General features: G+C 38.8%; 49 protein-coding genes (1 of these 49 running past the window's edge). 20 read left to right on the top strand and 29 right to left on the bottom strand.

Annotated elements, in window-relative coordinates; all coding sequences use genetic code 11:
* The 4 genes from D0817_RS14965 to D0817_RS14950 form a co-directional block, all read right to left on the bottom strand.
* Positions 1–3,116, bottom strand: the 5' portion of a protein-coding gene (locus D0817_RS14965; protein ID WP_127339191.1) for a hypothetical protein. 370 nt of this gene lie to the left of the window's left edge; only the first 3,116 of its 3,486 coding nucleotides appear in the window; the start codon lies at positions 3,114–3,116; its stop codon lies beyond the left edge, outside the window.
* A gap of 158 nt (positions 3,117–3,274) precedes the next feature.
* Entirely contained in the window at positions 3,275–3,670 is a 396-nt protein-coding gene (locus D0817_RS14960; RefSeq protein ID WP_127339190.1) for a hypothetical protein, read from the bottom strand.
* A 110-nt stretch (positions 3,671–3,780) separates the two neighbouring features.
* Positions 3,781–4,164, bottom strand: a complete 384-nt coding sequence (locus D0817_RS14955) for a hypothetical protein (RefSeq protein ID WP_127339189.1) — start codon at positions 4,162–4,164, stop codon at positions 3,781–3,783.
* Between the two features lie 173 nt (positions 4,165–4,337).
* Positions 4,338–4,667 carry a hypothetical protein gene (locus D0817_RS14950; protein WP_127339188.1) on the bottom strand — a complete coding sequence of 110 codons (330 nt, stop codon included), beginning with the start codon at positions 4,665–4,667 and terminating at the stop codon, positions 4,338–4,340.
* Between the two features lie 530 nt (positions 4,668–5,197).
* Here D0817_RS14950 and D0817_RS14945 point away from each other — a divergent pair.
* Positions 5,198–6,007 carry an oxidoreductase gene (locus D0817_RS14945; protein ID WP_127339187.1) on the top strand — a complete coding sequence of 270 codons (810 nt, stop codon included), beginning with the start codon at positions 5,198–5,200 and terminating at the stop codon, positions 6,005–6,007.
* Positions 6,008–6,012: 5 nt separating this feature from the next.
* Positions 6,013–6,582 (top strand): Crp/Fnr family transcriptional regulator, encoded by a 570-nt coding sequence (locus D0817_RS14940; protein WP_127339186.1) that lies wholly within the window; start codon positions 6,013–6,015, stop codon positions 6,580–6,582.
* Positions 6,583–6,728: 146 nt separating this feature from the next.
* Here D0817_RS14940 and D0817_RS14935 read toward each other — a convergent pair whose 3' ends face one another.
* Both D0817_RS14935 and D0817_RS14930 read right to left on the bottom strand, forming a co-directional pair.
* Positions 6,729–8,120, bottom strand: a complete 1,392-nt coding sequence (locus D0817_RS14935) for a T9SS type A sorting domain-containing protein (RefSeq protein WP_127339185.1) — start codon at positions 8,118–8,120, stop codon at positions 6,729–6,731.
* Positions 8,121–8,252: 132 nt separating this feature from the next.
* Complete coding sequence (locus D0817_RS14930) at positions 8,253–8,429, bottom strand: BF3379 family histone-like protein (protein ID WP_127339184.1); 177 nt, start codon at positions 8,427–8,429, stop codon at positions 8,253–8,255.
* A gap of 340 nt (positions 8,430–8,769) precedes the next feature.
* Here D0817_RS14930 and D0817_RS14925 point away from each other — a divergent pair, with 340 nt between their 5' ends.
* The 14 genes from D0817_RS14925 to D0817_RS14860 all read left to right on the top strand — a co-directional run bounded on the left by D0817_RS14925 (position 8,770) and on the right by D0817_RS14860 (position 30,280).
* Positions 8,770–9,210, top strand: a complete 441-nt coding sequence (locus D0817_RS14925) for a putative quinol monooxygenase (protein ID WP_238160883.1) — start codon at positions 8,770–8,772, stop codon at positions 9,208–9,210.
* 152 nt (positions 9,211–9,362) lie between these two features.
* Positions 9,363–9,830 carry a (2Fe-2S)-binding protein gene (locus D0817_RS14920; protein ID WP_127339183.1) on the top strand — a complete coding sequence of 156 codons (468 nt, stop codon included), beginning with the start codon at positions 9,363–9,365 and terminating at the stop codon, positions 9,828–9,830.
* Positions 9,831–9,853: 23 nt separating this feature from the next.
* Entirely contained in the window at positions 9,854–10,468 is a 615-nt protein-coding gene (locus D0817_RS14915) for a hypothetical protein (protein WP_127339182.1), read from the top strand.
* A 27-nt stretch (positions 10,469–10,495) separates the two neighbouring features.
* On the top strand, positions 10,496–12,658 hold the full coding sequence (locus tag D0817_RS14910; RefSeq protein WP_127339181.1) for a molybdopterin cofactor-binding domain-containing protein: 2,163 nt from the start codon (positions 10,496–10,498) through the stop codon (positions 12,656–12,658).
* 77 nt (positions 12,659–12,735) lie between these two features.
* Positions 12,736–13,743 carry an XdhC family protein gene (locus tag D0817_RS14905; protein WP_127339180.1) on the top strand — a complete coding sequence of 336 codons (1,008 nt, stop codon included), beginning with the start codon at positions 12,736–12,738 and terminating at the stop codon, positions 13,741–13,743.
* A gap of 14 nt (positions 13,744–13,757) precedes the next feature.
* Positions 13,758–14,360: a nucleotidyltransferase family protein gene (locus D0817_RS14900; RefSeq protein WP_127339179.1), complete on the top strand. Its 603-nt coding sequence runs from the start codon at positions 13,758–13,760 to the stop codon at positions 14,358–14,360.
* Between the two features lie 147 nt (positions 14,361–14,507).
* Positions 14,508–14,846: a RodZ family helix-turn-helix domain-containing protein gene (locus D0817_RS14895; protein WP_127339178.1), complete on the top strand. Its 339-nt coding sequence runs from the start codon at positions 14,508–14,510 to the stop codon at positions 14,844–14,846.
* 410 nt (positions 14,847–15,256) lie between these two features.
* Positions 15,257–19,132 carry a tetratricopeptide repeat protein gene (locus D0817_RS14890; RefSeq protein WP_127339177.1) on the top strand — a complete coding sequence of 1,292 codons (3,876 nt, stop codon included), beginning with the start codon at positions 15,257–15,259 and terminating at the stop codon, positions 19,130–19,132.
* A gap of 396 nt (positions 19,133–19,528) precedes the next feature.
* Positions 19,529–20,551 (top strand): LLM class flavin-dependent oxidoreductase, encoded by a 1,023-nt coding sequence (locus tag D0817_RS14885; protein WP_127339176.1) that lies wholly within the window; start codon positions 19,529–19,531, stop codon positions 20,549–20,551.
* A 385-nt stretch (positions 20,552–20,936) separates the two neighbouring features.
* The gene (locus D0817_RS14880) at positions 20,937–23,285 is read left to right on the top strand and encodes a beta strand repeat-containing protein (protein ID WP_127339175.1); all 2,349 of its coding nucleotides are present in this window, start codon (positions 20,937–20,939) and stop codon (positions 23,283–23,285) included.
* Positions 23,286–23,438: 153 nt separating this feature from the next.
* On the top strand, positions 23,439–28,343 hold the full coding sequence (locus tag D0817_RS14875; protein ID WP_127339174.1) for a DUF8693 domain-containing protein: 4,905 nt from the start codon (positions 23,439–23,441) through the stop codon (positions 28,341–28,343).
* A gap of 80 nt (positions 28,344–28,423) precedes the next feature.
* Positions 28,424–28,642 (top strand): hypothetical protein, encoded by a 219-nt coding sequence (locus D0817_RS14870; protein WP_127339173.1) that lies wholly within the window; start codon positions 28,424–28,426, stop codon positions 28,640–28,642.
* Positions 28,643–28,762: 120 nt separating this feature from the next.
* Positions 28,763–29,134 carry a histidine kinase gene (locus D0817_RS14865; protein WP_127339172.1) on the top strand — a complete coding sequence of 124 codons (372 nt, stop codon included), beginning with the start codon at positions 28,763–28,765 and terminating at the stop codon, positions 29,132–29,134.
* A gap of 351 nt (positions 29,135–29,485) precedes the next feature.
* Positions 29,486–30,280 (top strand): polysaccharide lyase, encoded by a 795-nt coding sequence (locus tag D0817_RS14860; RefSeq protein WP_127339171.1) that lies wholly within the window; start codon positions 29,486–29,488, stop codon positions 30,278–30,280.
* Between the two features lie 79 nt (positions 30,281–30,359).
* Here D0817_RS14860 and arsB read toward each other — a convergent pair whose 3' ends face one another.
* From arsB to D0817_RS14835, 5 genes are read right to left on the bottom strand one after another with little or no spacing between them, the layout of a single operon-like run.
* Complete coding sequence (gene arsB, locus D0817_RS14855) at positions 30,360–31,436, bottom strand: ACR3 family arsenite efflux transporter (RefSeq protein WP_127339170.1); 1,077 nt, start codon at positions 31,434–31,436, stop codon at positions 30,360–30,362.
* A gap of 2 nt (positions 31,437–31,438) precedes the next feature.
* Positions 31,439–32,053: an arsenate-mycothiol transferase ArsC gene (locus D0817_RS14850; RefSeq protein ID WP_127339169.1), complete on the bottom strand. Its 615-nt coding sequence runs from the start codon at positions 32,051–32,053 to the stop codon at positions 31,439–31,441.
* A gap of 27 nt (positions 32,054–32,080) precedes the next feature.
* Positions 32,081–32,554 (bottom strand): DUF6428 family protein, encoded by a 474-nt coding sequence (locus D0817_RS14845; RefSeq protein WP_127339168.1) that lies wholly within the window; start codon positions 32,552–32,554, stop codon positions 32,081–32,083.
* 45 nt (positions 32,555–32,599) lie between these two features.
* Positions 32,600–33,085, bottom strand: a complete 486-nt coding sequence (locus tag D0817_RS14840; RefSeq protein ID WP_127339167.1) for a GNAT family N-acetyltransferase — start codon at positions 33,083–33,085, stop codon at positions 32,600–32,602.
* A gap of 10 nt (positions 33,086–33,095) precedes the next feature.
* Complete coding sequence (locus D0817_RS14835) at positions 33,096–33,428, bottom strand: ArsR/SmtB family transcription factor (RefSeq protein ID WP_127339166.1); 333 nt, start codon at positions 33,426–33,428, stop codon at positions 33,096–33,098.
* A gap of 283 nt (positions 33,429–33,711) precedes the next feature.
* Here D0817_RS14835 and D0817_RS14830 point away from each other — a divergent pair, with 283 nt between their 5' ends.
* Positions 33,712–34,410 carry a DUF1826 domain-containing protein gene (locus D0817_RS14830; RefSeq protein WP_127339165.1) on the top strand — a complete coding sequence of 233 codons (699 nt, stop codon included), beginning with the start codon at positions 33,712–33,714 and terminating at the stop codon, positions 34,408–34,410.
* Between the two features lie 202 nt (positions 34,411–34,612).
* Here the strand turns inward: D0817_RS14830 and D0817_RS14825 are convergent, their stop codons facing one another.
* The 9 genes from D0817_RS14825 to D0817_RS14785 form a co-directional block, all read right to left on the bottom strand.
* Positions 34,613–36,634, bottom strand: coding sequence for an OmpA family protein (locus tag D0817_RS14825; protein WP_127339164.1), 2,022 nt, complete (start codon positions 36,632–36,634; stop codon positions 34,613–34,615).
* 76 nt (positions 36,635–36,710) lie between these two features.
* Positions 36,711–38,168, bottom strand: a complete 1,458-nt coding sequence (locus D0817_RS14820) for an ice-binding family protein (RefSeq protein WP_127339163.1) — start codon at positions 38,166–38,168, stop codon at positions 36,711–36,713.
* 427 nt (positions 38,169–38,595) lie between these two features.
* Positions 38,596–39,291, bottom strand: a complete 696-nt coding sequence (locus tag D0817_RS14815; protein WP_127339162.1) for a pseudouridine synthase — start codon at positions 39,289–39,291, stop codon at positions 38,596–38,598.
* 198 nt (positions 39,292–39,489) lie between these two features.
* Positions 39,490–40,383 (bottom strand): hypothetical protein, encoded by an 894-nt coding sequence (locus D0817_RS14810; RefSeq protein WP_127339161.1) that lies wholly within the window; start codon positions 40,381–40,383, stop codon positions 39,490–39,492.
* Between the two features lie 22 nt (positions 40,384–40,405).
* The gene (locus D0817_RS14805; RefSeq protein ID WP_127339160.1) at positions 40,406–40,816 is read right to left on the bottom strand and encodes a DM13 domain-containing protein; all 411 of its coding nucleotides are present in this window, start codon (positions 40,814–40,816) and stop codon (positions 40,406–40,408) included.
* A gap of 180 nt (positions 40,817–40,996) precedes the next feature.
* The gene (locus D0817_RS14800; protein WP_127339159.1) at positions 40,997–41,701 is read right to left on the bottom strand and encodes a hypothetical protein; all 705 of its coding nucleotides are present in this window, start codon (positions 41,699–41,701) and stop codon (positions 40,997–40,999) included.
* A gap of 34 nt (positions 41,702–41,735) precedes the next feature.
* The gene (locus D0817_RS14795; RefSeq protein ID WP_127339158.1) at positions 41,736–42,422 is read right to left on the bottom strand and encodes a phosphopantothenoylcysteine decarboxylase domain-containing protein; all 687 of its coding nucleotides are present in this window, start codon (positions 42,420–42,422) and stop codon (positions 41,736–41,738) included.
* A gap of 23 nt (positions 42,423–42,445) precedes the next feature.
* Positions 42,446–43,213: a DUF1223 domain-containing protein gene (locus tag D0817_RS14790; RefSeq protein WP_127339157.1), complete on the bottom strand. Its 768-nt coding sequence runs from the start codon at positions 43,211–43,213 to the stop codon at positions 42,446–42,448.
* Between the two features lie 141 nt (positions 43,214–43,354).
* A complete protein-coding gene (locus D0817_RS14785) occupies positions 43,355–44,629 on the bottom strand; it encodes a hypothetical protein (protein WP_127339156.1) in 1,275 nt (424 codons plus the stop codon).
* 679 nt (positions 44,630–45,308) lie between these two features.
* On the opposite strand from D0817_RS14785, the gene D0817_RS14780 reads away from it, so the two are divergent.
* Positions 45,309–46,019: an NRDE family protein gene (locus D0817_RS14780; RefSeq protein ID WP_127339155.1), complete on the top strand. Its 711-nt coding sequence runs from the start codon at positions 45,309–45,311 to the stop codon at positions 46,017–46,019.
* Between the two features lie 262 nt (positions 46,020–46,281).
* On the top strand, positions 46,282–46,962 hold the full coding sequence (locus tag D0817_RS14775) for a Crp/Fnr family transcriptional regulator (RefSeq protein WP_127339154.1): 681 nt from the start codon (positions 46,282–46,284) through the stop codon (positions 46,960–46,962).
* Between the two features lie 116 nt (positions 46,963–47,078).
* On the opposite strand, the gene D0817_RS14770 is transcribed toward D0817_RS14775, so the two are convergent.
* Positions 47,079–47,474, bottom strand: coding sequence for a RidA family protein (locus tag D0817_RS14770; protein WP_127339153.1), 396 nt, complete (start codon positions 47,472–47,474; stop codon positions 47,079–47,081).
* Between the two features lie 154 nt (positions 47,475–47,628).
* On the opposite strand from D0817_RS14770, the gene D0817_RS14765 reads away from it, so the two are divergent.
* Positions 47,629–48,507, top strand: a complete 879-nt coding sequence (locus tag D0817_RS14765) for a helix-turn-helix domain-containing protein (protein ID WP_127339152.1) — start codon at positions 47,629–47,631, stop codon at positions 48,505–48,507.
* Positions 48,508–48,572: 65 nt separating this feature from the next.
* Here the strand turns inward: D0817_RS14765 and D0817_RS14760 are convergent, their stop codons facing one another.
* The 8 genes from D0817_RS14760 to D0817_RS14725 form a co-directional block, all read right to left on the bottom strand.
* Positions 48,573–49,145: a DUF1349 domain-containing protein gene (locus D0817_RS14760; protein ID WP_127339151.1), complete on the bottom strand. Its 573-nt coding sequence runs from the start codon at positions 49,143–49,145 to the stop codon at positions 48,573–48,575.
* A gap of 282 nt (positions 49,146–49,427) precedes the next feature.
* Positions 49,428–51,845 (bottom strand): TonB-dependent receptor, encoded by a 2,418-nt coding sequence (locus D0817_RS14755; protein ID WP_127339150.1) that lies wholly within the window; start codon positions 51,843–51,845, stop codon positions 49,428–49,430.
* Positions 51,846–51,967: 122 nt separating this feature from the next.
* Positions 51,968–52,564, bottom strand: a complete 597-nt coding sequence (locus D0817_RS14750; protein WP_127339149.1) for a peroxiredoxin-like family protein — start codon at positions 52,562–52,564, stop codon at positions 51,968–51,970.
* 272 nt (positions 52,565–52,836) lie between these two features.
* Positions 52,837–53,151 (bottom strand): DoxX family protein, encoded by a 315-nt coding sequence (locus D0817_RS14745; RefSeq protein WP_202866482.1) that lies wholly within the window; start codon positions 53,149–53,151, stop codon positions 52,837–52,839.
* Positions 53,152–53,612: 461 nt separating this feature from the next.
* Complete coding sequence (locus tag D0817_RS14740; protein WP_127339148.1) at positions 53,613–54,275, bottom strand: hypothetical protein; 663 nt, start codon at positions 54,273–54,275, stop codon at positions 53,613–53,615.
* Positions 54,257–55,285 carry an RHS repeat-associated core domain-containing protein gene (locus D0817_RS14735; RefSeq protein ID WP_202866481.1) on the bottom strand — a complete coding sequence of 343 codons (1,029 nt, stop codon included), beginning with the start codon at positions 55,283–55,285 and terminating at the stop codon, positions 54,257–54,259. The genes D0817_RS14740 and D0817_RS14735 overlap by 19 nt, the downstream gene beginning before the upstream one ends.
* Before the next feature lie 142 nt (positions 55,286–55,427).
* Positions 55,428–56,027 carry a hypothetical protein gene (locus D0817_RS14730; protein ID WP_127339146.1) on the bottom strand — a complete coding sequence of 200 codons (600 nt, stop codon included), beginning with the start codon at positions 56,025–56,027 and terminating at the stop codon, positions 55,428–55,430.
* A 3-nt stretch (positions 56,028–56,030) separates the two neighbouring features.
* Positions 56,031–57,671, bottom strand: a 1,641-nt coding sequence (locus tag D0817_RS14725; protein WP_306462218.1) for an RHS repeat-associated core domain-containing protein, incomplete at its 5' end; no start/stop codon positions are given.

Genomic DNA, 57,671 nt, shown 5'->3' with positions numbered 1-57,671 from the left:
ACCAGGGCATACCACTGGCCGCTTACACTTTGCTGTTGTTGTAAAGAAGGTATTGCCACATTTAAGTAGCCCTGAGAAGTCGGGGTATTCGTACTGTCCCCGGCAGCAATCCCAGACAGCTGCAAAGGAAAATGCGAATACAAACTGTCTTTTCTCGGTGTACTCTGTCCCACATCAAAGGACATCTGACTAATGTCAAACACAAACGTTTTTGTAGTGGGGGTTTCTAATTGAAAACTTAGATTTACGTACATAGTGGAATAGGACAAGCCACGGAAATTATTGGTGATACTTTCGGGCTCCGTTCCAAAGGAGAACAAATCAAAACCTTCAAGATCATTATAATTGATAAACCCCCAAAAAGAAAATTTGGCATTTACGGTATCGCTTGTCAGATCATTTTGAGGAACCACCGTTACAAATGATGACTTTATGATTTCAATATCTTTAATGATAGTATTATTTACCAAATTCAGCACATTGTCGGATGTATTGGTAAAGGTGTAGGAGGGCACACCGTTGCTGTTTTCATACGTTCCGGTAAGGATGATTAGGTTTGCGCGGTTAGTGGCATCTACTTGTTCTCCAAAAAGCTTATTGACCGTTAAGGCCAGATAACTGTTGTAGTTGTATATTTTACTGTTTGTGAATACAATTTTTAACTGAAGGACTACAAAATCATAATCCACGGTACCATTGATTGGGGCTTTGTCTTTATAGACCGCAGGATCTGAACCCATTCCTTCAAATGTCGGATCCTGATAATCGATGAGGGCAAACATCGAACTGCTGGGCTGCATCGATATCACACCTTTGTCATTGTTTACGATACTGATGTCAATACCGAAATGATGGGCATAGAAACTGTCCAGATCGATACCGGCCAGCAATCCCTGTAATTCTTTAGGAAAATCCTGTACACTGATGTCAACACCCAGCGAGATGACTCCCTGCCAGTTGGGATTGGTAGCAATATTGTAAAAATTAAGATAATCATTATCGTGCTGTACGGTATATTTATCCATCCCGTTTTGTATGTATTGCTGTAACCACATACTCAGGTTCGGCAGTCCGTTACTGCTCGTGTCGTTAAAAGTGTCCGGTGAATTCCATCCCTGAATGTTTTGTACTTTGTCTGTTAGTTTTCCGGTACAGAATTTAAAGATAACGACGTTTTTATACTTACCATTGGTAGGTTCTTTCGGAACATTCAATATAAAAGGCCATTCTGTAATCTCCATCTCATTGCTGAAATTATCCAGCACGTACGTACCGTCACTCAGTTTTTCGTTATAAGAAATGACCAGAAACAACTGATTGGACTGCAAGGCAGTCTGAAGCACAGCGCCCGGTGGGGTAAATTGTAAATTAAATACTTTTGAAAGCGTACCGTCTGCTGTCAGAAACTGGTTACTGGCCAGCTGTAAGGTATTCCATTTTCCGTCTGCAGGATTTACGTTAATATAAAATCCCTGCGGGCTTGTAGAAGATATGCCACTGTCGGTGGCTCTGCTGCTGAGTAATCGGCTTGTTGTTGCCGGAATACTTTGCGTCTGCATGACATTGGCAATTATGGCTTTTCTGGTCGGGTTTAGGATTTGTTTTTCAAATAGTGAAAAATCAACTTTGCCTGAAGGTGTCGCGGTTACTGAGCCATAAGGAACCAAAGGAAAATAAATGGTTTCCGTAGCAGCCGATAATACGCCCGATCCCGTTGTAAGGTGACTGAATAAAGGAGAGTCAGGATCTTTGTCCGGTGAGAATAATGGTGATCCCTGAGGCTGTGCATGATAGACTACCGGAGTGCCTTCGGTATTGGCCAGTACTACGCCGTTCCATGCCGTTATGTAACTGTTTGCCAGCCATTCCTGAGTAGTATTGCTGCCCACTATATTTTGCGTAGACTGAATAGGAAACTGCGGTGCGAACGCATTCTGGCTGCTTTCGTAACAAAGCCAGTCACCCGTACCGGTAATTACATTATTTTTATCAATAAACTGAGGGGTAAAGCTAATGGTTTCTGTTGAACCGAGTCCGCACATCAGTTGCACCTGATTGTTAGAGTCTGTATTTTTCTGATAGGAGATGTCAAGCGTCAGGGATGAAGCTCCTTGCGGAACCATATACCAAATAGCATTCGGATCGTCCGGAGTCTGCTCACTAAAGACCAGCAATGAACTGTTTGGTGTCGGATAGTTGAGGGAGCTTTCATAGTTTGTAAAATTGGTGTAAGGAACCAAAATTAAGGGATAACCGAAATTAGTCAGGTAATAGGTCTGCAGTGTTGAAATTCTGCTTTCCTGGCTAAAGGTATTGTACGTTTGTCCCAGGTAGGCAAAATAGGTGTTTGTACCGGCCTTGTTTAATAAATCACAAGGGTAGATACTACTTTGCATGGTTATTAAATCATTTAAATTTCCTGCTTCTATAAGTGAATAACTCACCCGCGTTAATGTGCCGTTATCGGCATTGTTGTTAAAACTGTATTGGTTGCTTACATTAAACCCGATAAAATCAGCCGCGGCATCAAAACCCAAAACAAATCTGATGTGTCCTTGTCCAATTCCGGTAAGTGGTATTTCAATACTGCTCATAATCTGGTTGGAAGATCCAAGATTATTCGGCCTGAAAGTATAGTTGACCGATCCCTGCTGACCGGATATGCTCATACTGTTGTTAGTGGTATCCAGAGTCAGGGTAACATTGTTGTTGCTTATAAACAGTGTAGCAAAGTTATTGCCGAAATTATAATTAAAGCCGCTTAGAACAGAATAGACGCCATCGGCTCCTCCTGTTAGAATTAGCTGGGGTGTATTGTCTGTGGTCAGCACAGTGTCAGGGTTTTCAAACCAGACTAGTGATGCCGACTGATAGGTCTGTAAAGGACCAAGAAAGGTATAGACATTGCTTACAAATGTATTGATGTCAATGGTGGGCGCCTTTAATGAAAATAAAATATAACCGTTGTAACCGGACAGTTCATCTAAACCTATTGAACCGCTTACTGGTCCCGTAACTCCACTTGCCAGCAGATAGGCACACCAGTTATTATCTTTTTCAGCCAGATACAACGAACTGTTGCCTGACGAAGTATTTGTGAATTGTAAGGTTGCCATAAATGCTCGGTAAGGTTAACAAAAAGAAAAGACAAAATCTATATTCTATAATCTATATTCTATAATCTATATTCTATAATCTATATTCTATAATCTATATTCTATAATCTATAATCTATATTCTATAATCTATAATCTATATTCTAAAATCTAAAAACCTAATAAATATACCACCCCACTAAATCGCCCTTATAAGGGAAGCTCGTGTTGTTTTCCTTAACAGTATAGGTTAGATCTGCTTTGAGTGTAGAGACGAGTGGTGAAAAATTCAGAAAAATACTCAGGCTTCCACTGGCTGTACTTTCACCGGATTTCAGATCAAACTGATACACCGGATTGGTAGCGGTTAAAGATTCCACACCCACCAAAACGGTAGATAAATAAAGGACACATACGACAATCTTACCAGTGGTATCGATGGTATACTGAATTAGTAAATCACCAAAATAACGTTCTCCGGTTGTTCCTCTTTCAACAAGGGGAGGGGTTATTTTCTCGAACGGTATGGCAATAGTATCCTGGGCTCTTCCTGTTATGGAAAATAGTAGTAACATACCAATAAATATCGCTTTTAAAAGGACATTGCTATTGTAAATGCGACTGGTATATGTTGTTGTTGGCTTCATAAATATAATATGCCCGTGAAATTATTCTGATATTTTGATTAAGACCAGGCAGCAATTTGTTTTGCAAAGACAGTTTCGTTTTTACCGTCCGGATCAGTTGCCTTTCCTTCACAAATAACCTGACCGGTATCAAGTCCGAACTGCGCCCGGAAGGTGATAAGCTCTATTTTTATTTTTTGTTTCCCTACCTTAAATTTTACATTCACGGCTTTTGACTGTACAGGTGAAAGGGTAACCGATCCTAAAGTCCCTGCTGATAGTGTTGCGGGTTCTGTCGGCGAAAGCGTTGTTGATGCCAGGATTCCCGGTGCTGAGGTAAAAGTAGTAACGGATACTTCCATTCCGTCTACAACAGAAACTACAGTAGTTGCCTTAATGCTATTGACTAACATTGCATCTTGTGAATAAGGATATGTGGCCATAATTTTAAAAGTATTGGAGAGGAATTTTCCTGGGCTAATGTTGTATCAGAAAGTAATGATATTGCACTTAACATCATTTTTGATCGAATAATAGTCTAATAAATCAGATCGATAGAGGCTATTTTTTGACTTTCTAAAATAGTTTACCCCAGGAAATTACCCTGATATTTTAATTACGACCAGGCAGCAATTTGTTTTGCAAAAGCAGTTTCGTTATTTCCGTCCTGATCTGTTGCACGTCCGCTGGCGGTAACCTGACCACTGTCAAGTCCGAATTGCGCTCTAAAACTGATAATGTCGATTTGTAGTTTTTGTGATCCTGCTTTAAATTCTACATTGGTAGCAGTTGGCTGTACAGGTGAAAGGGTGATTGATCCCAAATTTCCTGCTGGTGAAGTAAAAGTAGTAACGGATACTTGCATTCCTGATACAATAGAAACTACAGTTGTTGCTTTGATGCTGTTTACTAACAGTGCATCCTGAGAATAAGGATAAGTTGCCATAATTGATTCGTTTATTTTGTTTTTCCTACTCATAAGGCTTTTCGGAATCCGCCTCGTTTTTTAGAAGTGGGTTCTGGCTCCACTATTGAAAAGTTGTTATACAAGGGTATGAATATTCTTATTTTTGAAGGCAGGTATAAATACTTGTTTTTTAAAGATTTACACCGTATTCAAAAAAGCAGCTATTGTCTTTAGTTTATTGACTTATAGTGTTTTATGTGTTTAATATTTTGCGTCCCTTTACATAATAGTAAGAATAGACTTATGATTTAAAAATAAAATTTACAGCGTATTGAATGTAAATAGCATTTTAGACGTTATCCGCATCACCCTGAGATTGTATCATAAATCATTACGAACAGCAAGATCTGAAACATAAATTGAATGACTAAAAGGATTGATTTTTACATAAATACGTCCTATGGAGAATACGCATTACTAAAAATAAAAACGATTGCATTTGACAAATGGCAAATGCAATCGTTTTTTCTTCTGATACTTTTACATTATTAATTTTAAAGTATCAGAAAATGATAAAGACAGTTTTGGTAACAGGAGCTTCGGCAGGAATAGGCAGGGCGACAGCAATTTACTTAGCACAAAAAGGGTATAAAGTATATGGTGCAGCACGCAGGGTAGAAAAAATGCATGATTTAAAAGCGTACGGTGTGCAGCCAATTGCTTTGGATGTCAGCGAGGAGAATAGTATGGTGGCATGTGTCACTACAATTCTGAATCAGGAGGGCCGAATTGACATTTTAATCAATAGTGCCGGCCTGGGATCTTATGGTGCCTTAGAAGATGTATCAATGGCAGAAGCAAAAAATCAGCTGGAAATAAACCTGTTTGGCGCTTCCCGTCTGATACAATTGGTATTGCCTGAAATGCGAAAAAATAAATTTGGAAAAATTGTAAATATTTCTTCCATAGGAGGGAAAGTCGGACTGCCCATGGGCAGCTGGTACCATGCCAGTAAGTTTGCCATCGAGGGACTAAGTGACTGCCTGCGTAACGAAGTAAAACAGTTTGGCATTGATGTAATCGTTATTGAACCGGGAAGTACAAAATCTGAAATGATAGAAAGCGGAAGTGCTGATTTAATGCGCGTTTCCGGAAAAACTGCCTATAAAGATTTAGCGAATGCAGTCATAAAATCGTATGCCGCCCAAAAAGATAAAGCCATTGAGGCTGTAGAAATAGCAAAGTTAATTGCAAAGGGAATTGAATCAAAATCCCCAAAAACACGTTATATTGCAAGCAACGCAAAAGTTTTTTTATTTATTAGAAAACTCTTATCAGATCAATTATTTGATAAATTAGTGATGAGTCAAATGAAGTAATACTTATGGAAACCTTAATTAACTATTTATTGCACTATGGGAACCTGAACAAACAGCAAATCGAACTAATTAAAAGCAAAGTTGTTTTCAGGGAAACCAAAAAAGAAGCCTATTATCATGAAGCAGGTAAGATACCGAATGAAGTTATTTTCCTGACAGAGGGCATTATGCGAATCTGTTATTACAATCACAAGGGAGATGAAGTAACCAAATATTTTGTGGATGAAAATAATTTTCTGGCTGACATAAATAGTTACAATCAGGAAATCCCGTCAACCGAGTATGTTCAGGCAGTGACCGATTGTAAATATCTGGTATTCTCTAAAAGTGCCATGAAAGAATTGTCGGCGACCATAATTGAATGGGACAAAATTATCGCCAAGATTACATCGAAAGCATTAGCAGATAAAGTCAACAGAATCAGTCCGATGATGACAGAGGGTGCGAGGGAACGGTACCAGAAATTTTTAACTACTTATCCGTCTCAGGCCAACAGAATTCCGCTTTCCTATATTGCTTCCTATTTGGGAATTACACAGTCTTCGTTAAGCAGAATAAGAAAGAGTATGCTCTGAGAGGCAGTAAGAGCAGCAAAGGCTAAAGAGCTAATAAAATGACTAGATACAAATAATGATTCATTGTTTTAAAAAGAATGAATCATTACTGTTTTTGCGATACTTCTAAGAAACCGGCAATTTTATTTTTACAGATTATGATAAAATTATTCTTTAATGATTTTCTGTGTACCGGAACCAAATTCCGTGCTGATTTTTAAGAAATAAACCCCTGCAGGAAGTTCTTCGACTTTAAGAGTGACCTTCGTACCGTTTTCTGATTCTGTTTTAATTAATTTGCCATTAGCGTCAGATACTGTAATTTGTAAAATCGAATAAGCAGAGTCAATTGTTACCACATTAGAAGCAGGGTTTGGGTATAAGGTAATAGTGCTGTCGATTTTACCAGGGTACGTCGGAATTGATAGTGTAGGAGGGCAATCAACCGCTGTAGGAACATTTTTACTGACAGCCGTACCGTCACCCAGTTGTCCATTTGTATTAAGACCCCAGGCCCACAATGTTCCGTCTGCTTTTCTGGCGGTACTATAATAACTGCCGGCATTAATTTCTGTCCAGTCACTTGCGGTACCGATTTGCACCGGACTACTTTTGTCGCTGTTTGTTCCGTCGCCTAACTGACCATTGGCATTTCGCCCCCAGGCCCAGAGTGTACCGTCGGCTTTTATACCAAGGCTGTGTGACCAGCCCGCACTAAGTTTGCTCCAGTCCTTCGCAGTACCTATTTGCACAGGCCTGTTGGTCCCCTGGCTAGTGCTTCCGTTACCTAATTGTCCATTTGTATTAAAACCCCAGGCCCATAATGCTCCGTCTGTTTTTATGGCAAGGGTATGATAGTTGCCCGCTTCAACCACATTCCAGTCGGTATCAAGGCCTATTTTTGTTGGTATTTTTTTGAATGTATTGGTTTTATCCCCCAATTGCCCATACGAATTATTTCCCCAGGCCCAGAGTGTCCCATCTGTTTTTATGGCAAAAGAAGACTCATAACCGGCACTAATTTTAAGCCAGTCATTAGCAGAACCTACACGGGTAGGTACCTTTTCATCATCACGGGATCCATTTCCCAGCTGTCCTTCATAATTATGTCCCCAGGCCCAAAGCGTTCCGTCTGTTTTTAATGCGAGTGTAAATCTGTAATAGGTACTAACTTTAGACCAGTTAGCGGCGGTTGTAACCTGGGTTGGGGTATTTTTAGAAATATTTGTTCCGTCTCCTAACTGACCCAGGTAATTTTCACCCCAGGCCCAAAGTGTGCCGTCTGTTTTTATGGCAAGTGTATTGTACCACCCGGAAGTAATGCTGCTCCAGTCCGTGGCAGTGCCCACTTGTACAGGCAACCTTTTCTCGATTTTGGTCTGATCGCCTAAATTGCCCGAAGTATTGCTTCCCCAAGCCCAGATCGTGTGATCTGCCTTTAAAGCAATGCTGTGATTGTATCCGGCACTGATTCCCTGAAAGCATTGCGCTGCAGCAGAAGAAGACGTCAGCAATACTGTAATAAAAGTTATGATTTTAAAGTGTAATTTTTTTTGCATAATAAGATAGTTAACAGGGATAAAAGCTATAAGGCTACCAGTAGCGGACCCGGAGTCACAGCCGCCGCATTAAATAGTGGGATATAAATAAAAAAGTCCTTCAGAAAATCTGAAGGACTCAAGTAAAGTGGATTACTTTTTAGATTCTTCGATAGAAACTTTTCTAAACTCTTTTAAAAGTTTTTCAATTTCTAAAGATGATTTACGAGCTCTGGCTCCTGCAGCTTTAACTCCTTTTTCTGATAATGATTCAGATTCTGTTTTAAAAACTTCAATTTCAGCGTTAATTTTCGCTACTAAATCTTTCATATTTGTTTTTTTAAATTACCGCACAAAAGTAGAAGTTAAAATGATAAATACTAATACTCCAAATATAAATTCTTTTATTTTTTTCACTGTTATAAAAAAATAATATAAATCATACTGTAATAGTGACAAAATACGCAAAAATCGTTATGAATTTTCAGACAACATTTTCCTGATCATGTGCAGTCTGTCCTTATCCTCTGATTTTTAGCCATTCTTTTTTTGAAATGATGATAAATAATCAGCATTACGGCTGCTTTCAAAGTAAAAAAAATACTAACTTGTATCAAATTGCTTTATATTTTTAAAGTATAAGCAAATAACAACACGTATAAAATACCAGATGAAAGCTATAGTAAAACTTCAAATGCAAAGACCATCCTTCCGTATGGCAGGTATGTTCCTGCTGGCCACTATGCTCTTTAGTTCCGGCACTATTCTGGGGCAAAAAAAAGAGATCATGGTTCGCCTGTCAGAAATCGAAATTTATCCCGAGTATGTGTCGCAGTATAAAGCAATCCTAAAAGAAGAATCTTCGGCTTCCGTAAAGTTAGAACCGGGAGTGCTGGCGATATTTCCGATGTCTCAAAAAAACGATTCCACCCAAATAAGGATAATAGAGATGTATCAGGATAAGGATTCCTATCAATTACATTTAAAAACGCCTCATTTTCAAAAATATAAAACGACCACTCTTAAAATGGTGAAGTCATTGAAGCTGGTTGACATGAATGCCATTGATCCTGAATCAATGAAAATGTTGTTCAGGAAAATGGAGGAGTAAAAGTATTTGAATAGAATACAATAAGAATAGTGCATTTGTTAAATATAGAATAGATGTATTTAATTTTCAGTGTATTATGATTTTTTTTGTAAATTACATCTTAAAAGTAATTACGCCAGAAATAATTGTCAACTTTAAAATTTCACTTTACTATGATACAATTAACTGTAAACGGCAAAACGGAAAAACTGGATGTAAGCCCAGAAATGCCTTTGTTATGGGCCATAAGGGATACATTAGGACTTACCGGAACTAAATTTGGCTGTGGTGTTGCCCAGTGTGGTGCCTGCGTGGTACATCTTGACGGAGAGGCTGTTCGTTCATGCGTCACAAAAATGAGCCGTGCCGAAGGCAAAAATATAGTTACGATAGAAGGACTATCTCAAAATAATGACCATCCGGCCCAAAAAGCCTGGCAGGAAATTGATGTCCCACAGTGCGGATATTGTCATTCCGGACAAATCATGTCGGCAGCTGTGCTTCTTCGCGAAAACCCACACCCTACAGACCAGGACATAGACGATGCCATGGCAGGCAATATTTGCAGGTGCGGAACCTATCCGCGAATTCGCAAAGCCATACAACTCGCTTCACAACTGCAGGAGAAAAGTAAAATCTGATCCGGAAAAAGAAAACAAAGCTTATGTCGACAAGAACTAAAATTATAGTAACAGCCATACTACTAGTCTCCACTATTGGACTGGCATTTACCGTTTCGCTGCACCGGGCAGCTGAGAAAGAATATTTGACTTTCACCCCTGTAAAAAAAGACAGTGTAGCTTCTGTTGCCGCTTTTAAACAGGTCTACAAAGTACTCATGAGTCCGCGTTGCGTTAATTGCCACCCCAAAGGCGATATTCCGCTTCAGGGCGATACTAGTGTGCTTCACTCCATGCAGCCCAAACGCGGAAAAGACGGAAAAGGCATTTATGCCATGAAATGTGCGAATTGCCATCAGCCCGCCAACAGTCCGGGACTTCACACACCACCCGGAAATCCGGAATGGCATCTGCCGCCGGCCGATATGAAAATGGTATTTGAAGGAAAAACAGCTCATGAACTGGCCAGACAACTGATAAATCCCGAGCTTAACGGACATAAAGACCTGCAGAAACTCATTGCCCATGCCGATGACGGATTGGTAAAAGCAGGCTGGAATCCGGGAAAGGGCAGGACCGTTCCGCCTTTAACGCATGCCCAGTTTAAAAAAGCCTGGATTACCTGGCTGCAAACCGGTGCTTATGCTCCTGCAAAATAGTTTTTCTTATCTTTTAATACCCAGCTCATGACTAAAAATAACAACATAGATACTACAAGAAGAAATTTTCTAAAACTAACCGGTTTGGGAGGTGCTGCACTTTGTCTTGGTTTTTATTTCCCTGCAGACGGAGTGCCTACGCTTGTAAGGCCTTCAGAACTGAGCGAATCAGAAATCGAATTATGCCCGTGGATTATTATCAATCCCTCTGGGAAAGTAACCATCGTGAACCACAGGGCGGAAATGGGACAGGGCTCTTATCAGTCGGTACCTCAAATTGTGGCCGAAGAACTGGAAGTAGATATGAAGGACATCAATGTCATTTTTGCCATTGGAAACGAAAAAAAATATGGCGGACAGATAACCGGAGGAAGCTCTACAATCCGCTCTTCTTATAAAAATCTACTGAAATTAAGTGCCACCGCCAGAGAAATGCTGATAGCAGCTGCGGCCGCAAAGTGGAATGTTCCAATAACAGATTGTTATGCCGCATCGGGACATGTCATTCATAAACCCTCCGGAAAAACATTACATTATGGAGAACTTGCCGCCGCTGCCTCAAAACTTCCGGCTCCCAAAGAACCAAAACTAAAAAAAATATCCGAATATAAACTCATTCGAAAACCGCTGAAACGAATTGATACACCGCTTAAAACAAACGGCGCATTAATTTTCGGACTCGATAAAAGAATTCCCGGAATGTTGTTTGCTTCCGTAGAACGCGATCCCCGCTTTTTAGGAAAAGTAAAAAGCTTTGATGCCAGCGGTGCTTTAAAAGTGCCGGGGGTAAAGCGCGTTTTTAAAGTAAAAATGGGGTATTACGAATACATGCGTGAAGGTATTGCCGTCGTAGCCGATTCGACCTGGGCCGCACTTCAGGGACGAAAAGAACTAAAAATAGAATGGGATACCAGCGGTTTTAAACACTGGAGTACCCCGGAAATATTTGAAACCCAGCAGCATGTATTGCGCACCCAGGAAGGAATGCTTTTTAAAACACAAGGCAATCCGAATGAAATACTATCGGGAACAGCCAAAAAAGTAGATGTGGTGTATCAGACGCCTTATCAGTCGCATGTGGCTATGGAACCTGTTAACTGTATTGCCCATCATAAAGGCGATTCTGTCGAAATTTGGGGCCCGATACAAGCCCCGGGATGGATTCAGGATTACGTAAGCAAACAATTTGGCATCGCTAAAGATAAAGTAATCGTAAACATGACTTTTCTGGGCGGTGGTTTCGGACGAAAAGCGATGATGGATTATCCGCACGAGGCTGTTTTCATTTCAAAAGAAATTGGTGGTCCCGTTCAGGTCATCTGGACCAGGGAAGATGATGCTACTTTAGGCCCGTTTCGTCCCGGAATCTCATACCGCTGTGAAGGAACAATTGCAGACGGAAAAATTGAAGCCCTGAAATTCAGAATGGCCGGGCAAAATAACGACCACTGGCGCGGAGGATCAAAAACGAAAGCCAACGGAAGTACCAGTGAAGGATTTTTAAAACCGTATTATAACAGTATTAAAAACCTTAGTATTGCCGATGTACTTTTTGAAACCTCAATTCCCACAAGTTTCTGGCGATCGGTTTATGCTTCTACCAACGGATTTGCCTATGAAAGTTTTATTGATGAAATGGCACACGAAGCGGGTAAAGATCCGTTAGATTTCCGTCGCGATCATCTGCAGGAAGAACGCTGCCAAAAAGTAATCGATAAAATGGAAGAGGTGTCCGGCTGGAAAAACCGCGCAAAAAATGAAGGATATGGTGTTGCCATAACAGAATGTTTCAACTCCACGGTTGGCCAGGTGGTCAAAGTCTCCAAAAATCCGAACGGTGGTGTCAGAATTGATAAAGTCTGGGCTGTTATGGACTGTGGCTGGTATGTAAACCCCGATATTATTGAAGCTCAGGTCGAAGGATCCATAATAATGGGACTGGGCGCCGCAACAACACACCAGATCACCTTTAAAGACAATGTAGTGGAACAGCATAATTTTTATGATTATCCGTTACCGCGTATCAACGAAATTCCGCCCATCGAAGTATTTATAATAGACAACGAAGAAGATGCCGGCGGGGTAGGCGAACCAGCACTTCCGCCTTTTGCACCTGCTCTCACCAATGCTATTTTCGATTTGACAGGAAAGCGAATCAGGACTTTGCCTTTTAATCTCGGAGCCGTTTAGTTATAAATTAAAAATACAAAATTTCAATTCCGTTTATTGTGCGGAAGGAAAATTGATTTCAGACACTAGTTAAAGATATGATGCACGAATTATTAAAGCTAAAAGAAGCCTACCTGTTACATCAATCCAAAGGCATTAAAAGCGTCATGGCAACCGTGGTGGCTATTGAAGGCTCTTCGTACAGACGTCCCGGCGTGCGCATGCTGCTATTTGAAAATGATACTATGGCCGGAGCCGTAAGCGGTGGTTGTGTCGAAAAAGAAATCCTTAAAGAGTCCCAATCTGTATTATTAGAGGATCTGGCAAAGATCATGATTTACGACGGAAGGTACCGTCTGGGATGTGAAGGCGTCATTTATATACTTCTCGAACCTTTTTCACCTGATACTGCGCTTTGGGATGCTTTAGAAGCGGCTTTAGAGCACAGACAGTCTTTAGAAATAGAATCTTTTTATACCAAAACAGCAGGGCCACAGCCGGGTCTGGGTTCGGTTTTTCATTTTAAAACAATGGATTTTAGTTTTTCCAAAGCTTCGATAACTAAAACTTTTTCTTCTTTTACACAATTACTGAAGCCTCGTTTTCAGTTACTGATTATAGGTTCTGAGCATGATGCTGTTCAGCTGTGCAATTTGGCATCGTTGACCGGCTGGGAGGTGACGGTGGTTGCACCGGTTAACGATTTCAGGACAAAAGCCAATTTTCCGGGAGCAGCAAGAATCAGGCATTTACTGCCCGAAGAAATCGGCTCGCTGCCTGTTGATTCCCAAACAGCCGTTATTTTAATGACGCACAGCTATGTCACAGACCTAATGTTCCTTCTTGCCTTAAAAAACACGCAACCCGCTTATCTGGGACTTCTTGGGCCTGTTAAGAGAAGAAACCAATTGCTGAATGAGTTTCTGGAATATACCGATTCTTATAACGAGAGTTTGCTGGATGTCGTTTATGGTCCGGCAGGTATTAATATTGGTGCCGAAACTCCTCAGGAAATAGCCGTTAGTATAGTTGCCGAAATACTCTCAGTAACACGCAGTCAGGATCCTGTGTCCCTAAAGTACAAAAAAGGGACGATCCACTCTTAAATTAACAAATCCCGATGAATCAAATTGCTATAGTGCTGTTAGCCGCCGGAAGTTCCAAAAGAATGGGACAGCCCAAACAACTATTGCCCTGGAACGATTCGACTTTACTGGGCCATGCCATAAAAAGTATTCTTTCAACCGGTGCCTCTAAACTTTTTTTAGTACTTGGGGCACACAACGACCAAATTAGGGAAAAAGTTGATTTGTCAGGCATCACGGTGCTTATTAATGAAAACTGGCAACAGGGACTGGGCAGTTCTGTAGCATTTGCAACAAAAGAGCTAAACGAAAAATATACTGATATCGAAGCAGTACTGTTTCTTCTGGCAGATCAGCCTTTTATTGAAAGTATACATCTGGACAAAATTATGCAGCTTCATTTCAGGCAAAAGGAATCCATTATTCTGACCAGAAACGAGGAATATAGAGGAGTGCCGGTTTTATTTCCGCGAAAATTTTTTCCGGAGCTTCTGGTTTTAGCCAACGATGAAGGTGCTAAAAAAGTTATTGCCAGCCACAAAGAGCACGTCATGGAGGTGGTGACCGGGAATGATCCCACAGACATTGATACTTTCGACACTTATATAAAATTACTTCAGCTCACGAAAGAAAAATAGCCTGCGTGATTTTTTAGCTATTGAGTGATTAAAAGATAACCCGTTATGAGATTTGTAGTAAAAGGTTTGTAAAATATAACGGAAATTATATAAAATTTTAGCAGTTCATAATTTTAAATTTGAAGTAGCGAACAAAAAGATACTATTATGAAAACGATATTCAAATTAAAAATTGTCCTGTTGGTACTAATAACAGGCTTTTTACTTTCCTGCAAAAACAATAAAGACGGTTATAGTGATGAAATTGATACCAGACAAACTCCTGAAGACACAGTTTCAACAGATACCACCAACGTAAATAAGGGAGCCAATACCGCCGGTACCAATTCAACCGGTGCCACCGGAACTGAAGCTGAAGGCGTTACGGGTGCAGGAAGCACTTCGGCAGCGGGAACACCTGCCGCCCCGGGACCCAGTACTGCGGGTACAGGAACCGGCCCCGGACCAAGTGCGAAAGATGGTGCCGCTTATGATATTTCATCATAAAGCAAGGAAGATACGACTAAACTGGGTACTAAAGCTAAAGCTTCAAAAGAAAGAAAAGCTAAACAATAAGAGGTTTACTCTTTTGCGAACATAACCGGATTAGTGCAAAAAGGCATATAAAAATCCCCTTTCATTACGAAAGGGGATTTTTTGTTCTGGAATTTGAAAATCATTCTGTTATAAATTTTGCAATGGGAGTTCCGATGTTTGGCCGAATTTTATAATTGAATGTTTGTAAAATATAAAGTCTTAATTCGTTGTTTTTTTATTTAAATGAAAAATGCAGTTGTTGTTTTGATAAGTATTTGGTATTGGTAGTTTTGACTTCACAGGAAAAATAGTTGCTTTTCCTTTTCAATAAAATTGTAAGTTAGCCGTTGCGTTACCCAATTAAATACTACCGATTATTTATGAGTTCAGGAACTTCATTTCGTTTAAAAATACGTGTCTTAGTATTACTATTCTTAATCGTCACTTCCACGGCGAAGGCACAAAATAACCTTTCACTGCAATGGGGAAAAATCATCGAATCTCAGGGACAACCTTCAGACGGAGGATTTACTGCCAGCAGTATAAAGACTGACGGCGCCGGTAACGTTTATTTGACCGGTACTTTTTTTGGTACTGCTGATTTTGATCCCGGATCTGGTGTTGCCAATCTGGTCAGCGCCGGACAGGACGATATATTTATTGCGAAATACGACAGCAATGGAAATTATACCTATGCCCGAAAGATGGGCGGGCGGGGCGCAGATGCCGGTACGGCTATTGTAGTGGATAAACTGGGCAATTTGTACGTGACAGGCCGGTTTGCAGGGACTGTTGATTTTGATCCGGGCGAAGGGATATCTAATCTGACCACCTATAAAAATTTTGCAGAACAAGATATTTTCTTTGCGAAATATGATAAAAACGGGAATTATGTTTTCGCTAAGAATATTGGGGGAGTGGGGAACGACAGCGGGAATTCCCTTGCATTCGACAATAGTGGTAATATATATCTAACAGGGAACTTTGAATATACAGCCGATTTTGATCCGGGAAGCAGTGTATTTAATCTTTCCAGCGTAGGACCCGGTGACGGATTTTTGGCTAAATATGATACAAATGGGGCTTTTCTTTCTTCTGTAATCCTTTCTGAAGGCGCTTCCTGCAGTCCTTCGGGTATTGCTGTTGACAATAACGATAGTGTTTATCTTACGGGATCATTCAGGGATACTGGCGATTTTGATCCCGGAACAGGCGTAGCCAAACTCAAAAGCGTGGGATTTGCCGATATATTTCTGGCCAAATACGATAGTGCCGGAAACTATGTTTTTGCAAAAAATATGGGAAGCAATACCTTTGATCATAGTGCTGCCATTGCTGTTGATCCTGCAGGAAATTGTTACATTACCGGTGATTTTTTTAATACGGTTGCCTTTGATTCGATTGACCCGAAGTCCCAATTGACCAGTAACGGATCAGCAGATGTGTTTTTGGCAAAATACGATCCAAAAGGAAATTTTATTTTCGCAAAGAATATCGGAGGCAGTTTATTGGACAAAGGGGAAGACCTTGCTATTGATCCCAAAGGAAATATTTATATCTCAGGAACTTTTAACACTATGGCAGATTTTGATCCGGGTGCAGGAACAGCGAGCCTGTCCAGTAAAGGAGAAAAAGATCTTTTTATAGCCAAATACGATGACAAAGGAAATTACTTGTACGCCAAAAATCTCGGAGGATTGAAAAATGATATTCACGGAGCACTGACGATAGGCGGTACTGGAAAAATCTTTCTTACAGGTTATTTTCGTGAAGGTGCAGATACAGATTTTTCCGGCAGTACGGATGACCCGATTACGAAAAGGGTTAATGCCGCTTTTATTGCCTGTTATACCGAAGGCAACGGTTCCAAAGCGGCAAAAAATAATCCGGTTGTGAAAAAGGACAGTAAGGGAAAATCAGTTAGTCCGGTGAAAAACCAAAAAGGAACTCCTGAAAATTATACCGCAATGCTTGCCAAAAAGTACTTTGAAAGCGGAAAACTGAAAGACAGCCTGAAGGATTATAAAGGTGCATTTCTGGATTACACACTTGCTATTGTGGCAGACTCGTCCAACAGCATCGCCTATTACAAAAGAGGAGTGCTGAGAATCCGGTTGAAGAACTACAAAGATGCAATCGATGATTTCAGCAAAACAATCGAACTGAATCCGAAACACGACTATGCCTATTTTAACAGGGGTGATCTTAAATACCTCACAGAAGATTATAACGGTGCTGTTAACGATTTTGAAAAGGCTGGTGAAATACAGCCCAAAGAATACCGTATTCCGTATAAAAAAGGACTGGCAAAGTTTCTTCTGAAGGACTACAGCGGTTCTATTGAAGCCTATAACAGCGCTATTGCCCTGAATCCGGATGCTGAAGAAGCTTATTTTGCAAGAGGAATTTCCAGATCTTTTGTGAAGGATTACACTGGTGCCGTAAAAGACTTAGACAAAGCTATTGAATTGGATAATGATTCAGGCCAGGCGTATTTCAACAGGGCGACTGCCAAATACAACTTAAACGATAACGCAGGAGCTATAGCAGATTTTACCAAAGCAATAGCCCTTGAGCCCTCAAATAGTCAGGCTTTTTACGGCAGAGGATTGTCCAGGCTTGAATTGAAACAGGACAGTGAAGCCGTGGAAGATTTTAGCAAAGCCATTGAACTGAACCCTGCTTATGGGGAAGCTTTTCTGGAAAGAGGCGAGCTAAAACTAAAGTTAAAAGCATTTCAGGAAGCCACTGCTGATTTCAGCAAAGTTATAGAGTTGTATCCTGCACAGCCGAAAACTTATTTTAAGCGCGGATCTGCCCACTTTTTCCTGAAAAATTACAAGGAAGCCATTTTAGATTTAAGTAAAGTTATTGAAGCGAATGCCAAAGACACCGAAGCCTATCGCATCCGTGGAATGGCAAAACTGGATCTGCAGGATTGTAAAGGCGGAATCGAAGATTTGAACAAAGTTACAGAACTGCTCACAGAACAATATCAGTTGTATTACAGCAAAGGGCAGGGCAATAATTGTTTGGGCAGTGACGGAATAGCGATAGAAGACCTCAAAAATGCTCCGGAACCAAAGAATAATAAAGCAAAATTTTATGCAGACAGGGGATTTTCTAAAATTCTGGCGCGGGACTACAAAGGTGCTCTTGAAGATTTAAATAAAGCTGTTGCAGGAGATTCCAATTCTGCAGCAGCACTCCATAACAGGGGAATTGCCAGGTATTATACAGAAGACTACAAAGGAGCGCTTAAAGATTTTAACAAAGCTCTTGAAATGGATCCTAATAATGCGCAAACCGTTCACAACAGAGGAATAACAAAGCATTTTTTAAAAGAGGATAAAGAGGCAATCGAAGATTTTAGTAAGGTGCTTGAATTGGAACCAGGTACCGTTTCGGCTTACAGGGACCGGGCTGATATAAAATTTGAGTTGAATGACTACGAAGGGGCACTGGAAGATTATGACAGAATTTTAAAATTAGATCCGGACAACAGTGAAGTGTTCTACAGTATAGGATCTGCAAAGTATTACCTCAAGGACTTTAAGGGGGCTTTATGGAATCTTGATAAAGCCATTAAACTGAATCCCGCGAAAACAGAAGCTTACAGTGACAGGGGATCTTTAAAAGTTATTTTTAAAGATTACAGCGGTGCTCTGGAAGATTATAACAAAACGATTGAACTGGATCCTGTCAATAAAAAAGCATATCAAAACAGGGCCACGTTAAAATTTGGGTTAAAAGACTATACGGGAGCCCTGACGGATTATAACAAAAGTATCGAACTGGAACCCGACAATGCGCAACTGTATTATGAAAGAGGAATTATCGTAATGAACCTGAAAGACTATAAGGGAGCTATAAGTGATTTTAGCAAAAACCTCGAAATGGATCCTGATAATGTTTACGCGCTTAACATGCGGGGAGTCAACAGAATTTACGCTTTAGAATGGGCGGAGGCGGTAGAAGATTTTACCCGGATTATTAAAATAAAACCAGATTTTAAAAATGCGTATCACAACAGGGCTACAGCAAAATTCAGTCTGAAAGATTATAAGGGAGCTGTTGAAGATTTAAGCAAAGCGGTTCAATCCGATTCTAAAAATGGGGAATCGTATTATAACAGGGCAATGGCTGAATTTAAATTAAACGAGATCGAAAAAGGATGTTCTGATCTCAAAGAAGCTGAAAAACTGGGATTTGAAGATGTTTATGGCTATAAAAAAATGAAGGAGTACTGCAAATAGCATATGGTCACGGTTTTGTGTCATTTCGACCGAAGGGAGATATCACACTCGTAATTCGACAAAGATTGGCGACTTTAGGGAAGAATTGATATTCTTACTTCCGTCATTATCAATATCTGAAGCAGTGGTAGAACCTAATCGGCCTGCCGGCGTCGTTTTATTTTGGGAGCATTAAAAGTACCTTTCCCGTCTGTATTCTTAATGCACATAATTCTCTTGGAACTGTTGTCTTTTATATCGGTTTTCTTCTTCCGAAAAATATTATGATAAGGTCAGGAATTCCAGGCACCAGCAATCAATTTGATTAGTAGGCCAATACACTTTCTAAACAAATGTTGTAAACACACTCAATAATGATGCGTATATTTGGAATTGTAAATAATAACATTAGGATCTATGAAGAATATAGGATTTTTATCTTTTGGACACTGGGCCGATCATCCTTCGTATAAAGCCCGTACGGCAAGCGATACACTGCTTCAGTCTATCGATCTGGCCGTTGCTGCAGAGGAAATTGGTCTGGATGGGGCGTATTTCAGGGTACATCATTTTGCACGGCAGCTGGCATCGCCTTTTCCTTTACTTTCGGCCATCGGCGCTAAGACGAGTAAAATAGAAATTGGCACCGGAGTAATTGACATGCGGTACGAGAATCCGCTATATATGGTAGAAGATGCCGGTGCTGCGGACTTAATATCGGAAGGACGTTTACAATTAGGAATCAGCAGAGGATCGCCGGAACAGGTCGTGGACGGCTGGCGCTCTTTTGGTTATGAGCCTGCAGAGGGTGAAACCGATGCTGATATGGGACGAAAAAAAGCCCTGGAATTTTTGAAAAGGCTGGATGGCGAGGGATTTGCAGAGCCGAATCCGTTTCCTATGTTTCCTAATCCGCCGGGCTTATTGCGTCTGGAACCCTATTCCGAAGGATTAAGGGAAAGGATCTGGTGGGGCGCTGCTTCTAATGCTACGGCTGTCTGGGCGGCCGAAAACGGAATGAACCTGCAAAGTTCGACCCTGAAGTATGACGAAAATGGCAAACCTTTCCATATCCAGCAGGCCGAACAGATCCGGTTATACAAGGAAGCCTGGAAAAAAGCAGGACACCAGCGCGAACCACGGGTTTCCGTAAGCCGTTCTATTTTTGCACTGGTCAACGATCAGGACCGGTATTACTTTGGCGATCAGGGCAAAGGCTCCGATAGTTTTGGTAATATTGAAAGTGATAAACGCGCCATTTTCGGAAAGAGTTATGCTGCTGAGCCGGATAAACTCATTGCTGAGCTGGCTCAGGATGAAGCGATTCAGGAAGCCGATACACTCTTGCTGACCATACCCAATACATTAGGCGTTGAATACAATATACATGTACTATCGTCTATATTAAAACATGTTGCCCCGGAATTGGGCTGGCGTTAAAATAGTATAAAAACAAAAGCAGGCAAAGCCCCTTATTTTTTTAGTAAGGGGCTTTTTGTATTCCACATTAATATCTACTTATCTGTTTTATTTTACGATTTAAGAATAAACTTATAAACAATGTAGTAAGACCTATTGATAAAATGATACATTTGACTGGTTAAAAGCATATTGTGTATTTTCTTGTAAGATATGGTATCTAAAAGATAAGACTTGCACCCAGGCTTAAATTCCCTCCCCAATTATCATGAAAAATCTAATGCTTCTTTTGAATAAAGGAAAAGCAATTAGTACCTTTTTGAAAGATAAGCTACCTATTTCTACTTCTGTATTTTTATTTGTTTTTCTTTTTAGTTTTTTTTCAGTGAAAGCGATACCCGAAAAAATGGATTGTAAAGAAAGTAATCTTGCTTTATCATCCGTAACGGTTGGCACCGGTGGAAACTACGCGACTTTAAAAGCTGCGTTTGATGCCATAAATTCAGGCATTGTCACAGGTTTTATTACCATTGCAGTCATAAGCAGCACAAACGAGACTGCTACAGCCTCCTTAAATGGAAGCGGTACAGGTTTGGCCAGCTACAGTTCAGTCTTACTTTTTGCTACCGGCAGCGGTTATTCTGTTAGTGGGAATATAGACAATCCTTTAGTAACGCTTAATGGAGCCGACAATGTAACTATAGACGGGCGGGTAAATGCCACCGGTACTACAAGCGACCTTATTTTTATAAATACCAGTACAGGTATATCGGCTTCTACATTAAGATTCATCAACTCATCAGAAAATAATACCGTTAGATATACTACGCTTAAAGCATCCGGATTAAGTGCTGCAACTGGTATCGTTTACTTTGTATCTTCTGCATCTGGAAACGGAAATGACAATAATATAATTGAATATTGCAATTTGACCTGTGCAGGAATAAACCGTCCTATGAATGCCATTCTGAGCTATGGAACGGCAGGTCGTGAGAACAGTGGCAATATCATTCGCTTTAATGCGCTTTATAATTTTTTCAATGATAGCAACAGTGCTAACGGGATCAACATTTCGGGTAATAGTACCGATTGGAAGATTGTGAGTAACAGTTTCTACGATACGGCTTCTTTGGTCTGTACCGGAAATAATATTTACAGTGTAATCCGGATTTCTACAGCAAGTATTCATACCGTGACTGGCAATTTTATCGGAGGGAGCGGTCCGCTATGTACCGGAACTCCGTGGACTATGAATTCGGGTTTTGCAACTTTTTTCTGTGGTGTGTACTTTACAGGAAATACAGCAGCATCGAGTTTAATTGAAAACAACACAATCCAGAATTTTATAATCAGCAGTACCAATGCCAATCCCTGGGATGGAATTTATTTATCTGCCGGGAATGCCACGCTTCTTGGTAATACGATTGGTTCAGCAACTGGTACGAACTCTATTGTGGTTACTACTCCAAATGCTTCGGCGACAGCGACTATTTCAGGCGGTATCGTTACTGCTCTGACTCTTGTAGGCGGGGGGAGCGGCTTTACAGCAACACCTTTAATTACTTTTACCCCTTCGGGAAGCACGACGACAGCAACAGCAACAGCCACTATTTCCGGAGGTATTGTTACGGGGTTTACTATTACAAATGGAGGATCGGGTTATACCAGTATTCCAAGTGTTAATGTGAATGGCTCGGGTTATTCTACGACACATGGTATACGTTATCTTAATAGTGGTGAAGTTACCATGGAGAACAATACTATCGGATCTATTACTACCAATGGAAATGCGGGATATTCGCATTGCTTTGAAGGAATTGTGATTAGTGGTGTAGCATCTTCTGTTATCAATATCAACAATAATCTTATTGGGAGTCTTTCTACAGCCAACAGTATTAAGACAAGTTCTCCCGCCACGGTCTCCTTATTTAAGCAGGACCTAAGAGGAATCTATGTGAATTCCGCCGTAAATCTGGTTACTATTACGGGAAATACTATTGCAAATCTGACTAGTGCCTACAATGGTACTTCTGTTATCAAAGTCGATGGAATCTGTACGGGAGGAGCGTCAAATAGCATCCGTAATAATACGGTACGGGATTTAACAAGTTCTGCAAATTCCACCCTTAGGGGCATACAGCAAACTGTAGTGCTCTCGGGTACCAGCCAATCAGTGGCAGGTAATACCATATACAACCTTCGAAATACGCATCCCACTGCAGCAGTCATTGTTATTGGTATTGATTATTCAGGACCAAATTCAGGTACGAACTCCGTCACGGGGAATTTTATTCATGATCTTTTTGTTTCGTCTTCGAATATTCTTTCAGAGATAGATGGGATACTTTTGGGTAATGGCGTAACCACTACAGATAATAATATTATAAATATTGGTACCGGGGTTACGGGTGGCTATAAGATTTATGGAATCAATGACAATAGCAGTAATAATGCGACCTACAACAACAATATTTACTTTAATACGGTTTATGTGGCTGGTGCCGTAAGTTCAGGAACTACTTCTTCAACAGCCGCGTTATGGAATTTAAACAATACGGTTATACGTAATTACAGGAACAATATTCTGATGAATGTCCGAACAGGTGGAGCGACGGGAAAACATTATGCTGTCCGTATTGCCGGAATCAGCGGATTAACCATTGACTATAATGATTATGTGGTTAACGGAAATGCATTTTTAGGATTTTTATCTTCCGATAAAAGTACTTTGGCTTTATGGAAAGCAGCTGCCTAACAAGATGCTTTAAGTTTAAATATAAATCCTCTTTTTGCTGTAGCAGGAAGTAACATTCCTCTTAATTATTACACTTCAGCGGCTCTGCCTGCCATAACAGGAACGGGGATTACAGTAGATTATACAGGTCTGGCAAGGAGTACAATACCAAAAATGGGAGCTTTGGAAATTACGGCTTATGTCTGGTCGGGCGCTACCAGCACTGATTTTTCAGTTGGCAGCAACTGGCAGGGAGGACTTGTTCCTCCAAACGGATCGGACATCTCTTTTGCTGCTTCTCCCTTTAACGACTGCGTTTTGGATCAGAACAGATCGTTAAGGAATATTACCAACGCGCAGGGAACTTATAAACTGCTCCTGAATGGTCATGAGCTTACGCTGCAGGGCAGTCTTATTTTTTCTAATAATGCGAAAATAGACGCTACGGCTGCAGGTTCCATACTTACATTTGCAGGAACTGTGGCACAAAATATTCCTTCGGGTGCTTTGCTTTCTAATATTATGGACGGTTTTACGGTCAATAATCCTGAAGGTGTAACGCTTAATGATAATATTACAGTTCTTCATCCTTTAAATCTTGCTAGTGGTAACTTAATTATAGGTGCACATACACTGACACTTAACGGAACAATTTCGACAGGATCAGGTTCTCTGGCCGGAGGTCTTAGCAGCAACATTAGTATTGGCGGCAATGGAATCGGAAGCCTGCCTGCTGTAATGCTGAATAACCTTACTCTTAACCGTTCAACAGGTATTAATTTGTCAGGTTCAGTTTCAGTAGCAGGTACTTTGTCATTAGTATCGGGAACGCTTTTGGTTGGCTCTAATACGGTAACGCTGTCTGGCAATTCACCCCTGCGCACAAGCGGTACTATTGATGTTTCTGCTACAGATGCAGGCCTGATATTTACAAACAATGCTGCGATTACAGTGCCGGCAGGATTTTTTACGAATGCTGTTAACAATTTTACTATCAATGGTGCAGGAGGGATAACCTCTGCCGGCGATTTTTCGATCAATGGAATTCTAAATTTACAAAGTACGAATCCTTCAGCAACAAAAGGAACGCTTGATATGTGGAATGGTACAATCCCTTTGACACTAAATATGGGACCTAACGCCATAAATGATGGAATAGGGGATACCACTGGAATTATAAAACGCACTTCTATTGCTTTTGGGGTCAATTATTCATTTGGAAGCAAGTTTACCAAAGTCTATTTTGCCAATGTTGGGACACTACCCAGCGAGGTGAGTGTAAAGGTAAATATCGGAAGTACACCTGCATGGCGTGCAGGGGCCATCAACCGGGAAATTGAAGTGATTCAGACCGGTGCAGTGGGAACGAGTGCAACTGTGTCTTATCATTATCTGGAAAGTGAATTAAACGGTAATAACGAGGGACGACTTGTGTTGTGGGCCAAAATCGCCAATATCGAATATGGTGCCTCCGCTTTTGATACTAATGATAACTGGGTTTCTTTATCGAATGTAAATATTGCTTTTTTTTCAAGTTCTTTTGATGGCGTTAAGAACATTACACTCGATGAATACAGTACAAATAATACACTCATCTGGAACGGATCAGTTTCAACTTCATGGACAACAGTACAGAACTGGACGCCTAATGTTGGGCCCTCCATAACCAAAAATATCATTATTCCTGATGCTGCAACCACGACTTTTGATCCTGTTTTACCATTATTAACAGAAGTTAACACACTAACCATGGAAAGTGGCAGTATACTGAATGCTGTTGCTGCAGCACAGGCCACCATAGGAGGAACAGCTGCATGGATTAATCGCGGAGGAACGTTTAATCCCGATACCAGTACTATTATTTTTGCAAACAGTTCGGCTACTATTTCCGGAATAACTGATTTTTATAACCTCACTATAAATAGTGGTAAACTCTTGTCGATGACAGATGGCTGTACGATTAGGATCGCTGGCTCTATCACTAATAATGGAAGTTGGAGCGCCATTGTTTTAGGCACCACAACGGTGGAATACAATGGCGCATCGCAGAACGTATTAAATCCCAACGGGAGCACGGCAGGCTATTCAAATTTAATTCTTAGCGGAAGCGGGATCAAGACAATGCCTTCAGCATTACAAACTATTCTGGGAAATTTTAGCCTTTTTGGCAGTTCAGTTACAACTGCCGCAGCTGCTTTAACAATAGGTGAAAACCTGATTATCGGTGAAGGAACGACTTTGAATACTGGCAATTTCAACCACAGCCTTGGGGGTGATTTTGACAACAATGGTAGTTTTGTTGCTGCTTCCGGACATAGTATTATTTTTAATGGAGTTTCTCCACAATCTATTTTGGGTACTTCAACAACGGGATTTGAACAGCTTAACATTAATAATGGTATTGGCGTTTTGATGTATAGCCCTGTAAATATTGCCAATTTACTTACCCTGAACTCAGGTACTTTAAATGTGGGGGAAAGTACTCTTGGAATTTCCGGAACGATTACTAAAATCTCCGGAAATATCGAAGTAAGTCCACTTTCTTCGCTGAATTTTGGAGGAAGTGGTGTCCTTACGCTGGCTTCTGATTTATTCAGTTCAGATCCCTCTTTGAACAATTTAACGATTAACCGTTCAGGAGGGGTTGTTCTGGGACAGGAAACTACAGTGGGTGGTGTCTTAAACCTTTTAACAGGAACACTGAATATTGCAGCATTAAATCTTACTATCAATACACTTTCAGTCACGGCCCCCAATGTTACAAAAATGATAATAGCAGACGGCGGTGGAGAGATCAGAAAGATTTTGACCGAAAATGTTCCTTTTACCTATCCGGTGGGAGACGCAAGTGGGACCGCTGAATATTCTCCCGTAACAGTAACACTGAACGATGATAATAGTACCAGTACCTATTTTGGCATTAAGCTGGCCAATGCCAAACATCCTGATAATGCCAGTACTTCAAATTATTTGAACAGATACTGGACCTTAAGCCAATCAGGAGGAAGCTCGCATCTGGCCACCCTGAACTCCATTTATACAAATGCCGATGTTACAGGAACGGAGTCCGCTATTTCGGGAGCTACATTAAGTGGTGTTTTTAATCAGATGAATAATCCGTGGACTAAATACAATGTCATATCTGCAAATACCGCTATGGTAAACAATGCTCTGTTAATGCCCGGACAGTCGACAGTGCTAACAGGAATAACAGGCGTCAATCCTACTGTTAGCATAACAGGAACAGGAACTACTTGCAGCGGATCAAATGTTCCTTTAAATACAGTGGTTACTGGTGATTCCGGCTTTGTTTACAACTGGACACCTGCTCTTTTTTTAAGCAGTACAAGTATTGCGAATCCAATTGCAGTAAACATTACAACCCCTGTAACCTATACCGTTACAGTAAAAGATGGAAACGGTATTAGTGCCAATGCCGCAGGAACAGTAAATATAGGCAATGCGACAACCTGGAATGGGACCTGGAGCAACGGGGCACCTACCAGTACAACGGCTGTAATTATTTCGGGGAATTATACGCCGGCATCTTCGTTTGAGTGTTGTTCTTTAACGATTAACAATAATGCCGTAGTTGTGATTCCATCAGCGGTTAATGTAACTTTAAATGGAATCCTTACTGTAGTTTCAGGAAGCAGTTTTACGATGCAGAACAATGCTAATCTGATACAAAACAGCAATCAGGCTAATTCCGGAAACATAACTGTTATTCGCGATTCTGCACCAATTATACGTTTGGATCACACCTTATGGAGCAGCCCGGTAACGGGTACGCAGACCTTGCAGCAGTTTTCACCTGCCACGCTTTCCAACCGATTTTATGTCTATACTATTTTAAATAATACGTATACGGCAACTCCGGCTACGGGTAATTTTCCATTAGCAAAAACAATTGCTGTGCGGGCACCTAATAACTGGCCGACAACACAAACGGCATGGCCGGGAAGTTTTACGGGTATCCCGAACAACGGAGATATCACAACACAACTGGAAATGACCGGAGCAGCCTATAACGGACTTGGGAACCCTTATCCGTCTGCAATCAACGGAACGGCCCTGGTAAATGCCAACAGTACGATGATCACAGGCACGCTGTATTTTTATGCTCATACTTTGTCCATAAATGCAGCTACGGGACTTTTTCCTCCGGGAACGAACTATGCAGTCTGGAATCCCGGTATGGGAGGGACACCTGCTACGGCGGGCGGAGGTGGAACAGGGGGGAGTCCGATTACTCCAAATGGAATTATACAAACCGGTCAGGGATTTTTGGTAAAGGCTACTGCTCAGGGAAATATGGTTTTTACCAACAGCATGAGAACAGTAAACAATGCCAATCAATTTTTCAAGGGCAGTGCATTAAATTCCAATACGGCAGAACCTGATATTGAAAGACATCGTATCTGGCTGAGCCTTGGTGGGGCAAGCGGTGCTTTAAACACTATACTGGTAGGATACGCGGCAGGTGCTACAAGCGGCATTGACTACGGATATGACGGCTTAAAATTTGGAGGTACCGGCAGTGAATTATATTCTGTAATTGCAGATAATTCTTACAGCATACAAGGACGGGGACTTCCTTTTGCAGCAGAAGATAAGTTTTCATTAGGTTTTAAAGCAGAAGAATCAGGCACCTTTACTATTTCCACCTATAAAGCAGATGGCTTATTTACCGGAGATCAGGATATATTGATCAAAGATAATCTGACCGCCACCACGACCAGTATTAAAAGGGCACCCTATCATTTTACAAGTGATAGGGGAACGTTTGACACACGTTTTGAATTGGTCTATACAAAAAGCACTTTAGGTATTGATTCTCAGGCAGCATTTGAAAATAACATACTATTTTATACCAAAAACAGCCTTTTGTTTGTTCAAAGCAGTCACGTAATAAGTACCGTGCGCATATTTGATATTCTCGGAAGGCTCCTTTTTGAAAATAAAAATGTAAATAATACCCACTTCGAGCATGATAAATCGAGATTAACCGGTCAGGTTGTTCTTGTGCAGGCTATTGACAGCGAAAATAATAAAGTTGTCAAAAAAATAATCTTCTAAAACACCCCCTAAGGTCTTACAGAAAAGATCCGGATTAAATCTTGGTGCCAAAATGTTTTGGCACTAATAACCCCTGCTATATGAAAAAGATAATCCATGTCATTTTACTGTTTTTTGTCTGCGCCGTTGCATTTTCCCAGAGCGGTCCCCCACCTCCTGATTTTGAAGATCCTAACGACCCTAATCCGACCGATAAGCCATCGGTTCCTATTGATACGCATATCGTTTTACTTTGCGGAGCGGCATTATTTTTTGGTTTGTATGTGATATATAAAAAGAAGCACAAGAGCCTGAATTGATATCCTTTAGTGCTTTTAAAGCAATTACAGATGAGTCAGCTATAATAGTGGTGTTTAAGCGGTATTCTTCTAATCTAATTAATTTAAAACGTTGCATTTAATCTTATTTAAAATCATATTATGGATCAGAATGTCCTATTAGCGAAACTAAAAATTGCCGAACAACAGCTTATTTTTTATCAGGAAGAATTGGAGGGATGCGCCAGAAGGTTAAAAATTGCTACCATAAATCTGAAGATTCGGGAAACAGAAGAAAAGGTGAATAAGCAGGAATTTAATAGCAATTTAGATCAGATGATGTTTTCGGTTTCCCATAAGCTTAGAAAGTCGGTCGCCAATATTTTAGGCCTTTCAGAAATGTTAAATGAAGATTTAAATCTTGGAAATAATGAGGTGAGAGAAATTTTACTCCTGATTATTCAATCTGCTGAATCGCTAAATTTTTCGACAAAGGAGTTGTCGGATTTTATTTGTTTAAATAAAAGAAACTAATACATAAATTTCTACAACCCTAGCTATCAGGGCTTATTTCTCTTTTCATTACTTTCCGGTACCAAAGTCAGCAATCTCTATGCTGATTTGTGCTTATCTACATGTTGTATGTTTTTTTAGTTATTTTTTGACAATTCATTTTTATAATTAGAAAAATATACAAATACCATACATGTAATATTTTTTTGTACCTAAAAACGTACTTTTTTACTCCCCATGCCAATTCTTATTGATCAACTTTACAGTATCAATTATTTACTGCGTAACGTATTCTGTTTCAGTATTAAATAATGTGATAACTATCTATTATTTACTAACCGTCAAATTATTATTAACCTTAATTTATTACAAATGAAAAAAAACTTAAGAGTAACAAGTTTGCTATTTATGATAGCGCTAGTTTTTAATTCCTGTGAAAAGGAACAAGATTTAAATGTGCCGCAGGCCGTTAGCAAAGAAGTGTCACAAGGCACTAACAGCGACGTACAGGAAAGTGCCAAAAAAGAGGTCTCTGCCAGTGCTGCGTTGGCAGGTGGTGGCGCCGGAGCCAGAACGATTACCTTGCAGACCAATACATTAACGTGTCCCGGTGGCTTATGTACCTCGTATGGTGTCTGGTCACAGGGTGTTTATACCGTTTGGTTTCAGATGAAGTTTAACTCCGGATTTTATTGGAGCAGAGGCGGTAAATGCGGATACGGTATCCTAATCGGCGATCAGAATACCGGCGGCGACCCGGGATGGGATGGGAATGGAGGAAGTGCCAGATTTATGTGGTATTGTCCAAACGGATCAAACACTGCCAAAGGAAGCGGGGCTTATCTGCAGCCTTATGTCTATTATAAAGATCAGCCCGGACAATATGGTAACGATTTTGGTAAAAAGTACTACATACAGGAAGGAGTGACCTACAACTGTCAGATATCGGTTAAGCTGAATACGGGGTCAAGCACCAACGGATATGTCAAATATTACGTAAATGGTACAGAGATACTGAATCAAACCATTCGTTGGGTCACTAACGATGCTAAGCGAAATGTCAATGCGGTAAGTCTGCATACCTTCCGAGGCGGCAGCCAAAATTACTGGACCGCTCCGGTAACAAGTTCGATTTATTATGCCAGTGCTTCCTGGGATGCGCAATAGTTAGTTTAGAACAGCATACACAGCCTGTTAGCGTCAAAGCTAACAGGTTTTTTTTACCTGATAATTTTTCTCGAAAAGGCTAGTGATGAACGGGATCTTTATAGTATTTCTTTCTAAACCAGAAAGCGACATTAACGAGTGAGATAAGAGCCGGAACTTCTACCAAAGGCCCTATGACTCCCGCAAAAGCCTGACCACTGTTTATGCCAAACACCCCGATTGCTACTGCAATGGCCAGCTCAAAATTGTTTCCGGTGGCGGTGAACGCTATCGCAGTTGCTTTGGAATAGTCTGCTCCAAAGTATTTTCCAACGAAAAAACTGATGATAAACATTAAGATAAAGTAAATCACAAGCGGAACGGCAATACGCACAACATCCATAGGAATCCGGACAATCAGTGCTCCCTTCAGGCTGAACATTATGATAATTGTAAATAGTAATGATATAAGTGTAATCGGGGAGATAAAGGGCACATATTTAGCTTCAAACCAGTCAGCGCCTTTTAGTGCAATAAGGCTGTAACGGCTTATAATTCCGAGAGCAAAAGGAATACCCAAATAGATTCCCACACTCCCGGCAATCTGAGCAATACTGATGTTCACTTCAAAACCATCATATCCGAAATAGGGTGGAAGAATACTTATGAAAACATAGGCATATACGCTGTAAAGCAAAACCTGAAAAATACTATTAAGGGCAATAAGACCTGCTGCATATTCGCGGTTTCCATCTGCCAGGTCATTCCAGACCACTACCATAGCGATGCAGCGGGCCAAACCAATCAAAATCACGCCGATCATGTATTCAGGGTATCCGTTTAAAAATAGTAAGGCCAAAGAGAACATTAAAACGGGGCCGACTATCCAGTTTAAGAACAGCGAAGCACCTAAAATTTTAGTATTTCTAAACACCTGTCCCATTTGTTCGTATTTCACTTTTGCCAGGGGCGGATACATCATAAGAATAAGTCCTGCAGCCAACGGAATATTGGTAGTTCCACTCGAAAAGGAGTTGATAAAATCTCCGCTGGAAGGCATAAAATAACCTATTGCTACGCCCACAGCCATAGCCAGAAAAATCCAGAGTGTTAACAATCGGTCAAGGAAACTTAACTTTTTACGTCCAACGACGGGTGCGCAGTTATTTGCTGACATTTTTATTGTTTGATTTGTGAGAATATATAAAACATTTCGGTTCCAATCTGAAGACTGCGCTCCCTGTATATTTGTTTTTGCTGTGGCGTACCGTCAGAAATTTTTGGGTCTTCAAAGGTAACCGGGATTCTTTTTTCGGCACCTGCTATAAACGGACAGCCGCCGTCGGCCTGTGAACAGGTCATTATTGCGGCAAATTCGCTTTCGGGGTTAAAATCATCATCATAAGTTTTAGAAAAACCAATAACAGCAGGTTCATTCGATGAAAACTTAATGGAGTAAACCGGATTTCTGCCCTCTGAAAGAGTTTTAACCTTAAATCCTGAATCCTGTAAAGTTTCAGCGATTGTTGGGAACAAGGCAGTAGCTTCGGTTCCTCCTGAATAGCAGGATACGTTTTTTATACCATAGTACGCAGCAGCAGTCTGTGCCCAAACCTGCGACAAGTGGCTTCTCCTGGAATTGTGTGTGCAGATTAAATTAAGTCTGATATGTTTTTTATTGTCTGCTTTGTTTTGGATATAATCGATCAGGGGCTGCAGAACACCTTTTCGCTCTTCCGAAATGTGTTGGAAGTCAAACGAGCTAACGGTGTGATCAATTTCGGGATATAACATAGTGTGGTAGAGTGTAACGTTTATTAATTAACAGCATCCGCCGCCTGGTGTACAGGAATTGGCAGTATCGGTATTTAATTGTGATAATTTTACCTTCGGTTTATCTGATGGAATTCCGCATTGTTCCTGGGCTAAGCAGGCGGTCTTTTTATTGCGTAAAACAAAATTTTTACCGTTAAAATCCAGGTCATATTTGCCAATAGTAGTGTCCTGGTACTCTACTTCAATTTCGTGATCTTCAATACCCAATACTTTCTCTGAAAGTTCAATAATATGAATCAGCTTCTGGGGTTTAAGCCGGTGTTCGTAATCATTGGCATCCCAAAGCTGGAAGTTTACAACAGTTTCTTTTCGTACTGTTCCCCCGCAATCAATGAAGTTTTTCGTAATCAAACCCACTTCGGTTACGTGAAAATATTCCGGAACAAAATTGCCGTTTGGCAGTTCGAAATTTACAGCTTCTGCATTTTTTAGTATTTCTTTGATTTCTGAAAGTTTCATAATTTTTTATATTTAGTTCAACTATATTTTATTTTATACTGAAAATTACAGGATACGTGTGCTTCTTCTTTCCAGAAGTGCAGTGTCTCTCCAGATTCCGTTTTGTTTTCCAATCTTTTCCCTTATTCCGAGTATTCTGAATCCAGCTTTTTCATGGATCCGGATACTTGCTTTATTTTCCGGAAAGATTCCGGCCTGAAGTGTCCAGATGCCCTCTGTTTCACTTTGATTGATAAGTTCATTTAAAAGTGTAAGGCCGATTCCTTTTCCGGACTGTTCCGGATCAACATACACACTCACTTCTGCAACTCCGGCATAAACACAGCGTGAAGAAACAGGGGTAAGAGCTGCCCAGCCCATTACACTACCATCATTTTCCATCACAATTCTGCAGGATTGAAGATGTGAATTGTCCCAGTCGGTCCAGGACGGAGCGCTGGTTTGAAAAGTGGCATTGCCGGTCTCTATCCCTTTTTCGTAAATTGATTTTACCTGCGGCCAGTCTTCCGCTGAAAGTTTTCTGATTTCCATAATTCTTAGATTAACAGCATTCGTTTCGCTTTTTAGCAAGATGATTTGAGATGTGTTCAAAGAAACCTTTTATCTTTTCCAGTCCGGGTTCATTGATGCAGTAACAGATAGCATTTCCTTCGATGTTGCCTTTGATTAATCCGGCATTTTTTAATTCTTTCAGATGCTGTGAAACCGTTGGCTGCGAAAGAGGAAGTTCGTTTACAATATCGCCGCAGATGCACGCATCTACTTTCAGTAAATATTCCATAATAGCAATACGCGCCGGATGCCCTAACGCTTTGGCCAATACCGCCAGCTCATTCTGGCTGTCTGTAAAGTGATCTGTTTTTGTTGCTCCCATTGTTGTTATTTCTATATTGCAATATTACGATATAGTTTTGATTAAACGGGTGGAAATATTGTCTTTTTTTGATACTAAGTCAAATAGCAGGATGCGTGACCTAGATTCCATGGCAAAGAAACTACTGTCGAACTTTGGAAAATCGTAAAATACTTTACATTATCATCATAAGGTGGGATTCTGGCAGGAAAGAGCAGCCTCCAAAAGTTTATGGCATAAAAATGGCGCAACTGAGGACTATTACATAATTTTGCAATGCAGTAACCAGTTTTAATACTACACGATGAGCAATACATTTTCTGACAGCAGCCAAATTGGAATGGTAGCTACTTTTCCGGAACTGGTACATACCGATTTCGCAGGAGAAATGAATGCACTATGCTGGTACAGAAATCCTGAGGGCGATTTTAACGAGATTGTAACCCAATTATCTTTAAAAGAAAATATAACGGAAGTTGACCGGGAAGATATACTGGCACTTAATTTATCCGAAAAGGGAAATAAAGCGAGGGAATTCATTTTAAATGATTTACAAGTACTAGCAGATTTTGGCGCTTCGCCTTCTCTTAATTTGCTGAAGTGTTATGATCGTGATGATGAATTTGATTTCATATCGACCGATGTGTATTCGTTTCATGTGGATCGTTCACCCGTTGCCACAGATACTTTTTTATGTACCTACCACGGAGCCGCGAGTGATATTATTCCGAATTCGCAGGCAGAGCAGAAAATCCTGATTCCGGAAATCCGGACAAAGTTACAGGAACTGTATGATGGACCATCGGAAGGATTCGACGACTTTTTGAAGGAGAATTATTTTGATTTGCATTATCAGTTAAATGAAGATGCGGAGCCTGTTAATTTAGGGGTAGGAAATCTTTGGCGGCTGGCCGTAGATCATCCGAAACAACAAGTGCTGCCTTGTATTCACAGAGCACCAGTAGAAAATGAGGGGGAATATCGATTGTTGTTGATTTGTTGAGGAAATTGCCGGGGCAAAGCACTATCGGAAAGCCTTTTCAATCAGTATAAAATTTGTAATAAATTCAGAGCTCCAACACTATAAATACAGCATAATAAAAAAAACTCCAAAGTCAGATGACCCCGGAGTTTTTTGTTATTGCTTTCGTTTACTATTTAAAAGCCGATCTTTGTCTTTTTAATCCAAAAGGAAGAGGTATGACTTATATTTTTGAAGCCGGGATAATGTCAATGATCACCGTACGGTTGTAAAAACGTTCTTCCGGAAGTTTATTTTCAAAAGCAGACATACTTTCGTCTTCTCCAAAACCATGTACTTCGAATTTTACATCTTTTCTGCCGGAATTTGACAATGCCCTTTCGATAATGCTTTTCACTTCATTGGCTCGGTCTAAAGATAAATTCACATTATAAGACTCCTCACCAATGATATCCGTGTGGCCATGAATGATGGCAACAGCGTTTTTAGGGATTTTAGGCGTAACAACCTCGGTCAGGTATTTCTCACACATCGCAATTGCTTTCGATTTATTAAATTCAAAAAGAATGCTGTATCTGAGGCCTTCGTCTGTTTTAGAGGGTGTCCAAAGCACCATATGATTGGTTGTCACTTGTTCTTCAATACCTCCGTTTTTAGTTTTCCCGATCAATTTTACTTTATAATCACCTTCAGAACGGGTTCCCATAATGCTTTTACCCGGAATGCTTACTTTTTCTTTCGTGTAGGGACCAAACGCTTTTACTTTTCCGTCCGGATCTGTAGTTTCCAAAGACCATGACGAATACGCCTTATCTGCACCGGCCGCGTCAATAGTAATATAACTGTCAATAGGTGCTTCCTGAACAGTAACAAGCTCTAATGGCTTTAAGGGTGCATCTGGACCAACCTGAAATTCCATCAGTAATTCAGGTGAATTACTTTCGATAGAAACCCTGCGGTCGCCTTCGCGAAGCAGCACCAGTTCTTTTGTTGCTCCGGGCTGTTCAGATGGGATAGAAGGTTTTATTTGCCCTTTTGTCGTTATCCTGGATGCGTTTATTTCAAATACAGCAACCAGATACGTCTTGATAGATTCGGCCATTGCCGTACCATCTTCTGTACCTTTTTCCGAAGAACCCACAAGTTTTACATTTGCGCCAGGATTTTTTACCATTCGGTTACCAAGAATATTAATCACGTTATAATAAACCGCCATTTGTCTGGCAGAACGTCCTGAAGGATTTACACTGGCTGTAAGTCCAATCTGATCTTCATTGAAGTCTTTTACCTCCTCTTTTTTTAATAATTTGTAGCGATCCGGTATTTTATTCGATTCAAGATCGAAAAAAACATAATTTCGTAAAGGGAATACCTCTCTCACATTACGTTCTCCCGGAATATTTTTAGGGGCATTTACAGAAAACTGTACTTTGGATACTGCTGTTGCAGGAGTTTCCATTGCACTTCCCTGTCCGAACTTAAGCGCCATACCCACTCTTAAAGTGGTGACACTCCAGGTCTCTGTGGAGCGGGGGTGTTGTCCAAAATAAGGCTGAAAATTCACAAAGGGAGATAAAATAAATTGCGATTTATGATTTTGTGAAGACAACGGAATATCATAACCTGCACCAACCTGCATCGAAACAATCGTTTTTTGCACGGCATCAAAATCACCTCTTACATCAGCCGGGCGTTCCTGTTCGGGATAAGCAGGATTTGTTCCCTGCGAATATTTAAAGGACTGATCTAAATTGAAAGCCAGACGCGGCCCTCCATACAAATAGAAGTTAGATTTAAAAGGCGCAAAACGAATGCTTGGCTCGATCGTAATATAACTTAAACCCGTTGATAAATCTGCAGGGCAGTTGCAAGGCGTCACTTTTTGATCGAAAGACCCTTTTCTACTGTCATAACCGGCCTGAAACATGAATCCAAGCATGGTATCGGCTTTGTAAAATTCAACCAGGGGAGCCAGATAAAGTCCGGCACCTTCGCCATTATGAAAAGTAACCGGAGGGGTCAGATTCGAATTCAGCTGATGTGTTGAACCACGGTAAAAATTAAAGTTGGTCGCACCTGCAACACCAAAGTACCACGAAGGTTTTGTATAATACGTTTCCTGTGCCTGAAGCGTTGTGTGAGCACTTAAAGAGAACAATGTCAAAAGTAAAAACCGGTTTAAAAGTGTTTTACCTGACATTTTATTGCTGTATCTATTTGATTTAAAAATAATGTTAGTTTTCATTTGCGTTTATTTAGGCATTGTTTTTATTGAAAAAAAAATCCCGTCCGAAGACGGGATACTATTTAGTACATTTTATTTATGGGACGTTAACAGTCGTATTGACCATCGTAACAGAAGCGACCAGAGATATGGCTCTTCCGTTTAATACGGTTTGATTTGCATTTCCTGCAGTCGAAAAAGTAACACCTGAATTGGCGATAATAGTCCCTACCATCGTTCCGCCGCCGGCACTGTTGATCGTTGCTGCACTACCTACATACCAAAAAACGTTTTTAGGCAAAGCACCATTTTTCATTATGACACTTTTTGCACCTGTCGGTCCTGCAATTCCAACCGTAAGTCCGGAAGCAGTCTGGAAAATCCAGGTCGCATTAGGGTCGCCTTGTGCATCAAGCGTCAGATCTCCGTTGCTGATTTTAAAAGTACCACTTGCTGATTTATACACCCCCGGAGCTAAAGTCAATCCGCCTAATTCTCCCGCATTCGGATCTGAACCACCCGGTTTTGCAGCCGGCGAAATACTTAAGTAAGCCGCATTTGCATCTAATAATCCTTTTTGTGCAATTGCTAAGGAGGTAGCTGTTCCCGGAACCGGAGGTGCCGAAAAGATATCACCCGTAACATTCCCGACATTTAGAGGCGTTTCGGTATACACCACAAGCCCATCATGAAATCCTGTAATCAGGGTTGAAGCGGCGGTTGTACCCAGGCTTCCGTTGTTGATTACAGTATTTAATCCCTGATTTGTAATTCCGGCGTTACCACCAAAAGCGCCAAACATAGCAGCAGAACCAAGATCTATAACTAAAGGTGCAGGAGGCAGGAGCATGGTTGTAAAGTTCCACACATAGTCAGCAGCCAATGAAGTCCCGGCAGCACTTTTTGCCCCGGTTGTAATCGTGGCGGTGTAAATTTTTCCTAATACAAGTGAATTGGTTGGTTTAAACGAAGCCGTAGTGCCGGAGTACGAAACCGTACCCGCAATTGTTGCAGCACCCTGTTTAAGCGTAAAGGTAGTGGCATTGATAGAAGCAGCATCCATGAGAATACTAAAGTCAGCCGTTACCGTTTGATTTAAAGCAACATTCACAGCATTATTTAAAGGATCTGTGGCCGTTACGGCAGGTCTTAATAGTGTACCTGTCGAAAATACCCATACATATTCAGCCTGTAAAAAATTACCCATGACGTCTTTGGCCTTTGTTGTAATTCTGGCCGTATAACTGGTATTCTCTGCAAGTAAAACTGCCGGTTTGAAAGACGCTGTTCTTCCGGAGTAGGTGACCGTTCCTGCAAGAGGAGTCGTTCCGGTCACAGTAAACGAAGTTGAAGTAATAGAAGCCGGGTCCATTTCTTCGTTAAATGTTACGGTAATAACCTGTTCCAACGGAACGTTGATGGCATTACTCAGTGGAGTGGTAGATTCGACTACAGGACAGACTCCTTCGACTGCTTCGAAATCATCATTTTCGCATCCGGTAATAAATGCGAAACATACTATAGCAAATGCTACTATTAAAATTTTAATTTTCATTTGTATTTTGTTTAAGAATTAGATTATTTGATGCAGTAAAGGTGATGTCTAATGGTACTTAAACATTATACAATTCAGACTAAGAGTTGTATGATTAACACTATTTTTTTTAATAAAACTTATAAGAGAAGAGGTATGTTGGCAATAAACAAGAGCAGAAGCCGCCGTGCTAACGGGTTTTTTGCAAAAGCACAACGTTATATTGACATTTGCTTACATAATTTGGTCAACGTAATCATTAGAAATCGGTTAGAGCAGGAGAGAAGTACTTTTTGAGAATAGCACTAAAAAAAACAGCCAGAAGGCTGATTTCATAAACGCTACTAATGTGCTGCGTTATTGTAATATCGTAGGTCTGCCTTGTATGCACACTGCAGTAATAGAAAATGAAGGACAATATTGGTTGTGCTGTTTTGTTAAGTATATTTTATTGATACTTACTCAGATCCAGGTTAAGAATGGTACCGACTTTACTAAACTCCTCATTAATCTTTGCATTCAGGATGAGTTTTTGATTGTGTATGGGATGATTAAAAATTAACTGATGGGCATGAAGCATCATTCCTTTCAGCTCAAAATTTTCCAGCCATAATTTATTTTGTTTGTTACAACCGTGTGGGCGGCTTCCTAAAATGGGATGAAAAATATGTTTGAAATGTTTTCGTAACTGATGCATACGTCCGGTTTCGGGAATCGCTTCTACCAGACAATATCGTGACGTTGGTTTATTGTTAAATTCTAAATCCACTTCGGCATTTTGTAAACGATGAAAGTAGGTTATGGCATTTTGTGTAATGTCATCATCATTGGTTAAATCATAATCTATCGTCAGTTCTTTGGGTGACCAGCCACGCAAGATTGCTAAATACTTTTTTTCGACTTCGCGTGTGGCAAAACGATCATTCATAATTTTCAAAACAGCTGTATCCAGCGCAAATAACAAGACACCGGATGTTTTTCGGTCTAACCGATGAACAGGATAAACGTGTTGCCCTATTTGATTCCTCAATTCCTGAATAGCATACACTTTTGCGTCGCGCGCATAAAATGATTTGTGAACCAGCAGTCCGCTTGGTTTATTAATGGCAATAATATATTCGTCCTGGTAAAGAATTTCTAACATCGGGCAAAAGTAAAAGAGATTTTGATTGAAATCTCTTTTAGGGCTTATTTATTTTTAATTCGGGGGCAGAGTGAAAATTCTAAATTCCAGAAATCCAAACAAGCCCAAAGAGCTTTATATTGGCTCATAAGAAGAATTCGAAAATATTTAATGGCTCTGACTGTATAAATGAGACCAATAATTTCCTTCTTTCAAAATTTAGAATCTTGTTTTATAGCTAATTCCCACAGTATATTTCCGCGTGAGTCCATCAGGCCTGATATCACGAACAACAAAAGGGGTTGCCAACGACAATTCAATACTTGCTGCTTTGAGATTATACGTAGAAATAAGGTTGCCATTAACAGTTAAGCCTTGTGAACCGGCAATAGACAGCCTCCTGCCATAAATATTTTCGTAAGTATCTTCACCAAGATGATAGATAAATAAAAGATTTGGCTTAAAGGTAATTTTTTTGGTTGTGATGGTGTAGATCGTGCGAAATAACATATCGGGTTTCCTTTCAAATAAATTCGTAGTCGGAAAATCAGCTGTTCCTGAATATTCTGCAAAGTACGAATTTGCGTTGATGTTAAAAACGGGAATTTGCAGAGCCGCATTTAAGTCAAATTTTTTATAACTAAGATTAGCTGCAGTCAAAAAATCAAAAGTACCCAGGCTGCTTTGGTAATCCAGTGGCAAAGGATGGTTGTTGATCTTAAGGTTAGCACGATTAAATGGTATTTTGGCACCTGCGGTATAACTCCATTTAAAAATCTTTCCGTTGGCGGGTTTATAATTTACCAGTAAATAGGCATCCCCTATAGAACCGCGTTGGCCAAAACTCCCGCTTGCAAAAGAAGAAGTGATTTTTGCGGCTGCGTCCCACCTTTCATTGAAATTTCGTGTATACGTAACAGACGGAGAAAAATACTGTGTGTCCGATTCCCCCGCACCTAAAATGGTACTTACTTCTATTTGATTTTTAGCCGCTTTATCAGGGTTTTCCTGTAGTGTTCCTATACTGCATATTCCCGCATCGCTGCAACCCTGGGCTTGTAGGAATTGAAAAAAAAAGGTGGAAAATATAAGTGGGATAAAATACTTTTTCATAAGGATATTATTTTGCGGTAAGTTAGGCAATAGCGAAGAGGTGATTGTATTGTTGGCAGTTAATTAATACATATTTATAGGTATTAAAATCTACGCCTTTGGGTATAACATAGGTTTGCGACATGCCATTTCCCAATGCGCCCAGGTTAATGAATTCATTCGGGTTTGGGGAGGTGGAAAGGTAGACTTTCAGGTCAGGCCCCCTAGAAATGGAAAAACCTTCAAGCGAAACTTTGTATTGTTCCCCATCCAGATAGATCCCAGCCTTGCCCGTAACATCAATTCCCGATGTAGGCGTAAATACTCCGGAATATTGTAGCACTGATTCTGATAGAACAGGAGTTGAACCAACCTCCGTTTTTGTGAGTTCACCTTCTGATTCGCAGGAAATCATGAGGAAGGAAACTGCCAGAGAAAAAAGTATATATTTCATGTTACGTATTTAGTAAATCAAAAGTAGAAGACTAGAAGATAAGTATTTGTCAGCCACCTTACATTGAATTGAAAATTAAATGAATAGCTTTAAACTATAAGATCAGATAGCCTGACCAGTATAAAGAATGGCAACTATTTGTTGGCTAATGAGCCATTTTTTCGTGAAAAAAGCTTTTTTTTATTCCTTGCAGTAAATGGGAATTGTGTCTATATATTTCTGAATTGTTTCCGGATTTAGATAGCGCTCTTTTTTAGTCGTATTAGCTACATTATTAGCACCACGCCAAAAATCTAATTTAATATTTTCCCTGACTGATTTACTCCAGTCGAGCAATTGATAACCTAAACCGTGTTCGATACAATATAAATCGGTCTGACTTTCAAAAGCATCTACTTTATCTTTTGACAATAGTTCTATTCGTAAAAGGTTCATCATTTTACCAAAGCCCTTGGTGCTGTAATCTGAAACGTGGGAAAGTTCATGTCCTAATACACCAATCTGAGCATTAAAGCTTAGATTTTCCAGTAGTATTGGCTTTAGCTTCGGGATAGTCTCTTTGCTAATCGTAATATAATATTTTCGTTTTTTTGCAGACTTAAATAACCCAAAAAAATCAGGTCTTGCCGATAGTGGTGTTCTGGTTTTTTTGATACGAAATTCAATTCTTGTATTTTTGAGTTCCGGAAAATAAGACAGCGCAATTAGAATTTGAGCTTCATAAATGGGCGGTACAATTTTATTGGTTCCGTAAGCTGATTTCAGGTATTCCAGGTTGTAATCAGCCGCTTCTTCCCGAACAAAATTTTCAACTATCACTTGCGCTAATCCCTTGGTTGTGATTATAAACGTTATAAAAATGAGCAATATAATTTTTGTTTTCATCTCTCTTTCTATTAAAAAAACTATGATAATAAGTTTAAACTAAAATCTTTTTTTCTTTTTCATCCAGTTTAAAGCTGTTTTTAAGTTGATTAATGATATCAGTGGCAACCTCTTTTTTGCTTTTTAATTCAAAGGCATGAAAAGATAAATTTTTTGTAATAATTGAAATCTTATTGGTATCGTATCCAAAGCCTTCGTTTACATTTGGTGAATTGATTACAATTAAATCGAAATTTTTCTTCTTCAATTTAGCAATAGCGTTCTCGTTAATATTATTGGTTTCCAAAGCAAAACCAACCGATTTTTGATGCGGTTGTTTTACTTTACCAAATTCAAAAGCAATGTCTGCATTTTTGATAAGTTCCAAATTAGTTTCTTCCTCAATTTTTTTTATTTTTATTTCGGAAGTTATTTTTGGAGTATAATCCGCAACTGCTGCACAAAAAACAGCTCCGTCAATGGTTTCAAAATATTCCTGGCAAGCTTTAAACATTTGACTGCCGCTCAGCACCTGAATAATTTTATGAGCTGGAAAGGAAGATTTAATAGAAACCGGCCCACTTACTAAAATTACGTCCGCACCTAAATGATGTAAGGTTTCTGCAATGGAATAACCCATTTTTCCGCTGCTTTCATTAGAAATAAAACGAACTGGATCTATGTATTCTCTTGTTGGTCCGGCAGTGATGAGAATTTTTTTGTTCTTAAAAATGGTTTCCATGGCTGTAGTTTTTGATTGATACTTTAATTAATTTCTGTTTTTGCTGCTCCCGTAATTTCTCCGGTATTTTTGTTTTGAAGGTATACAATCACCATAAAGTCATCGGCAAGCCATCCTGATTTAAAATGGAAAGAAGCACTATTTTTAAATTGTGATTTAGGCGTATTACTTTTGAAATCATACACAATATTGTAATTGGTTTGCGTCAATCCGCTATTTTCACCTCTTTTTATATTAGTTATTTCTTTTTTCTTTACTAAAGCGATATTGATATTGGTTTGGGTTGAAAGCTCAGTTATGCTGTATTCAATATTTAATTGGTCTTTAGAAACGGTTGCATTTTTAATAGTAATCTGGTTTTTCTTTTCAATGGCTAGCTCCTTGTTAACTACTGTATTTATTTTACTTTCGTTACTGCCGGTCAATTGCGTTTTTCCATTAATAATTAGTTGTGGTGTATAAATGTTTTGTGACTTAAATAGTGCTGCATAATTGCGTTGCCTTTCTGAAAATTCTGCTTTGCTGTAAGGATCTTTCCAGCCGATATAATCCCAGTAATCTATATGAAATGCCAGCGGAATTATATTGGGGTTATTCTGTATGGCATATTTTTCGAGAATGGCATCAGCTGGGGGACAACTGCTGCAACCTTGCGAAGTAAACAATTCAAGTACAACAAATCCATTTTGTTCTTTAGGGGCAATTGCTTTCTTTAAAGCAAAGCTGCTAAGTCCGATAAAGATCAGCGCTATAAATAAAGTTTTGATGGTAGTATTAATTGAGTTTTCCATAATTGGTATTGTGTAAAAAATCTGATAGCCGTTCCGGGTTTTCACAGTGTAGCGACAGAAATGTCTTTGAGTATAAAAACAAGGGCTTCCCTAAAGAAGGGAAGTCCCTGTTTAAAAGTCAATTCTAATGAAATGATTTATTTAAGGTTTTAGCACTGTTCCGTATTCTTTTCCAATAGCAGAAGACTCTGGTTGCGAAATTGCCGGACAATTGATCAGTAAACCGGATGGTTTTAATCCTGCAATCAGTTTGCTGCTTGGGCCTGTAGCAGGATTTCCAATAAAATTGGTAACATCACCACTTGCAACCAAGCCTGCTAAATCATCTATTCCGGTTATAATTCTAACTTTATTGGAATTGACTGCACTTAAGGTCCATTGAGAAATGTGTGCGTCCCACATAGGTGAATAATCAAGGTTTTTTGGACCAAAAGGAAAACAGTTAACAGGATCTATTTGTTGATTGTTTTTTGCACCAACGTTTAATCCCTGCGACAGCATAATATTGGACTGATTGTTTACACCTGCAACATCTGGTCCATTCGCATTAGGAGAGAAACCTAAAAAACAACCTTCCGGAAATTGTCCAAAAACGGCTAATTTGCTCAATCGGGGTGCATAATACCCTAATTCAATTGATGCTGGTCCAGGATCGTTAGATTCCGTTACAATATGGTAGAAGTAACGTTTTCCGCCTCTCCATCCGTCCAGTAACTGAAGGGATACTCTTCTTTTTACTTTATCCAGGTATGGATTACTCTGATTGTCTTCACCAATGGCTCCGTAGTGCGGAATTCTGTCATGCACACCGGTTTTATTTGACATTACTTGTGCATTTATAACAACGCCACTCGGTAATCTGCAGAAACTGGACCACTCGGCATCAGCCTGAGCACCCGGAGTTACAGCAGCAGGAGGAAAGGACGTTAACGGCAATTCGTTAGAAGTACCGGCGGTAACAGAACGTTTACCGGAGAAATCTACTTTACCCTTAAATGTAATGATCCCATCCTTAATGGTTACCTCTTGTCTTCCTTCCGGTAATGCGTTTGCCATCCTTGGAGCGTAAGAAACACCAATCGCTTCTGCAAATTCTTTGTCTGAAGCTTCTGTAATAATATAATCTACAACCTGGCCGTCAGTATCAACACCTTTGTATAAAGGAAAAGTTGCAATAGGGCCGGCAGGATTTGTGCTGTAGTTGCGCAGTTTATAACTAACACCATAAACCGATTTTAAACTAACATCCGCCTCAGCCGGGTAAGCTGTTGGATTTTGGACATTATAAGGCGTACCTCCATAAGTAGCAAATGCGGATAAAAGCGCCTGGGCTTCTGTAATTTTTGCGGTTTCATCGCCGCTGTTGTTGTCGTTGTCGTTGCAGGAAACCACCATTGCACCAACAAATAACATCATAAATAGTTTTTTTAACTGAATCATAATTTTTTATATTATTTAAATTTATAATGGTTCAAAATTATGCCCGGAGAAAAAAGAGATATGTCAGGTATTTTACATTTCAGGAATTTTTCTGGTTTATTTAAGAAATATTTATCGAACAGCGATTGCTCACACAGGAAAAAATAATGTTTAATACATTGAAATTCAGTGTTGAATCTTGTGTCGTCTGATTTTTTGTCAGTGAAAAAAAATAAAGATGGAAAAGAAGCAAAACAGATCAACTACAAGCATGCATTACTAAAAATAGCTTTTGGGCAGGTTTGATGAAAAGGTAAATTGAAAATTGATCCGTAAAACAGTCTCCAAGGGAATCCTGATAATGATCTTCTACGCTATCACAGCAAATATCGTTTAGCTTTTACCAAATTCTAATTATTTGTGTCAAGTGTAAATTAGCCGACATTTTCTTTCTCTATAGTACAATACATTTACAGCCACAAAAGAGGTAAAAACATTAATTCCATGAAAAATTACTTTTATATTTTAAGCAAGTGCATTGCTGTAGCAAAGGCACAGAATGTGATTGTCAAATCGGCAATTGCTATAGATTCTGTGTTAACTCGAAAAATAATCGCGAATCTTGCTACAACAGGTGACAATTTAAGCGTAAGTCAGTTAACTAATATAAAAACCAATGTGTACAGTCAGTTTTGTAAATACTAACGGAGTTGTAATTATTACATCAAACCGGGATGAAAAAGTGGCCCGCCCCAGTGCAATTGAGCCAAGAAATTATGGTCACAACGGAAAAGTCATATTATATCCAAAAGATCCTGAAGCCGGTGGAACCTGGTTTGCAATTGATGAAAACGGATCTGTACTGATTTTATTAAATGGCGGATTTACAAAACACATTCCGGTATTGCCTTATCGAAAAAGCCGCGGATTAATTGCTTTGGATATTCTGTCCAATGATTCACCAAAGCGTTTCTGGAAACACATTGACCTGAATAATATCGAGCCGTTTACACTGGTTTTGTATCAGGAAAAAGAATTGTATCAGCTGATCTGGGACGGTTTCGAAAAGAGTGCCACCAGATTAGATGAATCTCAAAACTATATCTGGTCATCGGTTACTTTGTATCCTGATCAGATTAGAAGGAAGCGGTCCGACTGGTTTTTTAATTTTTTAAAAGAGATAAATAAAATCTCAGCCTTAGAAATACTTAATTTTCATAGAAACACACATAGTGATGATTCTCAAAACGGCCTAATTATAAACAGGGCAGACAGGATGAAAACGCTTAGCGTGACACAAACTGTTATAGAGCAAAACAGATGTATCATGAAATATTATGATTTAGTGAGAAAAGAAGATTTTTCGACTTCGTTTATTCGAATTTAAAAACAGGTATACAGGAAACTATTTTTTCACAAAGTAACTCAAAAAACAGCCCGGTTGGATTTTTGGCACGTTCTCCGGGATCAGTTCTGCAGTCCTGTTTCCCGGAAAGAGTATTTGAGCCTTGACCTTGTTGGTTTTATAATGATTACCAATGGGTTAAACCTGCAAATATTGCTAAATGGGGTTTATACAATGGTATGAACGTTACCGATAAAAACTTTATCATGACTTTTTTATATTTAGATAGTAAATAAATTTTAGTATGTACGACGAGATCAAATACTGGTACTTAAGAGACCATAAACTTTTTAGTGTTTTAAGCTTTTCGCAAATCAGGCAGTTATGCATCATAACATGCTTTAAAAAAGCAAAAAAAGGAGAAATAATTTATTTCTCGTCTACTGATGTACCGCGCATTTTTTTGCTCAAAACCGGAAACATAAAAATTGTCTCTTTAGATGAAGATGGTACAGAAACAATTAAAGATATAATACAAAAAGGAGATTTATTTGGCGAATTAGATCTGGTTAATGATCTGAATTCAAATGAACATGCCGTTGCACTCACAAATGAAGTGAGCATCTGCAGTTTTCTACTGTCAGATTTTGAAAATTTACTTTTGAAGAATCCAAATTTGGCCATTTCATATACCAAGTTCGTGGGATTAAAAATGAAAAAAGTAAAAAACAATTATTCTAATTTAATATCTAAAGATGCCAGAACACGATTAATTGATTTTATAAAAGACTGGGCTGAAAAAGAGGGACTAAAAAAAGATAATTATTACACTATTGAAAACTATCTGACCCAGGCTGATATTGCCCAGGTTATCTGTACGTCAAGACAGACAGCAACCCAATTACTCAATGATTTAGAGCAGGAAGGTTTAATTAATTATAATCGTAAAGAATTAGCGATTAGGGATATATCAAAATTCAGATAAAGAAGTTAAATCTTTTTGGCTTTGGGGCCTGTAAATGCTAACAGAAATGAAAATGCATAATACTAAAGCGGACAATCTTTTTTTTAAGATTGTCCGCTTTATTTTAGCTGTAAAAATTAGTGGCTTACTACGGCCGTCACTTCAATTTCAATGAAAATATCAGGTCTGAATAAACCTTTTACTTCCAGAAGCGTGCTTGCTGGCGGCGTTTCAGGATTAATATATTGATCTCTTACTTCTCTGTACACGGCAGTTTGCGAAATATCGGTTATGAAAACACCAAGTTTTACAATGTCATTTAAACTCGCACCGCAACTTTCTAAAATGGACTTGATATTTTCGAAAATTTGAACCGTTTGCGTTTTTACATCATGACCTGCCAATTCTCCTTTTTGGTTAAGCGGAATTTGTCCGGACAGCACCAGCATTTTTTGATTTCCCATTGGAATTTCTACAACCTGAGATAAGCCTTTTATCTCGAATACTTTTTCTGAATTTTTAAACTGTATCATATCTTACTTATTTTAATAATGTAAAGTTCAGTTTTTAATCCATCAACGATTTTGCTAAAACTTCCATATTTAATGACTATTCCTTTCAGTGTAATTTTACAGCAATCAGGCGTAAGTAGCGAACAGTTTTGTATTTTTGCAAAAATGAATATCGATGCATATTTTCAAAGAAGCAGAAAAGAATTTATATCCCGGAACACATATTGTTTTATCATCAGATAAAATTGGCACGACAGAAATTTGCCGGCAACAGCACAAAACCCCGTTCCATAAAACGAATATGCTAAAAGAGCATTATTTATTATTCGCCCTGGAAGGAACGAATGAATTACAAATCGGCAATCAGTTCATTTCTTTAAAAAAGGGAGAAATGTTACTGCTAAAAAAAGCGACATATGTAGAGATTGTAAAGAGAGGCGAAGCAGAGGACAATTTTATGTATGAAAGTGTCTCCTTCTCTCTAAAAAAAGAGATCCTCCTTGACTTTATTAAATTAATAGCAATGGATGATTATCCTAAAAATAAAACAGCAGGGAATGAAATTTTGGTGCATTCTTACGGAATACGGCTGCAAACCTTTTTAGACTCCATAAAACCCTATTTTGATGCTGCTGAAAAGATAAAAACAGGTTTATATAAACTTAAAATCCTGGAACTGCTTTATGACCTTTCAGACGAAAATCCAATATTTTTGCAACAGCTGGTGAATCTGAACCGTAGCGAAACCCGTGATTTAATGGCCGTTGTAGAGACAAATTATCTTAAGCCTTATACCCTCGAAGAACTGGCTTATAAATCGGGACGAAGCCTGTCGGGTTTTCGTCGTGAGTTTGAATCCTTATTTCAAACCACACCTGCCAAATGGATTCAGGAAAAACGATTACAAAAAGCTAAAGAATTGATTTTTTCGACGCAATTAACTATTGCAGACATTTGTAGTGAGGTAGGTTATGAAAATGTTTCTCATTTCTCGCGTTTGTATAAAAGTCATTTTGGCTTTAATCCAAGCGAAACAAAAATTCGTTTAAAGTAGCAGAATTAACATTTTTTCTTTTCCGGGATTAAACCTTACTGGCTTTTGCCCTTACAGCAAATGCATTAATTGCCATCTCTGAAGTTTTGGACACTACCATCGGTTACGGTTATAAAATCCAATTTTCCCTCGCATTTGTCCCCTAATGGAGCCTGTATTCCAAATCCAACTTTTACAGTAGAAGGCAGGTCTAATCCAAAACAACGAACAAATCTCCACTTGTCGCCATTTAGCGAATAATGAAGGCCCCATAAGTCGCCTTTACGCGTGATTCGTAACCAGCATTTGTCTGATGGGATTAATTCACCATTTGCATCGTCCGACCAAGTGTCAGTGATCACTGATACAACATTATAGGATGTGTCAACGCCCAGTTCAACGGCTAATTTTATCCATCGGGTTTCAGTGTCTCTGACCATTAAGAAAGCTGCATCGTAGGCAGAGTTCCCCTTGGTTTCCACTTCGGCCTTAATGGTAAAATCCCCGGTTTTTTCGATATAAAAAAATGAAGCGGTATCTTTGACATATTCTTTGTACTTACAAATGAAATCAGTTTTGGCATTTGCTGCAAGTTGAAACCCAGTGTCTGTGCTCGTTATTTTGCAGGCATTCAGACTGCTGTTAAAAGTAGTGGTCATATTTAATTTTTTAATTTGTGTTATCTGAAGTTTAAAAACAACGCTGACTGCTATAATTTGTTGTTGAAAAAGTTATCATTTCGTAAAAAAATGACGCCGACAGTTGGAACCGCCTTTTGTCATTCATTAGCAATAACCGATAATGCAGAAATTGCAAATCCGGAAGAAATCAGGAAATTCTAATTTCTTGTCTTAATGAGATAAAAAAGACCTGAAGTTGGCAAACTCCAGATCTTTTTCTACAAGCACTAATTCAAAACATTAAAATTGGTAATCGTTTGATTAAATCATTCCACTACCGCCTTTATTATTGTAATCTTCTCTTTGTTTACGTTCTAAATTTTTGATTTTTGCACCACCGAAATTATATGTTAAGCCTAAATACACGGTTTGGCTTTCCCAAAGAAACTGACCTGTTTGAGGGTAAGGATAAATACCTTTAAAAGCATATCTCATCGTATTAAAAACGTCATCGAAGCGAAGGCTTATGTTCATCTTGTTGTCTAACAAGGTATAACGTGAACCAATGTCCATTGTGTACGTTTCTTTTCTTTTTTGTTGAACCCGGTCAACCGGTCCTCTGTAAAAACCGAATAATAAAAAGCTTAAACGTTTTGCAGGTTTAAAGTTTGAGTTTATACGCGCATTAAATGCTGAAGTTGTAACGCTGCGTTGCAGTGGCGAATTTGTACCGGTTACCGGATCAAGCTCAAATACAATACCTTCTTGTTGTATACTCGAAAAATCAACAGAGGGCTGGATATCCCACCATTTTGTAATCTTGTAATTGGCAGAAAGATCAAAACCATAAGCAGTATTGTGATTGTAATTTGTATAATTTAAAATTTGCTTGTAACCTGAAGGATCAGTGGGGTCAGGACTTGACGTTTGACTTATCTGATCCTTTATGCTTCTTATAAAAACACCACCGGTAATACTGCCTTTTTCAAAAGTTTTAGTATAATTTACTTCAACAGAATTGGTAAACTGAGGTCTTAGTTCAGGATTTCCGTATAAACTAACAAGCGGGGTTGAATATTCACGGATCGGTTTTGTCTCCTCTAAACTGGGTCTGTCTACCCGACGGCTGTAACTAAATTGAAGCGTATTTTTTTCATCTAAATTATAAGTAAAATAGGCCGACGGATATAAGGTAATATAGTCATCATCAAACTTAGCCTGTCCATAATTTAGGTTGGCAGCTACTTTATAGCTTTCAAAACGAGCACCCAATTGGTAACTGAATTTTTTGTATTTCTGTCCAAAGGTTACATAGGCTGAGTAAATATCAGTATTATAAGTATAGTTTGTAATTTGATTTTCTCCGGGCTCACCAGGATTTACCCTGCTGTAATCATTAGCTGTTCGTGTGATTCTGGCTTCGGCTCCGGCTTCAAGTGTCGTTTTGTCGTTCAACGGATTGGTATAATCAATATTTAAAGTACTCAATTTTCTGTCATCGTTCTTGAAGTCACTGTAAAAAGTAGCGCTTGAGGTGTTTCCGGGCTTTGTCGTTTGCGTGTCAAAAGCAGCATTTTGAGTTTCTTCGGTATCACTATAATTTCCCTCAAAATCTAATGTATGTCCTTCTTTTTTAAAGATGTGTTTGTACGCTAAATTATAAGTTCCGGTTGTGTTTGGCCCTTCGTATTTTGATTTTTGATAAATATTTAAAACATTTGGATCGCCGTTGTTATACTCAATAGCAGTATTTACGTTTCGTTCTCCGGTAGATTTGTTCTGATTGGTATAAAAAGACAAGGTATTGCGATCATCGATCAAATAATCCATCCCGGCTTTATACAAATAATTGTCATCATCGTTCGAAATTTCTAATTTCTGGTTAACATCCTGATCGAGTCTCCTGATTCGGCCATTGGTAAAATTAGTTCCAAAATTATCACCCGCATTTCCAAAGAAATTTACTTTTCCGGTCTTGTAATTCAAATCTAAGGATTGATTGTATTTTGCAGTTTCTCCAAAAGTAATACCACCGCTGTAACTTCCGTTAAAACCAGTATTTGCATTTTTTTGCAGAACAATATTGATGATTCCCGACATTCCTTCCGGATTGTATTTGGCACTTGGATTGGTAATCAATTCAATTTTTTTGATTGAAGTCGACGGAATTTGTTTTAACAATTGAGCAGGATCAATGTTAGACGGTCTGCCGTCAATTAATACGCGAACATTATCGTTTCCGCGAAGCGAAAGTTTTCCGTCCTGATCTACGTTTACAGACGGAATATTTCGCATAATATCTGATGCCGAAGCTCCCGCTGTAGTGAGATCCCTTCCGACATTGATTACTTTGCGATCAATTTTTTGCTCAATTGTAGAACGTTCTCTAATAATATTTACACCCTGCAGCTGCGTTGCTTCTTCTTCGAGGCTCACTTTAAGAGTGGCTTCTTTTTTATTGTCGCTTAAAATTATCGAACCGATATATTTTCTAAATCCGATATATTGAATTTCTATTGTATAGCTTTTTAAAGCTAAGTTATTTATCGTAAAATCTCCATTGTCATCAGTGTTAATTCCCGAAACGACCTTTCCGTTATCTTTGATGGTAACTGAAGCGTACGAAATAGGGGCGTTGTTCGATTTTTCGGTAATCCTTCCGGAAACTTTTCCTGGATTTTGTGCCTGAACTGCGGTCATTACACTTAGTGATGCGAACAGGAGAAATTTTAATTTCATAATGTGATAAGGGATTATTGTGATTGTTTTTTTATTAAATTTTAAATATGAATTTTAAAGCTGCTGTCAGTACTCTTATTTAGGCAATAGTTTCCAATCTTGTTTTCCTGCGGCTTTTCCTCTTATTTTAAATTTTTCAATACGGGAATCAGTATTTCTGTCTTGAGGCGGCGTTTGTAATCGGGAGAAACATATTCAAAAAGTATAGTGCTTTCGCGATTCACCACAAAAACGGAAGGCACTGGTAAGAAATTAGTATTAAGCCCGTCAGATTTGATGTAAATGACACTTTTGCGGTTATCCGGAGCTTCAAAAGCAATTCCCATAGCTTTTATTAATGCTCCTTTTGAGTCAGAAACTAAGGTGTATTTTAGTTTGTCGTCCTCTTCTGTTACTTTTAAATTCTCAGGAGAATCGGGACTTACCGCAATAATTTGATATCCCAGATCCAGAATTTGTTTTTCGGCATCAGCCAATGCCTGCAAATGGATATTGCAATAGGGGCACCAGCCTCCACGATAAAAAACAAGAACTGTCTTTTTCTTTTTAAGCAGTTCCGAAATGTTTACATCTGTATTATCGGATAATTTTAAAGTAAGGTTTGGAATCTTTTTTCCTATTATCAGGGGAGTGATATCATCCGCAGATTTAGCAATGAGGTTTTGTGCACTAGTAACCGAAGTGAAGGTTACTAAAAAAATAAAAAGCAATTTTTTCATAGTATATGGTCTTACATCTTTTTTGATGATGCAAAACTATTGTAGTATGAAAAAGTGAAATGTCAGCTAATTTACACTTGTCGCGAAATAATTATAATTGGGTATTATAGGGAATGAGAATTTTCTTTCTGATGTCGCTCAAACGAGGATTGTTTTCCATTTTATTCAACAATCGTGTAGCGGTCTGTCTTAAAACTGGCCGCCATAAAAGTAATTATCTGACAGCTGTGACAACCAATAGAATTCAAACTACGATCTGTTTTGCGCTTTTCTCAGCACTTATTTATTTTATGAAATGAAAAATAAGAGGTCAATAAAAGGGCTAATCCCACTATGGCAGATAGAGCAGAAAGTAAGGAATCGCCTGAGGCCAGATGAGCTATAAATCCTGAAATCACGGTGATGGCAAACCCTGCGTAAGCCCATTCTTTTAAGTAGCCTTGTCGTACCGGAAGTACTAAAACGAGTACACCAATAATTTTAAAAACGGCTAATTCTATACGCAGATAATCAGGCAACCCAAAATGCATACAAAGTTGCTTTGCTTCTTCAGTTGTTAAATAAGCATACGCATTTTTACTATCCAAAGACAAAAAATTCCCGTTGCTATTACATAAATTATTTTTTGTGATTTCATTTTAAATGGTTTTGAAGTTACAACGCAAAACTAATAGGTCGAAAAGCTTTTGGGCGATAACATTTGTTATCAAATCTTACAGCTGTTGTTTTGCCAATTTGCTTTTATGTTCACTCGCATTTGGGTTTTAGATCAAGATCCAATCCTTCCTACAATCTTGTTTTGTTCCGGCTTTTTCTGTGGTGGGGAAAAAATCAAGCGTTAATATTTTGGAATTCAAGGCACTGTGTTGAAATCCTCCCTGTAAATAATCGGTGATTGTTGTACTGGGTTTTCGACTGTGCTCAAGAGTTCGCAGGCCAGCAGGGGCCAAATTGTCAATAATACTATTTCAACTGTCAATAAAATCACCGTTCCATAAGCATATAAAGTGATAGTAAAACCTTTTTTTATTGTTGGAATTTTTCACAATTAATTTCCTGTTTTCACATGTTTTTTACAATCATATTCAATCTGCTTAAGTAAGCCCCCATTTTCAGAATATAAAGATCCAATTACTGGGTAGTAATTCAAACTTAATATGCCACTGGCTGGTCTTGGATAATTGTCATCTACTTTAATATATCTTAATTTTTCATTATCAAATAAAACTGAATAAGGAGTTTTGGCTAAGGAAGAAAATCGAATTATTTTATTTCCATCACTTAAAATATAACATTCATAGTTCCAATAATCCACACCAATTCCAGTTGCTCCATGTGATTGTCCTATCAAAATCAAATATTGTATATTATGTTTTTCTAAAATATATGATTCTGAAAAAAAAGTGTCTTGATAAAATTTCTCAATACTTTTAAAATAATCTTTTTCTTTTATTATTGAATTTTGTAGCAACTCATCTTTCATAATTCTAAAATAATAAGAATCCGTTTCATTTTTATTTACTAAACCAGCTTTTAATATATTTTGAACAATTTTAAAGCAATATTTATCACTTTTATTATCTGCTGTATTCGTTAATTCTATTTTCTTAGAGCGGTCAAAAGTAAAAAAGATAGATTCTTTTTTACACGCTGATGTGGAGAAAACAATTATTAATGATATAATATATTTTTTTAATTTGAACTTGACCATTTTTTTCCTTGATTTTGAAATTTACTAAATGTTGTTTTATCAATAGCCCTTGTTGTTATAAGTTGATTAGTGCCTGATGTCTCTTTTAAATTCCAAAGATTATGCCCTGGATTTGAAAATTTAAGCCCCCAATTTAAGTAGTGAGAATTTGTTGTAATATCTGTACCGTCCCAAAAATATGCGCCTTTGGTAATATCAAGACTAGTCATTAAACCTGTCGCAATTGCTTTATGTATATTTAATTTTTTATTTTCTACCCCTGCACCGCTTTCATTTTGATATGCATACTTATATGTGCTGTTTTTTCCTCCACTTGTTTTCCATACACCATAAACTCCATATGGAGTATCTGCTGACAGTTGATCCATAAAACTATTCCCTTGATTATTAGCTCTGTTTTCAAGTACATTAACAATACCTAAAGTTTCTCCAAAACTGCCTGAACTTTCTGCATATAAGGTCTCCGCCAAAAATATAAATTGTGACCTAGATAGATTTAAATTTGAACTAGAACCCTCTTTTTTAGAAAGATCTTTATTATATTGATTCTTATTATTTGTAAAATTTTCTTTCGCTTTATTTATCTCGGAAGTCGTCGCAGCAATAACCTGATCTTTTCCATCATTTATCTGCGTTAGTTCTCCAGTTGAAACATCTAAATAATCTGTCTCTAGCATACCTGTGGGATCAATAAACCTCAAAGGGTTATTATAACCATAACGGTAAGTAGACCATTCCGGTTCATCCTCCGCTAATGGATCAATATTCACCCATCTTCCAAGTGCTGGATCATAATTTCTGGCGCCAAAGTCATACCAATTCAACTGAGAACCCCCAATATTATCATCCTGTAATTCCTTTCCGTTATACCTATATTTTTGACCCGGATTAGAGGAATTAACCAAAGAATTATACCCTTTATGCGCAAACCCAAACGGATAGTAATTGCTTTCCTCAATAATTTCGGTATTGTTTACAATGCCATTGTTATCCTTATCACTGTAACTCAATCTCACATTTCCTAAATGATCTTTTTATTGATAAACATACTCATAAGAACTTCCCGAAAGTTGTACATAGCCCTCTGCGGTGGGTGAAAAATTAAGAATAATGATTTTAAAACTCTTTATGATCTTTTTGTTTAATATCAAATTATTTATAAATATCAACATTGACACAATTACTTAATTTATTCAAGTCTATACGATTTTTAATAACTACTTTTTTTAATAAAAACGTTTTTTTCTCGTTAGAAAAACCTTCATAAATTGCATCTCCTTTCATTGAATATATACCAATGAATTCAGGACAATGAGAACCACTACAATAATCAGAACCATGAACTATATAAAAATGTTGATCTGAATTATTAAAAAGACACATTTTATAAATTGGTGTTTCAGTTGCGCTTAAAATCTTTCCACTAATTGTCCTTTTATTAATGTTCTTAAGAGGTAATTTATGCTCTTTCACTAATAAGTTTTTATTGTAAAATAACAATTTTTGAAATGTTATTATCGGACTACTATATCTGTCTTCTTTATAGTCGATAACATTTAGGGTATCAGTAGAGAATCGAGTTACAATCTGTAAAGAAAAATCCTTATTACTTAAACTGCTTACACTTTGATCTTTTGATTTCTGTATTTCTTGTTTTTTATACGAAACAGCTTTACTAATAATTTTGTCTTGCTTACAAGCAATAAGCATCAATAATAAAAGTACGCGTGTTTTTAAAATTTGGCTTAACATATCTTAACGTTTTGTTTTTACTAGTTGTCCCACTGGAGTTGCTATACCTGAACTTCCTTTCAATTCTTGTGCTCTATAGTTGTTTATTAATTTTTGAACTCCTTCACCCGTAAAATGTTGCAATGAAGTCCATCTAGCTTGGGTTGTTACCTTAAAGTCTTCTCCACTTCCAGATTTTGCCGCTGTAAAACTTGATGATGTCATATTATTAACTGCAGCAGCATCCTGACTTTTAGGACTAAAATCACTTCCTTGATAAAATCTAGCCAAAAATTGATACGCTCCTGCAGCTGAACCTCCTGAATCAGTATTAGTTCCAGGATGGTCGTTATATGCTTTTGGATTTTCAGCATACTGATCCTCTGTAAAATTCTTATTGTTATTCCAACTATTATAATCTAACGGTTCATTTTTGCTACCTGCTTCTGTTTGTTTCAAGGTTGAAAGTGACGCACGCAAATTAAGCTCATCATTTGAAATATCCTTTTGCTCAACTTTAAGCCCAACGGATAATCCTGCAGCCAGAGTTCCTGCGACCAAACGCTTTGACTCAGTTTGGGTTAATTGTTGACTACTATTTGTATGCACTAAATACACTGCATTATCTTTAATGCCATCATTTCCTACGTGCTCACCTTTTAAATTGTATAAGTCTCCTGGGTCTAATGCTAACATTCCATCGGGGTCAACAAACCTAATTGGATTATTATAACAATATGTATAGGACGACCATCGTCTCGAAATTTCAGCCAAAGGATCAATATTCACCCATCTTCCAATTGCAGCATCATAATTTCTGGCGCCAAAGTCATACCAATTTAACTGAGAACCCCCAATATTCTCATCCTGTAATTCCTTTCCGTTATACCTATATTTTTGACCCGGATTAGAGGAATTAACCAAAGAATTATACCCTTTATGCGCAAACCCAAACGGATAATAATTGCTTTCTTCAATAATTTCAATATTGTTTACAATGCCATTATTATCCTTATCACTGTAACTCAATCTCACATTTCCCAAGTGATCTTTGTATTGATACACATACTCATAAGAACTTCCCGAAGGTTGTGCATAGCCCTCGGCCGTGGGGAAAAAATCAAGCGTGAATGTTTTTGAATTTAAGGAACTGTACTGAAATCCTCCCTGTAAATAATCGGTGATCGTTGTACTGCGGGGCAGAACAGCTGTTCCTGCTTTAAAAACTGTTTTCCCTGTTTTCTGACCACTTGCATTGTAAATGTACGCAATATGCCCGGTCGTACCAAAGGTTATCTTAGTGGGTAAGTTAAGATGGTTGTAGGTGATCGCCGTGATGTTTTTGTTCTTGTCGGTCGTCATATTTCCATTGGCATCGTAGGTATAATCATTGCCTGTTTTGTTGAAATCATTAAAACCACTGGTGTTGTTGCTGTTGTCTGCTACGTTGCCCAATTGGTTGGAGCTGGCCGCATAAGTATATATTAGGTCGTCAATTCCTATGGGTTGGATTAGCGGGTCTGTGTCTCCATTTCGTTTCAGGGACAGAATATTTCCGTTTTTATCATAGGTTAAACTTTCATTATAGGCATTGGTCGTCAAACCGTTTTTTCCGTAAATCGCATTTTTCAACCGGTTCAGTTTATCGTATTGATAACCGTAACG

Source organism: Flavobacterium cupreum (assembly GCF_003996965.1).
In the GTDB taxonomy this organism is placed as follows: Bacteria; Bacteroidota; Bacteroidia; order Flavobacteriales; family Flavobacteriaceae; genus Flavobacterium; species Flavobacterium cupreum.
Note: the sequence above shows the minus strand (reverse complement) of the source record. Positions and strands in the feature narration are given on the sequence as shown.

What these genes read in the sequence shown, in the direction of transcription:
- D0817_RS14960 (WP_127339190.1), bottom strand. Translation starts at nt 3,670, where the DNA reads ATGTTACTACTATTTTCCATAACAGGAAGAGCCCAGGATACTATTGCC.
- D0817_RS14955 (WP_127339189.1), bottom strand. Translation starts at nt 4,164, where the DNA reads ATGGCCACATATCCTTATTCACAAGATGCAATGTTAGTCAATAGCATT.
- D0817_RS14950 (WP_127339188.1), bottom strand. Translation starts at nt 4,667, where the DNA reads ATGGCAACTTATCCTTATTCTCAGGATGCACTGTTAGTAAACAGCATC.
- D0817_RS14945 (WP_127339187.1), top strand. Translation starts at nt 5,198, where the DNA reads ATGATAAAGACAGTTTTGGTAACAGGAGCTTCGGCAGGAATAGGCAGG.
- D0817_RS14940 (WP_127339186.1), top strand. Translation starts at nt 6,013, where the DNA reads ATGGAAACCTTAATTAACTATTTATTGCACTATGGGAACCTGAACAAA.
- D0817_RS14935 (WP_127339185.1), bottom strand. Translation starts at nt 8,120, where the DNA reads ATGCAAAAAAAATTACACTTTAAAATCATAACTTTTATTACAGTATTG.
- D0817_RS14930 (WP_127339184.1), bottom strand. Translation starts at nt 8,429, where the DNA reads ATGAAAGATTTAGTAGCGAAAATTAACGCTGAAATTGAAGTTTTTAAA.
- D0817_RS14925 (WP_238160883.1), top strand. Translation starts at nt 8,770, where the DNA reads ATGAAAGCTATAGTAAAACTTCAAATGCAAAGACCATCCTTCCGTATG.
- D0817_RS14920 (WP_127339183.1), top strand. Translation starts at nt 9,363, where the DNA reads ATGATACAATTAACTGTAAACGGCAAAACGGAAAAACTGGATGTAAGC.
- D0817_RS14915 (WP_127339182.1), top strand. Translation starts at nt 9,854, where the DNA reads ATGTCGACAAGAACTAAAATTATAGTAACAGCCATACTACTAGTCTCC.
- D0817_RS14910 (WP_127339181.1), top strand. Translation starts at nt 10,496, where the DNA reads ATGACTAAAAATAACAACATAGATACTACAAGAAGAAATTTTCTAAAA.
- D0817_RS14905 (WP_127339180.1), top strand. Translation starts at nt 12,736, where the DNA reads ATGATGCACGAATTATTAAAGCTAAAAGAAGCCTACCTGTTACATCAA.
- D0817_RS14900 (WP_127339179.1), top strand. Translation starts at nt 13,758, where the DNA reads ATGAATCAAATTGCTATAGTGCTGTTAGCCGCCGGAAGTTCCAAAAGA.
- D0817_RS14895 (WP_127339178.1), top strand. Translation starts at nt 14,508, where the DNA reads ATGAAAACGATATTCAAATTAAAAATTGTCCTGTTGGTACTAATAACA.
- D0817_RS14890 (WP_127339177.1), top strand. Translation starts at nt 15,257, where the DNA reads ATGAGTTCAGGAACTTCATTTCGTTTAAAAATACGTGTCTTAGTATTA.
- D0817_RS14885 (WP_127339176.1), top strand. Translation starts at nt 19,529, where the DNA reads ATGAAGAATATAGGATTTTTATCTTTTGGACACTGGGCCGATCATCCT.
- D0817_RS14880 (WP_127339175.1), top strand. Translation starts at nt 20,937, where the DNA reads ATGGATTGTAAAGAAAGTAATCTTGCTTTATCATCCGTAACGGTTGGC.
- D0817_RS14875 (WP_127339174.1), top strand. Translation starts at nt 23,439, where the DNA reads ATGGGAGCTTTGGAAATTACGGCTTATGTCTGGTCGGGCGCTACCAGC.
- D0817_RS14870 (WP_127339173.1), top strand. Translation starts at nt 28,424, where the DNA reads ATGAAAAAGATAATCCATGTCATTTTACTGTTTTTTGTCTGCGCCGTT.
- D0817_RS14865 (WP_127339172.1), top strand. Translation starts at nt 28,763, where the DNA reads ATGGATCAGAATGTCCTATTAGCGAAACTAAAAATTGCCGAACAACAG.
- D0817_RS14860 (WP_127339171.1), top strand. Translation starts at nt 29,486, where the DNA reads ATGAAAAAAAACTTAAGAGTAACAAGTTTGCTATTTATGATAGCGCTA.
- arsB (WP_127339170.1), bottom strand. Translation starts at nt 31,436, where the DNA reads ATGTCAGCAAATAACTGCGCACCCGTCGTTGGACGTAAAAAGTTAAGT.
- D0817_RS14850 (WP_127339169.1), bottom strand. Translation starts at nt 32,053, where the DNA reads ATGTTATATCCCGAAATTGATCACACCGTTAGCTCGTTTGACTTCCAA.
- D0817_RS14845 (WP_127339168.1), bottom strand. Translation starts at nt 32,554, where the DNA reads ATGAAACTTTCAGAAATCAAAGAAATACTAAAAAATGCAGAAGCTGTA.
- D0817_RS14840 (WP_127339167.1), bottom strand. Translation starts at nt 33,085, where the DNA reads ATGGAAATCAGAAAACTTTCAGCGGAAGACTGGCCGCAGGTAAAATCA.
- D0817_RS14835 (WP_127339166.1), bottom strand. Translation starts at nt 33,428, where the DNA reads ATGGGAGCAACAAAAACAGATCACTTTACAGACAGCCAGAATGAGCTG.
- D0817_RS14830 (WP_127339165.1), top strand. Translation starts at nt 33,712, where the DNA reads ATGAGCAATACATTTTCTGACAGCAGCCAAATTGGAATGGTAGCTACT.
- D0817_RS14825 (WP_127339164.1), bottom strand. Translation starts at nt 36,634, where the DNA reads ATGAAAACTAACATTATTTTTAAATCAAATAGATACAGCAATAAAATG.
- D0817_RS14820 (WP_127339163.1), bottom strand. Translation starts at nt 38,168, where the DNA reads ATGAAAATTAAAATTTTAATAGTAGCATTTGCTATAGTATGTTTCGCA.
- D0817_RS14815 (WP_127339162.1), bottom strand. Translation starts at nt 39,291, where the DNA reads ATGTTAGAAATTCTTTACCAGGACGAATATATTATTGCCATTAATAAA.
- D0817_RS14810 (WP_127339161.1), bottom strand. Translation starts at nt 40,383, where the DNA reads ATGAAAAAGTATTTTATCCCACTTATATTTTCCACCTTTTTTTTTCAA.
- D0817_RS14805 (WP_127339160.1), bottom strand. Translation starts at nt 40,816, where the DNA reads ATGAAATATATACTTTTTTCTCTGGCAGTTTCCTTCCTCATGATTTCC.
- D0817_RS14800 (WP_127339159.1), bottom strand. Translation starts at nt 41,701, where the DNA reads ATGAAAACAAAAATTATATTGCTCATTTTTATAACGTTTATAATCACA.
- D0817_RS14795 (WP_127339158.1), bottom strand. Translation starts at nt 42,422, where the DNA reads ATGGAAACCATTTTTAAGAACAAAAAAATTCTCATCACTGCCGGACCA.
- D0817_RS14790 (WP_127339157.1), bottom strand. Translation starts at nt 43,213, where the DNA reads ATGGAAAACTCAATTAATACTACCATCAAAACTTTATTTATAGCGCTG.
- D0817_RS14785 (WP_127339156.1), bottom strand. Translation starts at nt 44,629, where the DNA reads ATGATGTTATTTGTTGGTGCAATGGTGGTTTCCTGCAACGACAACGAC.
- D0817_RS14780 (WP_127339155.1), top strand. Translation starts at nt 45,309, where the DNA reads ATGTGTACAGTCAGTTTTGTAAATACTAACGGAGTTGTAATTATTACA.
- D0817_RS14775 (WP_127339154.1), top strand. Translation starts at nt 46,282, where the DNA reads ATGTACGACGAGATCAAATACTGGTACTTAAGAGACCATAAACTTTTT.
- D0817_RS14770 (WP_127339153.1), bottom strand. Translation starts at nt 47,474, where the DNA reads ATGATACAGTTTAAAAATTCAGAAAAAGTATTCGAGATAAAAGGCTTA.
- D0817_RS14765 (WP_127339152.1), top strand. Translation starts at nt 47,629, where the DNA reads ATGCATATTTTCAAAGAAGCAGAAAAGAATTTATATCCCGGAACACAT.
- D0817_RS14760 (WP_127339151.1), bottom strand. Translation starts at nt 49,145, where the DNA reads ATGACCACTACTTTTAACAGCAGTCTGAATGCCTGCAAAATAACGAGC.
- D0817_RS14755 (WP_127339150.1), bottom strand. Translation starts at nt 51,845, where the DNA reads ATGAAATTAAAATTTCTCCTGTTCGCATCACTAAGTGTAATGACCGCA.
- D0817_RS14750 (WP_127339149.1), bottom strand. Translation starts at nt 52,564, where the DNA reads ATGAAAAAATTGCTTTTTATTTTTTTAGTAACCTTCACTTCGGTTACT.
- D0817_RS14740 (WP_127339148.1), bottom strand. Translation starts at nt 54,275, where the DNA reads ATGGTCAAGTTCAAATTAAAAAAATATATTATATCATTAATAATTGTT.
- D0817_RS14730 (WP_127339146.1), bottom strand. Translation starts at nt 56,027, where the DNA reads ATGTTAAGCCAAATTTTAAAAACACGCGTACTTTTATTATTGATGCTT.